41 protein-coding genes, 1 tRNA gene and 1 other RNA gene are annotated in these 46188 nt (G+C 75.4%); 19 read left to right on the forward strand and 24 right to left on the reverse strand.

Annotated elements, in window-relative coordinates:
* Positions 1 to 215: 215 nt before the first annotated feature.
* The 7 genes from ACI79R_RS22750 to ACI79R_RS22780 form a co-directional block, all read right to left on the reverse strand.
* Positions 216 to 887, reverse strand: coding sequence for a prepilin peptidase (locus tag ACI79R_RS22750; protein WP_456575963.1), 672 nt, complete (start codon positions 885 to 887; stop codon positions 216 to 218).
* An 82-nt stretch (positions 888 to 969) separates the two neighbouring features.
* On the reverse strand, positions 970 to 2355 hold the full coding sequence (chrA, locus tag ACI79R_RS22755) for a chromate efflux transporter (protein ID WP_456575964.1): 1386 nt from the start codon (positions 2353 to 2355) through the stop codon (positions 970 to 972).
* A 13-nt stretch (positions 2356 to 2368) separates the two neighbouring features.
* Positions 2369 to 2800 carry a chromate resistance protein ChrB domain-containing protein gene (locus ACI79R_RS22760; RefSeq protein WP_456575965.1) on the reverse strand — a complete coding sequence of 144 codons (432 nt, stop codon included), beginning with the start codon at positions 2798 to 2800 and terminating at the stop codon, positions 2369 to 2371.
* Positions 2797 to 3267 (reverse strand): Chromate resistance protein ChrB, encoded by a 471-nt coding sequence (locus ACI79R_RS22765; RefSeq protein ID WP_456575966.1) that lies wholly within the window; start codon positions 3265 to 3267, stop codon positions 2797 to 2799. The genes ACI79R_RS22760 and ACI79R_RS22765 overlap by 4 nt, the downstream gene beginning before the upstream one ends.
* Before the next feature lie 39 nt (positions 3268 to 3306).
* Positions 3307 to 4011 carry a hypothetical protein gene (locus tag ACI79R_RS22770; RefSeq protein ID WP_456575967.1) on the reverse strand — a complete coding sequence of 235 codons (705 nt, stop codon included), beginning with the start codon at positions 4009 to 4011 and terminating at the stop codon, positions 3307 to 3309.
* The gene (locus tag ACI79R_RS22775) at positions 4008 to 7547 is read right to left on the reverse strand and encodes a PKD domain-containing protein (protein WP_456575968.1); all 3540 of its coding nucleotides are present in this window, start codon (positions 7545 to 7547) and stop codon (positions 4008 to 4010) included. The genes ACI79R_RS22770 and ACI79R_RS22775 overlap by 4 nt, the downstream gene beginning before the upstream one ends.
* A 210-nt stretch (positions 7548 to 7757) precedes the next feature.
* On the reverse strand, positions 7758 to 8939 hold the full coding sequence (locus ACI79R_RS22780) for a glycerate kinase (RefSeq protein WP_456575969.1): 1182 nt from the start codon (positions 8937 to 8939) through the stop codon (positions 7758 to 7760).
* A 110-nt stretch (positions 8940 to 9049) separates the two neighbouring features.
* Between ACI79R_RS22780 and ACI79R_RS22785 the strand changes: the two genes are divergently transcribed.
* On the forward strand, positions 9050 to 10504 hold the full coding sequence (locus ACI79R_RS22785; RefSeq protein ID WP_456575970.1) for an MFS transporter: 1455 nt from the start codon (positions 9050 to 9052) through the stop codon (positions 10502 to 10504).
* Here the strand turns inward: ACI79R_RS22785 and ACI79R_RS22790 are convergent.
* The gene (locus tag ACI79R_RS22790; RefSeq protein ID WP_456575971.1) at positions 10488 to 12728 is read right to left on the reverse strand and encodes a hypothetical protein; all 2241 of its coding nucleotides are present in this window, start codon (positions 12726 to 12728) and stop codon (positions 10488 to 10490) included. The genes ACI79R_RS22785 and ACI79R_RS22790 overlap by 17 nt on opposite strands.
* 237 nt (positions 12729 to 12965) lie before the next feature.
* Between ACI79R_RS22790 and ACI79R_RS22795 the strand changes: the two genes are divergently transcribed.
* The 3 genes from ACI79R_RS22795 (at position 12966) to ACI79R_RS22805 (ending at position 14578) form a co-directional block, all read left to right on the forward strand.
* On the forward strand, positions 12966 to 13520 hold the full coding sequence (locus ACI79R_RS22795; RefSeq protein ID WP_456575972.1) for a DUF1643 domain-containing protein: 555 nt from the start codon (positions 12966 to 12968) through the stop codon (positions 13518 to 13520).
* 61 nt (positions 13521 to 13581) lie between these two features.
* Complete coding sequence (locus ACI79R_RS22800) at positions 13582 to 14229, forward strand: dihydrofolate reductase family protein (protein WP_456575973.1); 648 nt, start codon at positions 13582 to 13584, stop codon at positions 14227 to 14229.
* A gap of 13 nt (positions 14230 to 14242) precedes the next feature.
* On the forward strand, positions 14243 to 14578 hold the full coding sequence (locus ACI79R_RS22805; protein WP_456575974.1) for a YnfA family protein: 336 nt from the start codon (positions 14243 to 14245) through the stop codon (positions 14576 to 14578).
* Here ACI79R_RS22805 and ACI79R_RS22810 read toward each other — a convergent pair.
* A complete protein-coding gene (locus ACI79R_RS22810) occupies positions 14553 to 15476 on the reverse strand; it encodes a LysR family transcriptional regulator (RefSeq protein WP_456575975.1) in 924 nt (307 codons plus the stop codon). The genes ACI79R_RS22805 and ACI79R_RS22810 overlap by 26 nt on opposite strands.
* Before the next feature lie 104 nt (positions 15477 to 15580).
* Between ACI79R_RS22810 and ACI79R_RS22815 the strand changes: the two genes are divergently transcribed.
* Positions 15581 to 16783 carry an MFS transporter gene (locus tag ACI79R_RS22815; RefSeq protein ID WP_456575976.1) on the forward strand — a complete coding sequence of 401 codons (1203 nt, stop codon included), beginning with the start codon at positions 15581 to 15583 and terminating at the stop codon, positions 16781 to 16783.
* On the opposite strand, the gene ACI79R_RS22820 is transcribed toward ACI79R_RS22815, so the two are convergent.
* Complete coding sequence (locus ACI79R_RS22820) at positions 16762 to 17328, reverse strand: dihydrofolate reductase family protein (RefSeq protein WP_456575977.1); 567 nt, start codon at positions 17326 to 17328, stop codon at positions 16762 to 16764. The two genes, ACI79R_RS22815 and ACI79R_RS22820, sit on opposite strands and share 22 nt — an antisense overlap.
* Before the next feature lie 149 nt (positions 17329 to 17477).
* On the opposite strand from ACI79R_RS22820, the gene ACI79R_RS22825 reads away from it, so the two are divergent.
* Complete coding sequence (locus ACI79R_RS22825) at positions 17478 to 18083, forward strand: dihydrofolate reductase family protein (RefSeq protein ID WP_456575978.1); 606 nt, start codon at positions 17478 to 17480, stop codon at positions 18081 to 18083.
* A gap of 50 nt (positions 18084 to 18133) precedes the next feature.
* On the opposite strand, the gene rnpB is transcribed toward ACI79R_RS22825, so the two are convergent.
* An RNA gene (gene rnpB / locus ACI79R_RS22830) (RNase P RNA component class A) lies at positions 18134 to 18549 on the reverse strand.
* A gap of 141 nt (positions 18550 to 18690) precedes the next feature.
* Here rnpB and ACI79R_RS22835 point away from each other — a divergent pair.
* Positions 18691 to 19881, forward strand: a complete 1191-nt coding sequence (locus ACI79R_RS22835; RefSeq protein ID WP_456575979.1) for a DUF222 domain-containing protein — start codon at positions 18691 to 18693, stop codon at positions 19879 to 19881.
* Between the two features lie 134 nt (positions 19882 to 20015).
* Here the strand turns inward: ACI79R_RS22835 and ACI79R_RS22840 are convergent, their stop codons facing one another.
* Both ACI79R_RS22840 and ACI79R_RS22845 read right to left on the reverse strand, forming a co-directional pair.
* On the reverse strand, positions 20016 to 20756 hold the full coding sequence (locus ACI79R_RS22840) for a PIG-L deacetylase family protein (RefSeq protein ID WP_456575980.1): 741 nt from the start codon (positions 20754 to 20756) through the stop codon (positions 20016 to 20018).
* Positions 20746 to 21105: a DoxX family protein gene (locus ACI79R_RS22845; protein WP_456575981.1), complete on the reverse strand. Its 360-nt coding sequence runs from the start codon at positions 21103 to 21105 to the stop codon at positions 20746 to 20748. Before ACI79R_RS22845 ends, ACI79R_RS22840 begins: the two co-directional genes overlap by 11 nt.
* A 23-nt stretch (positions 21106 to 21128) precedes the next feature.
* Here ACI79R_RS22845 and ACI79R_RS22850 point away from each other — a divergent pair, with 23 nt between their 5' ends.
* Positions 21129 to 21884: a sulfite exporter TauE/SafE family protein gene (locus tag ACI79R_RS22850; RefSeq protein WP_456575982.1), complete on the forward strand. Its 756-nt coding sequence runs from the start codon at positions 21129 to 21131 to the stop codon at positions 21882 to 21884.
* A 76-nt stretch (positions 21885 to 21960) separates the two neighbouring features.
* Complete coding sequence (locus ACI79R_RS22855; RefSeq protein ID WP_456575983.1) at positions 21961 to 24234, forward strand: putative bifunctional diguanylate cyclase/phosphodiesterase; 2274 nt, start codon at positions 21961 to 21963, stop codon at positions 24232 to 24234.
* A gap of 9 nt (positions 24235 to 24243) precedes the next feature.
* Here ACI79R_RS22855 and nadA read toward each other — a convergent pair whose 3' ends face one another.
* A complete protein-coding gene (gene nadA, locus ACI79R_RS22860; protein WP_456575984.1) occupies positions 24244 to 25275 on the reverse strand; it encodes a quinolinate synthase NadA in 1032 nt (343 codons plus the stop codon).
* 162 nt (positions 25276 to 25437) lie between these two features.
* Between nadA and ACI79R_RS22865 the strand changes: the two genes are divergently transcribed.
* From ACI79R_RS22865 to ACI79R_RS22875, 3 genes are read left to right on the forward strand one after another with little or no spacing between them, the layout of a single operon-like run.
* On the forward strand, positions 25438 to 26310 hold the full coding sequence (locus ACI79R_RS22865; RefSeq protein ID WP_456575985.1) for an ABC transporter substrate-binding protein: 873 nt from the start codon (positions 25438 to 25440) through the stop codon (positions 26308 to 26310).
* Positions 26271 to 27218: an amino acid ABC transporter permease gene (locus ACI79R_RS22870; RefSeq protein ID WP_456575986.1), complete on the forward strand. Its 948-nt coding sequence runs from the start codon at positions 26271 to 26273 to the stop codon at positions 27216 to 27218. The genes ACI79R_RS22865 and ACI79R_RS22870 overlap by 40 nt, the downstream gene beginning before the upstream one ends.
* Positions 27215 to 27958, forward strand: coding sequence for an amino acid ABC transporter ATP-binding protein (locus tag ACI79R_RS22875; RefSeq protein WP_456575987.1), 744 nt, complete (start codon positions 27215 to 27217; stop codon positions 27956 to 27958). Before ACI79R_RS22870 ends, ACI79R_RS22875 begins: the two co-directional genes overlap by 4 nt.
* Positions 27959 to 28023: 65 nt before the next feature.
* On the opposite strand, the gene ACI79R_RS22880 is transcribed toward ACI79R_RS22875, so the two are convergent.
* The 6 genes from ACI79R_RS22880 to ACI79R_RS22905 form a co-directional block, all read right to left on the reverse strand.
* Complete coding sequence (locus ACI79R_RS22880; RefSeq protein ID WP_456575988.1) at positions 28024 to 29175, reverse strand: bifunctional RNase H/acid phosphatase; 1152 nt, start codon at positions 29173 to 29175, stop codon at positions 28024 to 28026.
* On the reverse strand, positions 29172 to 29912 hold the full coding sequence (locus tag ACI79R_RS22885) for a zinc ribbon domain-containing protein (protein ID WP_456575989.1): 741 nt from the start codon (positions 29910 to 29912) through the stop codon (positions 29172 to 29174). The genes ACI79R_RS22880 and ACI79R_RS22885 overlap by 4 nt, the downstream gene beginning before the upstream one ends.
* Before the next feature lie 191 nt (positions 29913 to 30103).
* Positions 30104 to 31741, reverse strand: coding sequence for a monocarboxylate uptake permease MctP (gene mctP, locus ACI79R_RS22890; RefSeq protein WP_456575990.1), 1638 nt, complete (start codon positions 31739 to 31741; stop codon positions 30104 to 30106).
* Positions 31742 to 31744: 3 nt separating this feature from the next.
* Entirely contained in the window at positions 31745 to 32092 is a 348-nt protein-coding gene (locus ACI79R_RS22895) for a DUF3311 domain-containing protein (RefSeq protein ID WP_456575991.1), read from the reverse strand.
* A 33-nt stretch (positions 32093 to 32125) separates the two neighbouring features.
* Positions 32126 to 32947, reverse strand: coding sequence for a Nif3-like dinuclear metal center hexameric protein (locus ACI79R_RS22900; RefSeq protein WP_456575992.1), 822 nt, complete (start codon positions 32945 to 32947; stop codon positions 32126 to 32128).
* A gap of 10 nt (positions 32948 to 32957) precedes the next feature.
* A complete protein-coding gene (locus ACI79R_RS22905; RefSeq protein WP_456575993.1) occupies positions 32958 to 33470 on the reverse strand; it encodes a GNAT family N-acetyltransferase in 513 nt (170 codons plus the stop codon).
* A 35-nt stretch (positions 33471 to 33505) separates the two neighbouring features.
* On the opposite strand from ACI79R_RS22905, the gene ACI79R_RS22910 reads away from it, so the two are divergent.
* The 4 genes from ACI79R_RS22910 (at position 33506) to ACI79R_RS22925 (ending at position 39179) form a co-directional block, all read left to right on the forward strand.
* Positions 33506 to 35455, forward strand: coding sequence for an FUSC family protein (locus tag ACI79R_RS22910; protein WP_456575994.1), 1950 nt, complete (start codon positions 33506 to 33508; stop codon positions 35453 to 35455).
* 44 nt (positions 35456 to 35499) lie between these two features.
* Positions 35500 to 36477 (forward strand): alpha/beta fold hydrolase, encoded by a 978-nt coding sequence (locus tag ACI79R_RS22915; protein WP_456575995.1) that lies wholly within the window; start codon positions 35500 to 35502, stop codon positions 36475 to 36477.
* Between the two features lie 129 nt (positions 36478 to 36606).
* The gene (locus ACI79R_RS22920) at positions 36607 to 38136 is read left to right on the forward strand and encodes a WS/DGAT/MGAT family O-acyltransferase (RefSeq protein ID WP_456575996.1); all 1530 of its coding nucleotides are present in this window, start codon (positions 36607 to 36609) and stop codon (positions 38134 to 38136) included.
* Between the two features lie 41 nt (positions 38137 to 38177).
* Positions 38178 to 39179: an NAD-dependent epimerase/dehydratase family protein gene (locus tag ACI79R_RS22925; RefSeq protein ID WP_456575997.1), complete on the forward strand. Its 1002-nt coding sequence runs from the start codon at positions 38178 to 38180 to the stop codon at positions 39177 to 39179.
* A 6-nt stretch (positions 39180 to 39185) separates the two neighbouring features.
* Here the strand turns inward: ACI79R_RS22925 and ACI79R_RS22930 are convergent, their stop codons facing one another.
* Positions 39186 to 40097 carry an alpha/beta fold hydrolase gene (locus ACI79R_RS22930; protein WP_456575998.1) on the reverse strand — a complete coding sequence of 304 codons (912 nt, stop codon included), beginning with the start codon at positions 40095 to 40097 and terminating at the stop codon, positions 39186 to 39188.
* Positions 40098 to 40302: 205 nt separating this feature from the next.
* Here ACI79R_RS22930 and ACI79R_RS22935 point away from each other — a divergent pair, with 205 nt between their 5' ends.
* A complete protein-coding gene (locus ACI79R_RS22935; protein ID WP_456575999.1) occupies positions 40303 to 41109 on the forward strand; it encodes an esterase/lipase family protein in 807 nt (268 codons plus the stop codon).
* A gap of 46 nt (positions 41110 to 41155) precedes the next feature.
* Entirely contained in the window at positions 41156 to 41779 is a 624-nt protein-coding gene (locus ACI79R_RS22940; protein WP_456576000.1) for a hypothetical protein, read from the forward strand.
* A 14-nt stretch (positions 41780 to 41793) separates the two neighbouring features.
* On the opposite strand, the gene ACI79R_RS22945 is transcribed toward ACI79R_RS22940, so the two are convergent.
* The 3 genes from ACI79R_RS22945 to ACI79R_RS22955 all read right to left on the reverse strand — a co-directional run bounded on the left by ACI79R_RS22945 (position 41794) and on the right by ACI79R_RS22955 (position 42996).
* A tRNA-Val gene (locus tag ACI79R_RS22945) sits at positions 41794 to 41865 on the reverse strand.
* Positions 41866 to 42060: 195 nt separating this feature from the next.
* Positions 42061 to 42522, reverse strand: a complete 462-nt coding sequence (locus tag ACI79R_RS22950) for a peroxiredoxin (protein ID WP_456576001.1) — start codon at positions 42520 to 42522, stop codon at positions 42061 to 42063.
* Between the two features lie 48 nt (positions 42523 to 42570).
* Positions 42571 to 42996 (reverse strand): DUF3052 domain-containing protein, encoded by a 426-nt coding sequence (locus tag ACI79R_RS22955; protein ID WP_223220358.1) that lies wholly within the window; start codon positions 42994 to 42996, stop codon positions 42571 to 42573.
* 334 nt (positions 42997 to 43330) lie between these two features.
* On the opposite strand from ACI79R_RS22955, the gene aceE reads away from it, so the two are divergent.
* Entirely contained in the window at positions 43331 to 46132 is a 2802-nt protein-coding gene (gene aceE, locus ACI79R_RS22960; protein WP_456576002.1) for a pyruvate dehydrogenase (acetyl-transferring), homodimeric type, read from the forward strand.
* Positions 46133 to 46188: the final 56 nt, after the last annotated feature.

Consider the following 46188-nt stretch of genomic DNA (forward strand, 5'->3'; position numbering starts at 1 on the left):
GGGGCCGGCTCGGCGGGATCGGCGGACCGGGCGGTGGGGGTTGGGGAGTCGGGTGGGGACCGGGTTCGGCCGGCTGCCGCCCCGCCCACCCCCCCGGCCCCCCCCCCCCCCCCGGAGGGACGGCGGAACCGCGGCCCGCTCGCCGCGCGTGACCGGCCGCTGTCCCCCGGCCGGGGGCTGGACGTGCGGTCGCCCGGAGGGGCGGGAACCGACGCTCAGGAGCCGAGCGTGCCCAGCCCGATCGCCAGGGCGGCACCCGCGAGCAGCGCCGGGCCGAAGGGCAGGTGCCCGCGCAGGGTGATCCGGCGGGCGGCCAGCAGCACCAGCGCGACGACGGCCTGGACGACGAAGCCGGCGGCCACCCCGAGCAGCAGCACCGGCCACCCCGGCCAGGCCAGCACCAGGCCGAGCAGCGCGCCCAGCTTCACGTCGCCCATGCCCAGCTGCCCGGGCGCGGCCAGGGCCAGCACGAGCAGGACGACGAAGAGGGCCAGCCCGCCCAGCAGCGCGCGGACCAGCGCCGGCCAGGCGCCCTCCACCGCGGCGGCCGGCACCAGCAGTGCCGCGGTCAGCGCGGTCGCGGGCAGCACGACGCGGTCGGGCAGCAGCCGGTGCCGGGCGTCGACCAGGGCGAGGAGGACGCCGGCGACGGCGGCCACGAGGTAGGCCGGCAGCGCCCAGGACGGCCCGATGCCCACAGCGGTGAGCAGGCACAGCAGCGCCGTCCCGGCCTCGACCCAGGGCGGGCGGGCGGCGGTCCGGCCGCCGGCCAGGACGTCGGCCGGCCGTGCCGGCGACGGCCAGGGGAAACGGCCGGCCGCCCGGTTGACCAGCACGCCGGCTCCCAGCCCCGCCACGCCGGCGAGGGCCGCGACGAGCGCGGTCACCGGGGAGGGGCGGCGGGAGCGGGCACGGCGGACACCCTCGCACAGCCGGCGCGCCCCGCCGGGCAACCCGGCCAGCGCCCGATCAGGTCACCGGCAGGCCGGAGAGACCGGCGACGACGCCGAGGACGGCGCAGACCCCGAGGGTGCGCAGCACCGACCAGCGCAGCCGGAACAGCAGGACGGCGGCGACGACGGCGATGCCGAGCGCGACCGGCCGCAGCGAGGAGAGGTCCGGCAGCTCGAGCGAGACCGGGCCCCAGCCGTACCGGTCGCTCTCGCCGAACAGGGTGTGCACGGCGAAGTAGACGCCGAGGTTCGCGATGACCCCCACGACGGCGGCGGTGATGCCGGTCAGCGCCGCCGACAGCGACCGGTTGCCGCGCAGCCGCTCCATGTAGGGGGCACCCAGCAGCACGAACAGGAAGCTCGGCACGAACGTCACCCAGGTGACCAGCAGCGAGGCCAGCACCGCGGCCACCCACGGATCGAGGCCGCCGGGATCGCGGTACGCCCCGAGGAACGCCACGAACTGCACCACCATGATCAGCGGGCCGGGCGTCGTCTCGGCCAGCGCCAGCCCGCGCACCATCTCCCCCGGCGCCAGCCAGCCGTACACCGACACCGCCTGCTGGGCGACGAAGGCGAGCACGGCGTAGGCGCCGCCGAAGGTGACCACCGCGGTGCCGGAGAAGAACAGCCCCTGCTCGGTGAAGACGCTGCCGGCCCCCGTGAGGAGCGCGACGGCCACCACGGGCGCGCTCCACAGCAGCAGGCCGACGAGCAGCACCCGCAGCGTGCGCCGCGTCGACGGGGCCTCGGTGTGCAGCACGTCGTCGGGCACGACCGGTGGCGGGCCGTCGTCGGCCGGGCCGCCGCCCTTCTCGGCCGGCAGGGCCGACGGGCGCCAGCGCCCGAGTGCCCACCCGACTCCTCCGGCCGCGGCCACCACGACCGGGAAGGGGACCCCGAAGACCGCCAGCGCGACGAACGCCGCGGCCGCGAGCGCCAGCAGCGCCGGCCGGGCCAGTGCCCGCTTGCCCACGCGCACGACGGCCTGGACGACGATCGCGACCACCGCCGGCGCCAGCCCGGCGAACAGCGACGCGACCGCGACCGTGGAGCCGAAGGCCACGTACACCGCCGACAGCACCAGCAGCGCGAGCACGCCGGGCAGAACGAACAGCCCGCCGGCCACCAGCCCGCCGCGGGTGCCGTGCAGCAGCCAGCCGACGTAGGTCGCGAGCTGCTGGGCCTCGGGGCCGGGCAGCAGCATGCAGTAGTTCATCGCGTGCAGGAACCGGCGCTGGCCGATCCACCGCTTCTCGTCGACGAGCGTGCGCTGCATGACCGCGATCTGGCCGGCCGGTCCGCCGAAGGTCTGCAGCGAGATCAGGAACCAGGCCCGCACCGCGGTGCGGAAGGGGATGGCCGGCGCGGGCGCGGCCTGCAGGTCGGTCGGGTCGGGCACGGGACCTCCGGGATCAGGCCGGTTCACGGCCGAGCAGCAGACGGCGGCGGTGGAACTCGTAGAGCCCGTCGAACAGCGGGCCGGAGACGGCGAGGGTGTGCTCGTCGGTGCCGGTCATCGACAGCCCGCGCAGCAGGACGTCGAGCCCGGGGGCCTCGGGGGCGTCGAACCGGCCGTCGTCGAGGTCGGCCTCGTGCACGATCTCGGCGATCTGCCAGAGCACCGGGTCGGTGACCTCGTACACCCGCAGGATGGTCTCGAAGGAGCAGTCGCCGCCGACGTGGCCCAGCGCGACGCCCCGCATGTCGAAGGGGGTGGCGTCGGCGGGCACGTCGGCAGGGTCGTCGACGAAGACGAACTCCGCGGAACCGTCGAGGAACCGGCGGATGAGCCAGGCGCAGGCGGCCCGGTCGATGTGCACGCCGGCGCGGGTGGCCCACCTCATCGGACCCGCTCCCCCGCCGCGACGGCCAGCTCGCGCAGCGCGGCGGCCGCCGCCTCCCGCTCCGGCGGCGGGAAGAAGTCGCGCCGCTGGACCGCCCGCCACTCGGTGCGCAGCCGGCGGTGGGCGCGGGCGCGCTCGGCGTCCGGCTCGGTCAGCGCGGCCGCCGCGGCCGCGGCCAGCGCCCGGTACTCGGCCGCGCGGGCGGCGGCCATGCCGGCGGCCAGCTCCCGCTCCTGGGCGGCCGTGGTGGGGCGGGCCAGCCACACGCCCGCGGTGCCGTCGGCGGCGACGACGTCCTCGGCCAGCCACTCCAGCTGCTCGCGCGTGCGGGCGTCGGCCGGCAGCGCCACCAGGCCGTCGGCCAGCTGGGCCACGCCCAGCCGGCGCAGCCGCCGCCACAGCGTGGTGCGCGGCCCCGAGGGCTCCCGGGGCAGCCGGTAGCTCAGCATCACCCACTCCCCGGCCACGCGTTGATGCAACCATGGTTGCACCACGCCTGTCCAGGATCAGACGGGGACGGCTCCGGTGAAGACCGCCGGGAAGTGCCGCCCGTCGACGTCGACGGACAGCGTCACGTCGCCCAGCTGGTCGCTGGGGATCGCGAACGAGTACACCGCCGCGGCCGTCTGGCCGGCCGCGAGCGTGCCGCCGAAGTCGGCGGTCTCGCGGTCGTAGAGCGGGCCGGCCGCGACGTCGTCGGCCCCGTAGGTGGCGGTGACCACCACGCTGTCGAGGACCAGCGGGCCGGCGGAGCCGTTGACGAGCTCGAGCCGGAAGACCGTCTGCGGCTGGCCGGCGAGCTCGCCCGGGCCGGAGCCCGCGGTGACCTGCTGGCGCGCCTCGACCAGCCGCACGGTCGCCCCGTCCGACCAGCTGGCCGGCGCGGTGAACGGCGCCGGGGCGGCGGTGACGGTGCGCTCGGCCGGGTCGACGCCCTCGCGCGGCACCACCGACGGCGCCGGCTCCTGGGTCACCGGGGCGGAGGTCTCCGGCGGCGGGGCGGTCGTGCCGCCCGGCTCGTCGGTCACCGGCGCCGACGAGGTCGCCGCCGGACCGGAGGACGCCGCGACCGGACCCGGGTCGTCGTCCTCGCCGCCGCCGCGGGTCAGGAGGACGACCGCGACGACGGCCAGCACGGCCACCAGGGCCGGGAGCACCCGGCGCAGCAGCAGGTCCCTGCGGCCGCGCCGGGGCGTCTCGGGTGCACTCACGCGACCGGCCGGGCCGAGACGTCGTCGACGGTCCAGGTCACCGCGGAGGTCGCGCTGCTGGACAGGTAGGCCGAGATCCCGATGCCGCCGGCCGCCTGGAGCGCGGCGGTGGCGTCGGTGCGGCTGACCGTCCAGGTGGTGGGCTCGGTGGCACCGGTCCACACGCGGCCGTCGAGCTTCGTCGTCCCGGTGCCCGAGACCTGGAACCGCAGGTTCAGCGCGGTGCCCGGCGTGTAGGTGCCGGGCAGTGCCACCTCGGCGCCGAGCAGCGTCTCGGTCGAGGAGTTCGGCCAGGCCACCACGCCGACCCGGACGGCACCGCCGGCCAGGAAGCGGACCCGCAGCGTGTACTGCGCGGACCCGACCCGGCGGCCGGCGAGGTAGAACGTCGCCCCGCTGCCGGTCGGCGCCTGGTTGAGCGTCAGCCGCGCGGTCAGGTCGGTGGAGGTCTGCGAGACGCTGCCGAGGTAGGAGCCGCTGTTGTTGCCGGCGCCGGTGGTCAGGGTCGCCACCCCGTTGCCGACCGCCTGCCGGGTCGCGCCGGCCGAGACGGTCCAGGCGCCGCCGAGGTCGGCGGTGCCCAGCCCCCCGGTGACCGTACGGCCGAAGGCGTCGGCCGCGAAGGCCGCACCGGTGGTCGGCGGAGCGGTCACCGTCACCTGGCGGGTGGTGCTGCCGGTGGCCCCGGCGCCGTCGGTGACGGTCAGCGTGACGGTGTAGGTGCCGGCCGTCGCGTAGGTGTGCGAGGCCGTCGGCGTCGTACCGGTGGTGACCGGCGTGCCGTCGCCCCAGTTCCAGGCATACCCGGCGATCGGGCCCTCGGCGTCGGCGGAGCCGGTGCCGTCGACCGCGGCGGTCAGGCCGGTGGCCGTCGAGGTGAACGCGGCCGTGGGGGCGGCGTTCGTCGCGGCGGCGACGGTCACGCTGCGGGCGAGGGTGCCCGTCGCGCCGTCGTCGTCGGTGACGGTCAGCGTGACGGTGTACGTGCCCGCGGTGGCGTAGGTGTGCGACGCGGTGGCGGTGGTGTCCGGCGCCGAGCCGTCGCCCCAGTTCCAGCTGTGGCCGGTGACCGTGCCGTCGCCGTCGGTGGAGCCGGTGCCGTCCACGGCCACCTGCAGGCCGGTCACCGCGGAGGTGAACGACGCCGTGGGCGGCGTGTTGGCCGGCGGCTGGCCGGTGGCCGCCGCACGGTGCGCGGCCACCTGGGCGGCGGTCAGCGTGCCGTTGTAGACGGCGACCTCGTCCAGCGAGCCGGTCAGCGACGCGCCGGCCGGCGCGTTCGGCCAGCCGGCGAGGGTGCCGGTGCCGAACATCCAGTACGCCGTGCCCAGGCGGCCGTTGGCCGAGGTCATGGCCGGGTTGGCGGCGACCTGGGCGCCGTCGACGTAGAGCGTCGTCCCGCCGGTGCCGACGGTGACGGCGACGTGGTGCCACTGGCCGTCGGTGATCGCCGCCGGGCTGCGGACGGAGGTGTAGGTCGTGCCGGCCTGGGTCTGCCGGGTCAGCGCGAAGGTCAGCTGGCCGGCGCTGTCGACGTAGAGCCCGCGGTCGGCGCTGGTGTTGGCCGCGGTGGCGGAGTTGCCGAACTGGGCGATGACGCCGGTGGCGCCGGCGTCGGCGCGCACCCAGGTCTCCACCGAGAACGTGCGCGTCGGCGTCGTGACCGTCGAGGTGGTCACCGCCCGGCCGTTGGCCGTGCCGTTGGTGCCGATGGCGGCGTTGCCGGGGACGGCGCCGGTGACGCCACGGGTGACCCCGGTGCCCTCGGTCAGGTTGACCGTGCCCACCTGGTCGTAGCTGGTGGTGCCCGTCGTCTCGCCGAGCCGCCAGTACTGCGCGGGCCCGTCGGCGAGGACGGCGGCGGCGTACGCGCTGGTCTCACCGGCGACGGTCACGGTGTTGCCCTGGGTGCTGGTCACCGTGTTGCCCATCGGGTCGCTGACGGTGACGCGGTAGGAGGGCGTGGACCCGGCCGGGAGGCTCTCGGTGTACTCGAGGTAGGTGCGGTTCCACCACTGCGACTTGACGGTCACCGTGTGCACCGGCGTCGTCGCGCTGCCGCGGTAGACGCGGTAGGTCAGGTTCTCGTTGTCCATGTCCCAGGACGACGGCCACCGCACGGTGACCTGCCCGGCCGTGTTGGACAGGGCGTTGGGCCGCATCTGGGCCGCGGTGAGCTCCGGGCCGCGGCGGTCGGGGGCGATCGCGCTGCTGGCCATGCGGACCAGGCCCTGCTGGGCGGTGCCGTTGACGTTGGTGAACTCGCCGCCCATGACGAGGTAGTCGGCGTTGCCGGTCAGCGCCCAGGGCCCCTGGCCCTGGCCGGTGTAGGTGCCGGCGTTCAGCGTCGGGAAGAAGCTGAGCAGCGCCGGGTGGGGGCGCCCGGTCCAGCTGGTGTAGCGCGGCGTCTTGGTGGTGGGCGCCAGCGTGCCGGTGGGGGCGACGGTGTTGGCGATGACCCGCTTCCAGACCGTCGGCGACTGGTCGGGGAAGTAGCCCGAGGTCTCGCAGTCGTGCGGGTGACCGGCGGTGTAGACGACACCGCCGGTGGCGAAGGTGTCGTACGGGTCGCCGTGGCAGTCGTTCATCCACACCAGGCCCAGGGTGTACGGGTCCAGCGCGACGGTGCCCTCGTGGTTGCCGATCTGGAAGCCGTAGATGGTCGTGTAGACGACGCCGCCCCAGATGCGCAGGCTGTAGGCGCCGCCGGCGTCGCCGGCGTTGGTGATGCCGAGGTTCCAGGTGCGGGTGTCGCCCCCGGCGGTGTTCACCGAGGCGACCGCGACCGCGGAGGTGCCGTTGACGGTGTCGAACTGGCCGCCGAGGACGACCCGGCTGCCGTCGGGGGTCAGCGCCAGGCCGCGGACGGTGTTGTTCGCCGTCGGCGCCCAGGAGGTCACCGCGCCGTTGCCGGCGTTGAACGCGGCCAGCCGCGTGCGGCTCTGGCCGCCGGCGGTGGTGAAGTTGCCGCCGGCGTAGACGGTGGTGTTGGTGGCAGCCAGGGCGTAGACGGCGTTGTTCGACGTCGGCGCGAAGGTCGTGATGAGCGCACCGGTCGCGGTGCTGAAGGCGGCGATGTGCCCGCGGGCGACGCCGTCGACGGTGGTGAAGTCACCGCCGACGTAGATCCGGGAGCCGTCCGGGGACGCCGTGATCGTGCGGCCCTGCCCGTTGAGGGTGTGGTTGAAGCTCGTGACCAGCGCGCCGGTCGTGAGGTTGAAGGCCAGCAGGTTCGCCCGCGGCGTCTGCTGGGTGCCGGGCGCGGCACCGGCCGGCCGGGCCTGGCTGAAGCTGCCGGTCGCGTAGACGGTGTTGCCGACCGTCACCATCGACCACACGACGCCGTTGACCTGCACGGTGCCCAGCGCGTCGGCGGTAACGGTGGCCGGCACCCCCGCGTCGGGCGCGCTGTCGGCCTGCGCGACCGAGGGGACGGCGAGCCCGAGCACCGCCATCCCGGCGGACAGGGCGAGGGCCAGGACGGCGGAGCTGGCCCGCCGGGCTCGGCGGGGAGCCTGGGCGACGGCAGATGGCATCGGGACGACCTTCGGGCGAGGCGGCAGGAGCCGGGGGACGGGCGGGGTGCGGCCTCGGCCGGGCAACCGGGACCGCTCCGCTCGTCCTCACCGTGAGTGAGCGGCGCCTCCTCCGGGCAGCCGTTCGGGGAGGCCGCGCCGGATGGTGGCGTTGGCACCGTTCACGCTCCGTCAGCGGATGTCAACGAAATCCGCACGGATCGGCAGGTTTCACCTGGTCGGGCGGGGGTATCCGATCCGGTCGCGTTCCGTCTGCAGGGCCAGGTGCTCCTCCGCCACCCGCTCGCCCACCGTCTCGAGCAGCTCCGCCGCCTGCGCCATGCTCCGCGCCGGATCGGGCTCCAGGTCGGCCAGCGCGTGGACCGCCCGGATGCCGGACGCGCGCAGCTCCGCCGCCGGCGCCGTGCACCGGCCGGCGACGGCGACCACCGGCACCCCGGCGGCCGCGGCACGGACCGCGACGCCGACCGGCCCCTTGCCCCGCAGGCTCTGCGCGTCCAGCGAGCCCTCCCCCACGACCACGAGGTCGGCACCGGCGAGGGCGTCGGCGAACCCCGTGACGTCGAGCAGGTACTCGACGCCGGACACGATGCGGGCACCGAGCAGGGCCGCGGCGGCGAAGCCGAGTCCGCCGGCGGCACCGGCGCCCGGCCGGTCGCGCAGGTCCTCCCCCGTCGCCGCGGCGACGAGGTCGGCCCAGCGGGTGAGCCCGCGGTCCAGCAGGGCGACCGTGGCCGGCCCGGCGCCCTTCTGCGGCCCGAAGACCGCGGCGGCCCCCTCCGGCCCGAGCAGCGGGTTGTCGACGTCGCAGGCGACCAGCACCTCGACCGCGGCGAGGCGGGGGTCCAGACCGGCGAGGTCCAGCCGGGCCGCGGACAGCAGGCCGGCGCCGCCCGGCGGGACCGGCCGGCCGTCGGCGTCGGCGATGCGCGCGCCGAGCGCGGTGACCAGGCCCGCCCCGCCGTCGGTGGTGGCGCTGCCGCCCACCGCCACGACGATCCGCCGGGTGCCGCGGCCCAGGGCGTCGGCGACCAGCTCGCCGACGCCGGCGGTGGAGGCCGTCCGCGCGGTGGTGTCGTCCGGCCCCTCCGGCAGGAGCCCGAGGCCCGCCGCAGCCGCCATCTCGACGACGGCGGTGTCGCCGCGCAGCGCGTAGGTGGCCGGCAGCGGGGCGCCCGTGGGGCCGTGCACCGGCACCGTCACCGGGGTGGCGCCGTGCCGCAGCAGCAGGTCGACGGTGCCCTCGCCGCCGTCGGCCACCGGCCGCTCGACCAGCCGGACGCCGGGCAGCCGGCGGCGCAGGCCCCGGCCGAGGGCGGCGGCCACCTCCGGCGCGGCCAGGGAGCCCTTGAACGTGTCGGGTGCCAGGACGACGAGCGGGCCCTCGGGCACGGCGCTCCCTCCTCCGGGCGCCCCGGGCGGGGGCGGCTCCCCCGAGTATCGGGGCAACCGGCACTGGGAGACTGCAGGCGCAGTCGACCAGGATCGGAGACCGTCCGCGGATGAGCGCACCGGGCCACGGGGTGGGCGGACCACCGGGCGCCGCCACGGACCGCGGGGAGCCGCCGTCCTGGGACCGCCGGCTGGCACTGCTGGTCGCCGGCGGCATGTTCATGGAGTTCCTCGACAGCACGGTGATCGCCCCGGCCGCGCCGCACATCGCCGCCGACCTCGGCGTCGCGCCGCTGGACGTCAACCTCGCGGTCACCGCCTACGTGCTCACCCTCGCCGTCGTCATCCCGGTCAGCGGCTGGCTGGCCGACCGGTTCGGTGCCCGCCGGGTGTTCCTGCTGGCGATCGCGCTGTTCACCCTCGCCTCGGCCGGCTGCGCCCTGGCGCCGAACCTGCCGGTGCTCGTGGCCACCCGGGTGCTGCAGGGGCTGGGCGGGGCGCTCATGGTGCCCGTCGGCCGGCTCGTGGTGCTGCGGACGACGCCGAAGTCCGGGCTGATCACGGCGATCGCCTACCTGACCTGGCCGGCACTGGTGGCCCCGGTGCTCGCACCGGCCGTCGGCGGGCTGCTCGCCACCTACGCGGGATGGCGGTGGATCTTCGTGGTCAACCTGCCGCTCGGCGTCCTCGGGTGGGTGCTGGCCCGCCGGCTGGTGCCCGACGTCCGCGGGGCCGAGCGCACGCCGCTCGACGCGCGCGGCGTGGCGCTCACCGCCGTCGGCGTCGCCGCGCTGGTGGTCGGTCTGGAGGCACTCGGCGGCGGGTCCCCGTCCGCGCTGGTGCTGTCCGTCGCGCTGGGCATCGCGGTGGTCGCCCTGGCCGCCGCCGTCCGGCACCTGCTCCGGGCCCGCCGGCCGCTGCTGGACCTGCGCATCCTGCGGGTGCGCACGTTCCGGCTGTCGGCCTCGGGCGGCTCGCTGTTCCGGGCGGTGATCGTGGCGATCCCGTTCCTGCTGCCGCTGTTCTTCCAGCTCGGCTTCGGCTGGACCGCCGCGGAGGCCGGCGCCGTCGTCATCGCGCTGTTCGTCGGCAACATCGCGATCAAGCCGGCGACCACGCCCCTCATGCGGCGGTTCGGCATCCGCCCGGTCCTGGTCGGCGCGCTCGCCGGGTCGGCGGTCTGCCTGGCCGGCATCGCCGCCCTCGGCGCCACCACGCCGCTGCCGCTCACCGTGGCGCTGCTGGTGCTCAGCGGCGCCACCCGGTCCATCGGCTTCTCGGCCTACAACAGCGTGGCCTTCGCCGACGTCGAGCCGGCGCGCATGACCTCGGCCAACGCGCTCTACTCGACGCTGCAGGAGCTGGGCGCCGGGCTCGGCGTGGCGGTCGGCGCGCTGCTCGTGCGGCTGGGCGACCCGCTGGCGGCCGCCACCGGTCTCGCGGCGGAGCCGCCGGCGCCGTACCGGGTGGCGTTCGTGCTGCTCGCCGTCCCGCTCCTGGTGCCGGTGGTGGAGGCGCTGCGCCTGCCGCGGAACGCCGGCAGCAGCGTCACCGGCCGCGGCTGACCCGCCGGCGCCGGCCGGCGAGCACCAGCAGCACCCCGCCCAGCACCAGGGCCGCGCCGGCCCCGGCGACGGGCAGCGCGTCCACGCCGGTCAGGGCGAGCCCGGCGGCCGTGGGGCCGCCCGTCGCGCGGGACGCCGCGCCGCCGGGCCCCGCGGTGGCGGTGCCGCCCGGCCCCGCGCCGGACGGCGGGCCGCCCGCGACCGTGCCGGTCACCGTCGCGGGCGTCGTCGGCACGCTGCCCGCCGCGTTGGTGAAGACGGCGCGGTAGAGGGTCGTCCCGCCGTCGGCGGAGGTGGTGAGCGTCGTCGCGGTGGCGCCGGCGACGTCGGTCCACGTCGCGCCGCCGTCCCGGGAGACCTGCCAGCGCACCGCCGGCGCCGGCGACCCGACGGCCGCCGCGGTGAGCGTCACCGGCGCGCCGGCCGGCACGGTGGCCCCGGCGGGTTCCCCGGTCACGACGGGGAGGACGGGCACGCCGGGGGCGGTGACCACCACGAGCGCGGACAGGACGGCGGTGCCGCCGTCGGGCTGCAGGCCCAGCGCGACCAGCTGCCAGACGCCGGCGGCCGGCAGCACCGGGGCAGCGGTGAAGCCGCCGGTCGCGTCGGCCGGCACCGCGCCGAGGTCCACCGGCGCCGGCGGCGGGGTGGCCGCGGCGGTGCCGGCGGCGACGGCCGGGGCGGTGCCGGAGAGCGGATAGCCGACCAGGGTGATGCGCGCGCCGGGCGCGAAGCCGGAGCCGGAGAGGGTCGTCGGCGCACCGGTGTCCGTCGGGCCGGCGGGTGCGGTGAGGCCGCCGGTGGCCGCGGGCGGGGTGGCCGGCACCGGGAGGCGGAAGCAGCTGCCGGCGCCGTCGACGTCGTTGCGGCCGCCGTCGGTGACGACCTCGCCGCGGGGCGTCGCGCCGAGGACGCGGCAGGTGCCCCCGGCGTTGCCGATCATCTGGACGTTGGTGAGCGTGAGGGGGCCGTGGGTGGCCACGCCGCCCCCGAAGGTCTCGTCGCCGGGGTAGGCCGCGCCGGCGGTGTTGTCGTCGACGTCGGAGTTCTGCACGGTCACCGACCCGGCGCGGGTCCACAGCCCGCCGCCGAACAGCGCGGTGTTGCTGCCGACCAGCGTCTCGTCGACGGTCGCCCGGGTGCCCAGCAGCGCGAGCCCGCCGCCGAAGCCGCTGACCGGCAGCCCGCCGAACTGCTCCTGGAGGACGTTGCCGACGATCTCGCTGTCGACCACCGTCGTCTCGGTGTCGCGGATGGAGGCGGCCAGCACGCCGGCGCCGTAGCCGACGTAGGTCTCCCCCACGTAGTTCCCCTCGACCCGCGAGCCCGACAGCGTGAGCGGGTGGTCGAGGGCGGCGATCGCCCCGCCCCCGTACACGCGGTCCAGGCGGGGCAGCCCGAGCACGTAGACGGCGTTGGCGGTGAACGTGCTGCCGGTGATCACCAGCGGCCCGCCGAGCAGGTGCGGCTGCAAGGGCACCGGCGGCGGCTCCAGGGCCAGGCCGGACCCCAGGTTGGAGACGTAGGCCAGCACCGCTCCACCGGCGGCCATGCCGAGCGCGGCGTTGCCGGTGAAGGTGCTTCCGGTGATCGTCGTCTGCTGCTTCTGGCGGACCGCGATCGCGCCGCCGCCCGAGGACTCCGTCGGGCAGGTGACCGTGTTGCCGGTGAAGGTGCTGTCGACGACCGTGAGGGAGCCGTGCCCGTCGGCCAGGATGGCGCCGCCGCGGTTGTAGGCGTGGTTGTCGTCGAAGGTCACGCGCTCGGCGACCAGGTTGGCCAGGCTCCACACGGCGCCGCCGCCGGGGTGCCCCTGGTCGGTCGAGAAGCCCCGGGTGAGCGTGAGGTCCCGGAGGGTCAGGGTCGGGAGGTCCTCGACCGTCTGGACGTCCGGCCCGCTCTGGACGACGAACAGCGACGTCCGCTCGCCGCCGTCGATGGTGACGTCGGCTCCGGTGCCGCTGATCGTCAGCGTCTTCTCCACGATCACCGTGCTGCCACCCTCCGGCGTCAGCAGGATCGTGCCGTCGCAGGTGATGGCGACCTCGCCGCCGTCGGGAGCGTCGCGGACGGCCTGGCGGAACGCGCCCTCCGTGCACTCGGTGAGGGTGACGGTGCCGGCCGGCGCGGCGGCGGCGACGCCGGCCGCGGGGCCGAGCCCCACGGCGAGCACCGCGGCCGCGAGCAGCGCGATCCGGCGGGTGAGGGCGGGGCGGTCCGGCACGGGGCTCCTCGGCACGGGCGACGTCGCCCGGGCGGGCGCCGCGCGCATCGTGGCAGGTCAGCGCGTCGTCCCCGGCCGGACACGGACCGCGCCGCGACCGGTGGGGCAGCCGGGGCGGACGGCACCGGTGGGACCTGCCGCGTGGCCATCTCCCTCGCCCGACTCCGCGCCGGGGGCGGCTCCGGCCGGTCGCCGCCGTGGCGTTCCGGGGGCCCGCGGACCGGGCATCGGGACCGGGTGGACGACGTCTTCGCCCGGCTGGCCGCCGCGCACGGGCTGGAGGACCGGACGGGCACCTCGCCCGACGGGCTGCCCGAGCGGTACCTCTACTCGGCCGACATGGGCCACCGGTACGCCTTCGGCAGGTGGTGGGGTGCCCCCGACCTCGCGACCAGCGACGTCTGGGTGCTGCTGAACCCGGCCACCGGCGACACCGAGCAGCGCCGCCGCCCGACGCTGGAGAAGTGCATCGCCCGCAGCCGGGCCGGTGGGCGCACGGGGCTGGTGATCGTCAACCTGTTCGCCTTCCGGCACACCGATCCGCGGACGCTGGCGACCGCCGCCGACCCGGTCGGGCCGGCGAACGACGAGGCGTTGCGGCTGTTCACCGCCGCCGCCCCGCGGACCGTCGCCGCATGGGGCGCGCACGGCGGGCTGCACGGGCGCTCCCGCACCGTCGCCCCGCTGCTGTCCGCGCCGCTGTGCCTGGGCACCACGCGCACCGGCGAGCCCCGGCACCCGCTCTACGTGCGGGGCGACGCGGACCTGGTGCCCTGGACCCCGCACCGCTGAGTTCTCGGCTGCCCGCCGGTCCACTCCTCGACCGACACGCACGAGTCCTCAGGAGCCGGACATGGGCCTCATCACCATCGAGCTGTTCGCCACCCTCGACCTCGTCGGGCAGGCCCCCGGCGGCCCCGAGGAGGACCCCGAGGGCGGCTTCCCGTTCGGCGGCTGGCAGGCGCCGCTGTTCGACGAGGTCGCGGGAGGGCAGGTGATGTCGGCGTACGAGGGCACCGACGCCCTGCTGCTGGGCCGGCGGACCTACGACATCTTCGCCGCCCACTGGCCGCACCAGGAGGGCGGCGAGGACGGCGACATCGCCGAGCTGTTCAACCGCATCCCCAAGTACGTGGCCTCCCGGGGCACCCCCGACCTGGCCTGGGCCGGGTCCACCCAGCTGGGCCCGGACCTGCCCGCCGCGGTGCGCGAGATCCGCGACCGGCACGAGGACGTCAAGGTCGTCGGCAGCCTGGACCTGGTGCAGACGCTGCTACGGGAGCAGCTGTTCGACCGCATCGACCTCTGGGTGCACCCGGTCGTGCTCGGCGTCGGGAAGAAGGTGTTCGACAGCGGCGCCGTGCCCACCAACCTCACCCTCCTCCAGCCGGCGGAGACCAGCCCGAGGGGCACCGTCTTCCTCCGCTACGGGCTCGCCGAGGGCACCCCCGGCACCGGCGACATGGCCGCCCCCGAGCGAGGGGTCGACGGCGACCGCTGACACCCTCTCCGCCATGACGGTCGCCCGCTCGATCCTGCTGTTCGTCCTGGCCGCGGTCGCCGAGATCGGCGGGGCCTGGCTGGTCTGGCAGGGCGTGCGGGAGCACCGCGGCTGGCTGTGGATCGGGCTGGGGGTGCTCGCGCTCGGGGCCTACGGCTTCGTCGCGACCCTCCAGCCCGATGCCCACTTCGGCCGGATCCTCGCCGCCTACGGCGGCGTCTTCGTCGCGGGCAGCCTCGTCTGGGGCATGGTCGCCGACGGGTTCCGGCCCGACCGCTACGACGTCGTCGGCGCGCTCATCTGCCTCGTCGGCGTCGCGGTGATCATGTACGCCCCGCGGTCGGCGTGACCGCGGCCCGGTGCGCCGCCCCGATGGCCAGCAGCGTGTCCAGGGCGACCTGGACCGCCGGGGACCGGGGCCCGGGCACGACAGCGACCTGGACGCGCCGGACGCCGGGCTCGTCGACCAGGGGCCGCAGCACGAGGTCGTGACGGCCGACCACGACGGTGAGGTCGTACGTGAGAGCGACGCCGCGGCCGGCGGCGACGAGCGCCTGGGTCTCGACCGGTTCGTCGCCGTGACCGGCGAGCAGCAGCTCCGGCTCGATGCCGGCACGCGCGAGGACGGCGTCCAGGCGACGGGCGGCCGATCCGCTGTGGGCGCGGATCCAGGTCTCCTCCGCCAGGTCACCCACTGCGAGCGCGGGCCGGTCGGCGAGGGGGTGGTGCGCGGGCAGCACGATCCGGAGCGGGTCGTCGAACAGCGGGTGCACCTCGATCCCGGCCGGCGGGACCACGTGCCCGGCGTCGTGCTCGAAGACCAGCGCGAGGTCGAGATCGCCCCGCCGGAGCCCGGCCAGGGCGTCCTCCCGGTCGACCAGCTCGTCGACGACGACCAGCCCCGGGTGGTGTTCCCCGAGCGCGGCGGCGAGCTCGGCGGACAGGTGCACCAGCGCGGAGAAGAACGAGCCGAGCCGGACGGTGCCGCGGCCGAGCCCAGCCAGGTCGCGGACGTCGTCCTCCGCGCGCTGCAGCGCCCTCAGCAGCATCTCCGTGTGGGCCAGCAGCACCCGGCCGGCCTCGGTCGGTCGCACGCCGCGCCGGGTGCGGTGCACCAGCACCGTGCCGAGCTGGCGCTCCAGCAGGCCGACCTGCCGGGACACCGCCGGCTGGGACAGGTGCAGGGCGGTCGCGGCGGCGGAGAAGGACCCGTGGACCAGCACCGCGCGCAGCGTCGCCAGCCTCATGACGTCGAGCACCCCACACCCCTCCCAGCCGGTATGCGCGGAAGTGAGGACGGTCCTGCCGAGATGGGATGAATGCCCGGCCACGGCCTGGCGACCCCTCCCGTGTGGACGTCGAGGGAAGGCAGCCGGCCCGCTGGCGGTGGGCCCGTGCGGGCACGTGGGTCGCGTTCTGCGGCACCGGGGTGGTCGCCGCCAGCTGGGCCGGCCGGGTGCCGGCGGTGCAGGAGCGCCTGCACCTCTCCCCCGGCGGCCTGGCGCTCGCCGTGCTCGCCATCGAGGGCGGAGCGCTGGCGGGCCTGCCGCTGGGCAGCGCGCTGGTGTCCCGCTGGGGCAGCCGGCGCGGCCTGCGCATCGGCTTCGCCGTCTACGCGCCGGCGCTGGTACTGGCCGCCGTGCTGCCGTCCCTGGCGTGGCTCACCGCAGGCCTGGCCCTCTGGGCGGTGGCCAACAGCGTGGTCGACATGGCGCTCAACGCCCAGGGCGTGGCGCTGGAGCGTCGCTGGGGGCGGCCGCTGCTGTCGGGGCTGCACGCGGCGCAGGGCATCGGTCTCCTGGTCGGGGCCCTGGGCGCCACCGCGGCGGCCGCGGCCGGGATCGGCCTGGTGGCCCACTTCGGTGCGGTCGGCGTCGTCGTGCTGTGCTTCGGTCTGGCGGCGACGGTGCCGCTGGTGCAGGAGCCCCGCGCCGAGGGCCCCGCCGCGCGCGCGGGGGCAGCCGGACGCCGGCGGCTGCTGCCGCTGGGCGCGGTGGCGTTCTGCGCGTTCCTCGTCGACGGTTCCGCCACCGCCTGGATCGCCGTCCACCTGCGGACCGACCACGGCACCGGCGCGGCGCTCGCGGCGGCCGGGTACCTGGGGTTCACCGGCGCCGTCGTCCTCGCCCGGCTGGTCGGGGACCGGATCAGCGGACGCGTGGGCCGCCGGCGGATCGTCCGCATCTGCGGGCTCCTCGCCGCTGCCGCGACCGCGGTCGCGGTGACGGCGCCGACCGCGGCCGTGGCGCTGGCCGGCTGGACCGGCGTCGGGCTCGCCGTGGCCCTGCTGGCGCCGACCGTGCTCGGCGCCGCCCCGGACGTGGCGCCCGCCCGGGACGGCACCGGCGTGCCGGCACCGGCGGCCATCGCGACGGTGAGCAGCATCGGCTACCTCGGGTCCTTCAGCGGTCCGCCGCTGATCGGTGCCCTCGCCGGGGTCGTCGGCCTGTCCCCGGCGCTGGCGCTGATCGGCGTCGCCGGGCTGGCGGCGGCGCTGCTCGCGCATGGGATCCCACCGGTCGGTGCCCGGTCTCAGGACCGCCGGACGGCGTAGCGCAGCATGACGACGCCGTTGCCGAACCGGCGCTCCTCGACCAGTTCGAGGTCCATCCGGTCGTCGGCGGCCTCGAACAGCCGGCGACCCCGGCCGACGACGACCGGGTTGACGTAGAGCCGGTACTCGTCGACCAGGTCCAGCCGCCGGAAGGTCTCGACCAGGTCGACCCCGCCGATCGTCATGTCCCCGCCCGGCTGCTGCTTCAGCGCGCGGATCTCGTCGGGGTCCACCTCCGACCGCAGCGAGGCGTTGGGGCCGACCTCCTGCAGCGTGCGGGAGAACACGAGCTTCGGCACCGCCCGCCAGATGCCGGCGAACTCGTGCATGACCGGCGGGAGGTCCGGGTTCTGGTCGGCGGTCGGCCAGACCGCCTCCATGAGCTCGTAGCTGACCCGGCCCTCGATGAAGGCGCTCTTCGTCCTGAGTTCCTCGTTGAAGTGCGCGTGCAGTTCGTCGTCGACCTGGTGCCAGCTGAGGTCGTGGTCCGGTCCTTCGAAGAAGCCGTCCAGCGACAGCATCATGTGCACGACGATCTTCCGCATGCGTCCTCCTGGTCCGTGACGGGTCGGGAGGTGGACGGGGTGGCGCCGAGGAACTCATCGGTCGCCGGAGCGAGCGCTCTCCGCCGCGGCCGCTGATTTCTCGGCTCCCGGCCGGTCCACGCTCCCGACACCCAGGAGAGGACGCCGCCATGTCGGAGCTGCTCGTCGACTTCATCACCTCCCTCGACGGCTACGCATCGGGAGCGGGCTGGCCCGGCTTCTGGGGCGTCGAGGGCCCGGAGTACCTCGCGTGGCTCGGCGAGCAGCCCCAGGTCACGTACCTGATGGGAGCGAACACCTACCGCCTGATGTCGGGCTTCGCCGCGGGCGAGGTCCCGGACGGCCTGGACGGGTTGAGGGCCGAGGAGGAGGCGTCCGTCGACGAGCTCACGCGAGCGCCCAAGGTGGTGTTCTCCTCGTCGCTCGAGGAGCCACTGGCGTGGGCCAACTGCACGCTCGTCCGCGAGGACGCCGTCGAAGCGGTCCGCGCCATGAAGGGGGACGGCTCGGGGCTCCTCAGCACGATCGGCAGCGTCAGCCTGTGCCGGTCCCTGCTGACGGCCGGACTCGTCGACCGCTTCCGGGTCGTGATGTTCCCGGTGATCACCGGGGCCACCGGTGAGGAGCGCATCTACGACGGCTACCCGGACGTCGCCCTCGAGATGATCGAGCACCGGACCTTCGACGGCCGCATCCAGCTGGTGGAGTACAGGCCTCGGGTGCTCGAGCGCCCGCCGCTCGGCGCTCCTGCGTGACGTCGTCCCGTCGGATCGCCCCGGACTGCCCACGGGTCGGGGGCGGACGACGGACGAGTCGGCCTGTACGCCGGGTTCTGTCCTCGGGTGCCTCACGGCCTCCCGATGGGCGGTCATCCATCTAGGCCTGCCGTTGCCGGCAGGCTCGAGCGGTCCACCCGCAGGCATCGGGCGGGCAGCCCTCGAACGCCTGCGCAGGACGGCGGCGGACCGCCGTCCCTTCTCGACCTTGCTCCGGGTGGGGTTTACCGAGCCACACCGGTCACCCGGTGTGCGGTGGTCTCTTACACCGCCGTTTCACCCTTACCAGCCGCTCTGCCGAAGCAGCACCGCTGGCGGTCTGTTCTCTGTGGCACTGTCCCGCGGGTCGCCCCGGGTCGCCGTTAGCGACCACCCTGCCCTGTGGAGCCCGGACGTTCCTCGGCGACGGGGTCTCCCCCGCCGACGCGACCGCCCAGCCGACTCGTCCGTCGTGCCGGCCAGTCTAGTGACTCCGTCGGACGGCGACCTCCAGCCGCTGACCCACACCCCTGGAACAGCCGGCCAATGCCGTTCTGACCTGCATTTTCGTCTTGCTCAGCGGATCTCCGATCGGTAGACTCCGTACATGTGTTCGACGGTTGATCCGGGGGGCGATGTCCTCGACGTGATCGCTGCCGGGGTCGCCGAGCGCAACCGGCGGGACGCCGCGCTGACCCGTCAGGTGCGGGCAGCAGAGCTGGCTCAGGCGGCCGAGCGCGACGGGCTGAAGGCGATGACGTCGTGGCTGAAGGGCCACTGCCGAATGGCGGGGCCCGAGGCGCTGCGGCTGGTGCGCAACGGCCGGGCGCTGGAGCACCTGCCGGCGCTGGCCGAGGCGTTCGCGGCCGGGTTGGTGAGCGCGCAGCAGGTGCACGTCGCCGCCGATGCGGTGACCCCGGCCCGGCTCGCGGCCGCGGCAGCCCAGGGTGTGGATCTGGCGGTTATCGACGCGGTGCTCACGCAGGTGGCGATCGACCAGCCGGTGGAGGACCTGGTGAAGGTGGTGAAGAAGTACGTCGACAACCTCGACCCCGACGGGCCGGAACCGGACCCCACGGAGCTGCGCGAGCTGCACCTGACCAGGAACGGTGACGGCACCCTGTCGATCCGCGGCCTGCTCGACCCCGTGGCCGGAGAGAAGCTGCAGACCGCGATCGAGGCCCACACCCAGGCCGACCGGCCCGCCGGCGACGAGCGCACCCGCGCTCAGCGGCAGGCCGATGCGCTGGTGCAGGTCGTGGACAACGCCCTGGCGTCCGGATCGCTGCCGGTGCTGCGGACCCGCAAGCCGCAGGTGCTGGCGACCATCCCGCTGTCCGACCTCGCCTCCGCCGATGTATCCCGCGGTGCGGGGCGGATGGGGTTCGGTGCCGGCATCTCCGCCGCCCGGGCCCGCTGGCTGGCCTGCGACGGGGAGATCACCCGCCTCGTCATGGGCCCCGACGGACAGCCGCTCGACGTAGGGCGCACCGCCCGCGTCGTCCCCCCGCACCTGCGGCGAGCGGTCGAAGCGCGGGACGGGGCCTGCGTGTTCGCCGGCTGCACCGCCCCGACCCACCGGTGCGACGTCCACCACCTGGTGCACTGGATCGACGGCGGCGCCACCAGCCTCGACAACTCCGCCCTGCTCTGCGAGCGGCACCACACCACGGTCCACTCCGGCTTCCGCGTCGAACGGCAACCCGACGCCGATGGCGCACCTGGCGCCCCGACGGCAGCGAGATCACCACCCCCGCACCGCTGCGCGCCACCGCCGCCTGACCCGAGCACCGTCTGACCCGGCCGCCGCGCCCCGCGCAGCCGGCGGCACCGGCATGCCCCACGCGCGCTCGTGCTCTGCCCACACCCGTGGGCAGAGCACGAGCATCCGGAGGGGGAACAGCTGCCGCGGGCTGATCCGGCCCGCCCGGCTCAGCCCGCGTACAGCGTGAACCCGGCCACCCGCCGGCCGCCGGTCCGGTCCGACGCCTCGGTCACCATGTCGACCTGTCGACGTGCCTGCTCCTCGACCGGGTCGTCCGACAGCGCCTGCAGGTAGCGCCGGTGCGCGGCCAGCGAGGCGACCGCGACGTCCACGACCCCGGTGACGTCGACGGCGTGCGTGGCGCCGACCGGCGTCGAGACCGCCACCCAGCGCACGCCCTGCCACGGCTCGGGATCGGCCAGCTCCGGGAAGATCCACTCGTTGGCCGCGTCGCCCACCGCGTCGAGCGTGCTGCGGCCGAGCGCCCGGTGGTCGGCGCTGTTCCAGTACGCCGGCGCCGCACCGGGCGGGGTCCACGTCTCACCCCAGTGCATGGTGACGACCAGCTCCGGCCGGTGCCGCCGGATCGCCGCGGCGATCGCGCGGCGCAGCTCCAGCCCCTCGACCAGCCGGCCGTCGGGGTGCCCGAGGAACTCGACGACCGAGACGCCCACGAGCGCCGCGGCCTGCCGCTGCTCCTCCTCGCGCACGGGGCCGGCCACCTCCGGCGGGCACCCGGCGATCCCGGCCTCCCCGCTCGTGGCCAGCACGTACCGGACGTCCCGGCCGGCGCGGGTCCATGCCGCCACAGCGGCGGCGCAGCCGTACTCGACGTCGTCCGGGTGGGCGACCACGACGAGCGCGCGCGACCAGTCGTCGGGCAGGTCGGGGAGGAGGTCAGCGGCCACGGGCCACCCGCAGGGCGATCCGGACGAGCGGCACCTGCAACGGCAACCGCACCGCCGCCACCGTCATGGGCAGCGGCGTGCGCGGCACCACCCGGAAGGTGTGCAGGTGCGCCGGCACGAAGGCGACGAGCAGCGCGGCAGCCGCCCAGCCGCCCAGCCGCCGGGTGGCCGGCACCGCCATCAGGCCGGCCGTCGCGATCTCGGCGACCCCCGACGTGGTCACCCAGGCCCGCGCGTCGCCGAGCTCCGGGGGCACCAGCCACTCGTAGGTGCGCGGCCGCACCAGGTGCAGCACTCCCGACCCGCCGAGGGCAGCCAGCAAGACCTTCGCGGTGCGAGGCAGCGACATGGGGTCACCGTAGGGTCCTTCGGGTGTCCCCCGCCGACCTGATCGTCGTCGCCGGCGTCGCGCTGGCCGCCGGGGCCCTCAACTCCATCGCCGGAGGCGGCTCGCTGATCCTCTTCCCCGTGCTGGTCGCGCTGGGCCTGGGGAGCGTGGCGGCCAACGTCACCAACTCGGTGGCCCAGTGGCCGGGCTACATCGGCGGGGTCCTGGGCTTCCGCGCGGAGTACGCCGGGCAGGCCCGCCGCCTGCTGCGGATCGGCGCCATCGCGGTCGCCGGGGGCGTCACCGGGTGCGTCCTGCTCCTCACGACGCCGAGCGACGCGTTCGACGTCGTCGTCCCGGTGCTCGTGCTGCTGGCCAGCGCGATGCTCGCCGTCCAGCCGCTGGTCACCCGCCGGGTCCGGGCCGCCGCGGCCGGGGGCGCGACCCGGGATCCCCGCTGGCTGATGCCCGCCCTGTTCCTGGCCACCGTCTACGGCGGCTACTTCGGCGGCGCGCTGGGCGTGATCCTGCTCGGCGTCCTCGGGCTGGCCCTGCACCGGCTGCAGCTGGCCAACGCGCTGAAGTCCGCGGTCTCGACGGTCACCGCCACGGTCACCCTCGTGGTGTTCGGTCTCTTCGGCCCGGTGCACTGGGTCGCGGTGGCCGTGGCGGCGCCCGCCAGCCTCGTCGGCGGCTTCCTCGGCGCGCGCCTGGCCGGCCGCATCCCGACGACGCCGCTGCGGGTGCTCATCGTCGCCTTCGGGGTCGGCGTCTCGATCTACCTCTTCCTCCGCGTCTGACCCCGTCGCTCCCCCCATGGGGTGGACGGCGCCGCAGCACCTACACCGGGTCCGCCGGCGGACCGATCTGGGCAGCATGGCCACCACTCCGCGCTCCCGGCTGCTGCCGGGCACCCCGCGCTGGGTGCTGGCTGCCGTCCTCGGCCTCGCCGCTTTCCAGGTGGCCGCCGTCGTGCTGCCCGCCGGCGCGCTGCCCGCCCCGGACAGCCCGGTCGGGCTCCTGCTCCGGGCGCCCATGCACGTCGGCATCTGCGCCCTGCTGCTGTGGCGGGCGCGCACGGTCGCCACCGAGCGGACGGTCTTCTGGCGGCTGGCGCTCGGCGCCGTCGTGCTCGGCACGCTGGTGCTCACCTGCGCGGTGCTCGTCCAGGTGCCGGCCGCCGCAGCGGCGGGCGCCGCGCTCCTGGCGTGGACGCCGGTCGTGGCCTTCCCGTTCTTCTACAGCGGCCTGATCCGCTGGAACCGCTACAGCACCAGCCTGGCCGACCCCAACGACGTGCTCAACGGCGTCTCCGCCGTGCTGGCCGTGGTGGCCGTGCTGAACGTGGCCGCGCCGTACCTGCCCGGCGACCTGGCCGCCCGGCCGTTCGGCGAGCTCCAGCCGCTGTTCGCCTACGCCGCGACCGGCGCCGTGCTCGCCGGCACCGCGCTGTCCGTGGTGTTCCTGGGCGCCATGCGCCGGGACCCGCGGATCTGGCTGGTCGCCGGGCTGTTCAGCACCTCGCTGGTGGGCAACGCGGCCACCCTGCTGACCGGCGGTGCGTTCCAGCCCTGGACCGCCGCCGTCGAGCCGCTGGGCATCGCCGCCCTCGCCGTCACCGCCTGCCTGCGCCCGTCCCGGACGGCGCCGCAGCCCACCGATCCGACCGCCTCCACGATCGGCGCCTTCGTGGTGATCATGGCCTCCACCGCGGTCCTGCTGGCGCAGTCGCTGAGCGCGCAGGTCTCCGCGGCGACCTGGTGCGCGGCGCTGGCCGCCTTCGGCGCCGGCCTCCGGATGCTGGTCAACGTCCGGGAGCTGGCCCAGCTGGCCGTCTCCCGCCGCGAGGCGCTCACCGACGAGCTCACCGGGCTGGCCAACCGCCGGGCGGTGCTGCGCCGGGTCGAGGAGCTGGGCCGCGGCGGCCTGCCGCAGGCCTTCGCCCTCCTCGACCTGGACAAGTTCAAGGAGGTCAACGACGGCCTCGGGCACGGCGCCGGCGACGAGCTGCTGCGCCTGGTCGCCGCCCGCCTCGAGCCCGCCCTGCGCGCGGGGGACCTGCTGGGCCGGCTCGGCGGGGACGAGTTCGCCGTCGTCGCGGCCCTCGAGCCCGACGCCGTCCCGGAGGCGGCCGCCACCGCCCTCTGCCGGCGGCTGCACGAGCGGCTCGCCGAGCCGTTCCTCGTCGAGGGCATGTCCGTGCACGTCACGGCCAGCATCGGCAGCACGACGGCGGCCGGTGGCGTCCCCGGCGGCTCCTGCACCCCGACCACGCTCCTGCGGCAGGCCGACGCCGCCATGTACGACGCCAAGCGCTCGGGCACCGGCAGCGCGGTCTACGACGTCGCCCGGCACTCGGTGAGCAGCGGCCACCTCGCGCTGGTCGAGGAGCTGCGCGCCGGCCTGGGCCGCGGCGAGCTCGTGCTGCACCACCAGCCCCAGGTCGACGTCGGGACCGGCCGGGTGGTGGGCGTCGAGGCGCTGGTCCGCTGGGCGCACCCGGTGCGCGGCCTGCTGCCGCCGGGTGAGTTCCTCCCGCTGGCGGAGGTCCACGGTCTGATGGGCACCCTCACCGACACGGTGGTCGCCGGCGCCGTGGCCCAGCTCGCCCAGTGGCAGCGCGCCGGCCTGGACCTGCGCATGTCGGTCAACCTGTCGGCCAGCAACCTGCTCGACACCCGCCTGCCGGAGCGGGTGGCCGGCCTGCTGCGGCTGCACGGCGTGCGGCCGCAGAGCCTGACGCTGGAGGTCACCGAGAGCGTGCTGCTCAGCGACCCCGAGCGCAGCCTCCAGGTGATCCAGGCGCTGGCCGACCTGGGGACGACGGTCAGCATCGACGACTTCGGCACCGGCTACTCGTCGCTGGCCTACCTGCGGGCCCTCCCGGTCGGCGAGCTCAAGCTCGACCGGTCCTTCACCGCCGAGCTGCTCACCGACGCGCGCACCGAGGCGATCGTGGCCAGCACCGTCGAGCTGGCCCACCGCCTGGGGCTGCGGGTGGTCGCCGAGGGCGTGGAGGACGAGGCGACCCTCGCCCGGCTGGCAGCACTGGGCTGCGACGAGTCGCAGGGCTACCTGCACTCCCGCGGGCTGCCCGCCGACGAGCTGGTGAGCTGGCTGTGCGCCGGCGAGCTGCTGCCGGTGGGCTGACCGGCCCGATCACTCCCCGCCGCGGCCGGGCTCCCCGATCGCGATCATCGCCTCGACGGCCCGGCGCGCCCGCGCCGCGGTGTCGGGGTCGACGTCGATGGCCCCCTCCCCGGTGCGCAGCGTGTGCAGCAGCTTCCCGGGCGTGATCATCTTCATGTACCGGCAGGCGGCGCGCTCGTTCATCGGGATGAACTGGGTGCCGCTGTTGAGCGCCCGCAGCTGGTGCAGAATGCCGACCTCGGTGGCCACCAGCACCTGACCGGCCGTCGTCCGCGCCGCGGCCTCGGCCATGCCGCCGGTGGAGAGCACGCGGGTGCGCTCGGCGGGCAGGTCGCCGTGGCTGACCAGGTCCAGCACCGAGGTGGTGCAGCCGCACTCGGGGTGCACGAGGATCTCGGCGTCCGGGTGGGCGGCGACCTGCGCGCGGACGTCGGAGGGGCTGATGCCCGCGTGCACGTGGCACTCCCCCGCCCACACGTGGATGTCCTCGCGGCCGGTGACCCGCTTGACGTGCGCACCGAGGAACTGGTCGGGGCAGAAGAGGATCTCCCGGTCGGCCGGGATGGAGCGGATGACGTCGGCGGCGTTGGACGACGTGCAGCAGATGTCGGTCTCGGCCTTCACCGCCGCGGTGGTGTTCACGTAGCTGACCACGACGGCGCCGGGGTGCTCGGCCTTCCACTCGCGCAGCTGCTCGGCGGTGATGCTGTCGGCCAGCGAGCAGCCGGCCGCGTGGTCGGGCAGCAGCACGGTCTTGTCCGGCGACAGGATCTTCGCCGTCTCGGCCATGAAGTGGACGCCGCAGAAGACGATCTCCCGGGCGTCGGTCTGCGCGGCGACCCGAGACAGGTACAGGGAGTCGCCGGTGAAGTGGGCGACGTCCTGGATCTCGGGCACCTGGTAGTTGTGCGCCAGGATCACGGCGCCGCGCTCGTCGGCCAGCCGCCGCACCTCGGCGGCCCAGCTCTCGTACTCGGCGGGCGACAGGGTGCGCTCGTCGCCGGTCACGGCGGGGGTGGCGGGCGCGATGGTCGCGGTCACGGGTGCTCCAGGTGTCAGCAGCGGGCGGCAGCGGCGTCCCGGTCAGCGCCGGCGGCGGCCGGCTGATTCCGCGGGGATCCCCCGCTCGGCGTGAGCCAGGGCACAGGACCGCTGCGATCTAGGATGCCTGCCGCCGTCTCTCCCGTCCGCAAGGGGCTCCCGATGCGCCGCCGTCCGCTCGTCCTCACCCTCCTGGCCGCCACCGCGCTGGCCGCCACCGCCTGCGCTCCGCAGGAGGAGTCCTCCGACGCCGGCGGCTCCGGCTCGACCGGCGGGTCGGGGTCCTGCACCCCCGCCGACCTCGACACCCTCGAGCCCGAGACCCTCACCATCGCCACCGACGAGCCGGCCTACGAGCCGTGGGTGGTCGGCGACGCGCCGGAGAGCGGCGAGGGCTTCGAGGCCGCGGTGGCCTACGCGGTCGCCGAGGAGCTCGGCTACTCCGAGGACCAGGTCACCTGGACGCGCGTGCCGTTCAACGCCGCCATCCAGCCCGGCCCCCGGCCGTTCGACTTCGACATCAACCAGTTCTCGATCACCGAGGAGCGCCGGCAGGCGGTCGACTTCTCCTCGCCGTACTACACGGTGACCCAGGCGGTCATCACCACCGCCGGCTCCGCCGCCGACGGCGCGACCAGCGTCGAGGAGCTCCGCGGCCTGCGGATCGGCGCCCAGGTGGCCACGACGAGCCTCGACGTCCTCACCGAGGTCATCGACCCCGAGAGCGACCCGGTGGTGTTCAACTCCAACGACGACGCCAAGCTCGCGCTGCAGAACGGCCAGGTCGACGCGATCGTGGTCGACCTGCCGACCGCCTTCTACATCACCTCCGCCGAGCTGGACAACGGCGTGATCGTCGGCCAGCTCGAGGACTCCGGGGAGGGCGGCGACCAGTTCGGCCTGCTCCTGGCCAAGGACAGCCCGCTGACCGACTGCGTGAGCCAGGCGGTCGACGCCCTCCGCGAGGACGGCACCCTGGCCGAGCTCGAGCAGGAGTGGCTCGCCGACGTCGCCGACGCCCCCGTCCTCAACTGAGCTCGACCCTGCCGGGCACCGGTCCGGCCGATCCCCCGAGCGGCGTCGCCGATCCCGCCGTCCTGCCCCCGCCGAGCGCGCTGGAGCTGGACCGGCGGGCCTGGCGGCGCCGCCGGGCGCGTCGCTCGACCCTGGTCGCGCTGGCCTCGACGCTGCTCTTCGCCGTCGTCGCCTACCTGGTGGTCACCCGGTCGCCGGGCTGGCCGCGGGTGCAGGCGACCTTCTTCTCCCCCGAGAAGGCGTGGGAGGCGCTGCCGGAGATCGCCGAGGGCCTGCTGGTCAACCTGCAGGTGCTCGTGGTCGGCGGGATCGCGGTGCTGCTGCTCGGCCTGCTGGTCGCGGTGGTGCGCACCCTCCGCGGGCCGGCGTTCGCGCCGCTGCGGATCCTCGCGACCGCCTACGTCGACCTGTTCCGCGGCGTGCCGCTGATCATCACGCTCTACCTGGTGGGCTTCGGCTTCCCGGCGCTGGGCCTGCAGGGCATCCCGACGTCGCCGTTCGTGCTGGGCACGATCGCGATCGTGCTGACCTACGGCGCCTACGTCGCCGAGGTGTTCCGGGCCGGCATCGAGTCGGTGCACCCCAGCCAGCGGCTGGCCGCCCGCTCCCTCGGGCTCACCCACCGGCAGACGATGCGGATCGTCGTCCTGCCGCAGGCGCTGCGCACGGTCACGCCGGCGCTACTCAACGACTTCGTCGCGCTGCAGAAGGACGTCGGGCTGATCTCGGTGCTCGGCGCGGTGGACGCCGTCCGGTCGGCGCAGATCATGGTCGGCCAGGACTTCAACTTCACGCCGTACGTGGTGGCCGGGCTGCTGTTCGTGCTGCTCGCCGTCCCGTCGGCGCGGCTGGCCGACGCGGTGACGGCGCGGGCACGGCGGCGGCAGCAGAGCGGGTCGCTGCTGTGAGCGTCCTCGAGCTGCGCAACATCGTGAAGGCGTTCGGCACCAACGTGGTGCTGCGCGGGGTCGACCTCTCCGTCGACGAGCACCAGGTGGTCGCGCTGATCGGCGGCTCGGGCTCGGGGAAGTCCACGCTGCTGCGCTGCGCCAGCCTGCTGGAGACGGTGAACGACGGGCAGGTGCTGCTCGACGGCGAGGACGTCACCGACCCGCGGGTGGACGCCGACGCCGTCCGCCGCCGCATGGGCGTGGTGTTCCAGGCCTACAACCTCTTCCCGCACCTGTCCGTGCTCGACAACGTCACGCTCGCACCGACCGCCGTCCACGGCCGGCCCCGGGCGGAGGCGGTCGAGGAGGCACACGCGCTGCTGGCCCGCATCGGGCTGGCGGACAAGGCCGGCGAGTACCCCGACCGGCTGTCAGGTGGGCAGCAGCAGCGGGTGGCGATCGTCCGCGCGCTCGCCGTCCGCCCGCGGGTGCTGCTGCTCGACGAGATCACCAGCGCGCTGGACCCCGAACTGGTCGGTGAGGTGCTCGGCGTGGTCCGCGAGGTCGCCGGCCAGGGCATGACCATCGTGATGGCCACCCACGAGATGGGCTTCGCCCGTCAGGTGGCCGACACGGTGGCGTTCCTCGACGGCGGGGTGCTGCTGGAGTCCGGCCCGCCGGAGCAGGTGCTCGGCGAGCCGGTGCACCCGCGCACCCGGCAGTTCCTGGCCCGGGTGATCGACGCCGGCCGGCTGTAGTTCCACAGCCTGCGGGGTCCGGACGCGGGGGCCGGAGGCCTCCCGGCCGGATCCCGCGGGTGGGCTCAGCGCAGGTCGGGGACGGCACCTGGCCGCGGTGCCGCCTGGAGGGCGCCGATGTGCATGGTGTCGTTGACCAGCCGCACCGAGTGCCGGCCGTCGGTCGACCAGGCGACGGTCGACAGCGACGCCGCGCCGAGGAACAGCCGGTGCACCACGGCGTCGTCGACGTCGAGGGCCGCGGCCAGCATCAGCTTGATCGGCGTCACGTGGCTGACCACCAGCACGGTGCGGCCGCGGTGCTCCCGCAGGATGCGCGCGCGGGCCCGGCCGACCCGGGTGCTGACGTCGGCGATCGACTCCCCGCCCGGGGCCGGCACCGCGACGTCGTCGAACATCCGCCGGGTGGCCAGTGGGTGCCGCTGCAGCGCCTCGGCCAGGGTGAGCCCCTCGAGGTCGCCGAAGTCGAGCTCGACCAGGTCGTCGTCGAAGCCCACCGGCAGGCCCAGCGCGCCGGCGACGATCTCCGCGGTCTCCCGGGTGCGGCGCAGCGGCGACGCGATCACGACCTCGATGCCCAGCCCGGCCGCGCGGACGGCGGCAGCCTCGGCCTCGGCCCGCCCGAGCGCCGACAGCGGCAGGTCGTTGCGGCCGCTGAACCGCCGCTCGGGCGTGTGCTCGGTCTGCCCGTGCCGCAGCAGGTGGGTCACCGTGGTGACCACCGGCGCGCGCTCGGCCACCGGCTGGACGTCGTCCTCGGTGGTGGCCGGCTCGGCGGCGAGGTCACGGTGCACCGGCTTGCCGTCCATGGCGCTGTTGGCCAGCGCGTCGGCGGCGCCGTTCTGCGCCCGCGGCACCCAGGTGTAGCGGACGGCGCCCAGCTCGCGGGCGATCGCGCAGGCCTGCAGCGCGAGCTTCTGCATGTCGGGGTGCTTGACCTTCCAGCGACCCGACATCTGCTCGACGACGAGCTTGGAATCCATCCGCACCTCGACCTCGGCGTCGGAGGCCGAGCCCCCGCAGAGGTCGAGGACGGCCTGCAGGCCGGCGACCAGCCCCCCGTACTCGGCGACGTTGTTCGTCGCCCGGCCCACCGAGGCGGCGCGTTCGGCGAGGACCTTTCCGGTCGCGGGGTCGCGCACCAGCGCGCCGTAGCCGGCCGGGCCGGGATTGCCCCGGGAGCCGCCGTCCGCCTCGACGACGAACCGGCGGCTCACAGTCCGGACTCGGCGGTGCGGACCAGGATCCGCCCGCAGTTCTCGCACCGCACGACCTCGTGCGGATCGGCGTTGCGCACCGCCGCGAGCTCGCGCCCGTTCAGCTCGATCCGGCAGCCCTGGCACTGCCGCGCCTTGAGCATCGCCGCGCCGGTCGTGCCGGTCTGGGCGCGGACCCGGTCGTAGAGCGCCAGCAGCGCCGCCGGGATGGTGGCGGCCGCGTCGGACCGTGCCTGCTCGTGCCGGGCGGTGCCGTCGGCGATGTCGGCGAGCGCGTCGTCGCGCAGCTGCTCGGCGCGCTCCCGCTCGGCGCGCGCACCCTCCAGGCCCTGCCGGGCCTCGGCCAGCGCGGCCTCGGCCGTCTCCAGCTGCTCCATGAGCTCGAGCTCCTGGTCCTCCAGGTCGCCCTGGCGGCGGGCCAGCGACTGCAGCTCGTGCTGGAGGTCGGTCATCTGCTTGGCCGACACGCTGCCGGAGTCCAGCAGCCGCTGGTCCTTCGCCGCACGCTGGCGCACGGTCTCGACGTCGGCCTCGAGCCGCTTCACGTCGCGCTCGAGGTCGCGGACGGCGGTCTCGGCGCGCACCACGGCGTCGGAGAACCCGCGCTCGGCCTCGGCGGCGGCCTCGACCGCGGCGTTCTCCGGGAGGTTCCTGCGCCGGTGGGCGAGCTGGCCGAGCGCGACGTCCTCGGCCGCGAGGGCCAGGAGCTTCTGCTGGTCGAAGTGGTCGGCCTTCACCACATCAACCTACCGGGGCGCAGCCCCGGCCTCTGGCCTCAGGCCCCGTGCAGGGTCCCGCCGCGAGCCTGCGAGCGGTGGGGGGCACGGGGTCCTTCGACTACCGGGGCGCAGCCCCGGCCTCTGGCCTCAGGCCCCGTGCAGGGTCCGGCCGCGAGCCTGCGAGCGGTGGGGGGCACGGGGTCCTCCGACTACCGGGGCGCAGCCCGGCTCCCTGCCCCGGCGGCTCCCGGCGGCGCCGACTCCAGTGGGTCGGGCAGGTCGCGGACGGTGGGGTCCTCGCGCTCGGCGGTGTAGTCGCTGGGCGCCGTCCCGTCGACGCCGTCGTCCACCCGCATCGCCCGGAGGACGACGGTCACGACCACCGCCACCAGCAGGTTGGCCAGCAGCGCGAGGAATCCGGCGTAGACCGACGCCTGGCTGTCGAAGCCGAAGTTCGCGAGCGGATAGGACGACCCGCCGAAGTGCTCCCGGACGACGGAGCCGTCTGGCCCCAGCCGCGGGATGTCGTAGACCATCAGCAGCCCGGTGGCCATGCCCGCGACCCACCCGGCGATCAGCGCGCCCCGGTGCAGCCACCGGGTGAACAGCCCCAGCGCCACCGACGGCAGCGTCTGCAGGATGATCACGCCGCCGATCAGCTGCAGGTCGATGGAGAACTGCGGATCGAGGAAGAGGATCGCCGCGACCGCGCCGAACTTGACCACCAGCGAGACGATCTTGGCCACCCGCGCCTCCTGGTGCGGGGTGGCGTCCTTCTTCAGGTACTCCTTGTAGATGTTGCGGGTGAACAGGTTCGCCGCGGCGATCGACATGATCGCCGCCGGCACCAGCGCCCCGATGCCGACCGCGGCGAACGCGATGCCGGCGAACCAGCTGGGGAACATCTCCTGGAACAGCACCGGGACGACGGTGTTGCCGTCCCCGCCGATCGGCTCCACCCCGGCGGCGATCGCCATGAACCCCAGGAGCGCGATCAGCCCGAGGGCGAGGCTGTAGAGCGGCAGCGCGCTCATGTTCCGCTTGAGCACGTCGCGGTTGCTGGCGGCCAGCACGCCGGTGATCGAGTGCGGGTAGAGGAAGAGTGCGAGCGCCGAGCCCAGGGCCAGGGTCGCGTACCCGAGCTGCCCCGACGCCGGGAGGATCGTGCCGCTGGGGAACTTCTCCTCGGCCGCACCGAAGATCGCGTCCCACCCGCCGAGCTTCGACGGGATCACGATGACCGCCACGATGATCGTCAGGTAGATCAGCGTGTCCTTGACGAAGGCGATCAGCGCCGGCGCCCGCAGCCCGGAGTTGTAGGTGTACAGCGCGAGGATCACGAACGCGACGATCAGCGGCAGCTCGCCCTCGACCCCCATCGCCTTGAGCACCGCCTCGATGCCGACCAGCTGCAGGGCGATGTAGGGCATCGTCGCGACGATCCCGGTGATCGCCACCAGCAGCGCCATCGTCGGGGAGTCGAACCGCGACCGGACGAAGTCGGCCGGGGTGACGAACCCGCGGACGTGGCTGACCGACCACAGCCGGATCACCACGAGGAAGACCAGCGGATAGATGATGATCGTGTACGGGACGGCGAAGAACCCGGCCGCGCCGGCACCGAACATCAGCGCCGGCACGGCGACGAAGGTGTACGCCGTGTAGAGGTCGCCGCCGAGCAGGAACCAGGTGATCCACGAGCCGAAGCTGCGCCCGCCCAGGCCCCACTCGTCCAGGTGCATGAGGCTCTGCGCCCGCCGCCACCGCGCGGCGGCGAAGCCCATCACGGTGACCACCAGGAACAGCGCGACGACGATCGTCAGCTCGACGGTGTTGACGCCGTCCACCGCTCAGCCCTCCCCGTCGCGGGGGCCGGTGTCCCGGGCGCCGGAGTCCCGGGCGATGGCGTCACGGGCGATGGCGTCACGGGCGGCCCGCTGCTGCTCGGGGCTGCGCCGGGTCATGCGGTAGACCAGCGCGGTCGTCGCCACCCCGAGCGCCACGAAGGCCAGCTGCAGCCAGTAGAACAGCGGCCAGCCGAAGAGCGTCGGCTCGACGGAGTTGTAGAGCGGCACGACCAGCACCGCGACGATCGGCACGAGCAGCAGCCAGTTCCAGGGGCTGCGGTCGCTGCGCGCCGGCGCGAGCCCCTCGGGTGACCGGCGCTCGCGGCCCGGCGGCGGAGCAGCGGTGGACAACGTCGTCCTCCTCCCCCGGGCCGGGCCCGGCGTTCAGCCCTCGGCCCCCGTGTGCCAGGTCCACGGATCGGTGCGGATCGTCGAGACGACCACCTCGACCCGCCCGGACAGGTCGTCGCGCAACGTCCGCGCGGCCACCGGCAGCCAGGGCCACTCGCTGGCGAAGTGTGCTACGTCACAGAGGGCCGGGCCACCCGACTCCTGGGTCTCCGACGCGGGGTGGTGCCGCAGGTCGCTGGTGAGGAGGACGTCGGCGCCGGCGGCCGCGGCGGCGCCGGTCAGCGAGCCGCCGCTGCCTCCGCACACGGCGACGGTGGCGACCTGCCGGTCGGGGTCACCGGCGATCCGCACGCCCCAGGCGGTGCGCGGCAGCCGGGCCGCGGCGTGCGCGGCGAAGTCCCGGAGCGTGGTGGGCCGCGGCAGCCGGCCGATCCGCCCCAGGCCGGCTCCGGGCCGGCCGGGCACCGGCTCCAGGGGGACGGCGTCGACCAGCCCGAGGGCCGCGGCGAGCGCGGCGTTCACCCCGACGTCGGGCGCCCGGTCGGCGTTCGTGTGCGCGGCGAACAGCCCCGCGCCGGCCCGGACCAGCCGGTGCACCAGGCGGCCCTTGGGGTCGTCGGCCGGGATGCCGTGCACGCCGCGGAGGAACAGCGGGTGGTGGGTGACCAGCAGGCCGGCGCCGGCGGCGACCACCTCGTCGACGACGGCCGCCACCGGGTCGACGGCGAACACCACCCGCTCGACCGGCTCGTCCCGGTCGCCGCACACCAGGCCGACGGCGTCCCAGTCCTCGGCCAGCGCCGGGTCGTAGCGGGCCTCGAGGGCGGCGACGACCTCGCCGAGGGTTGCGGGCACGCGCCGGAGACTAGGCGAGGCCGGGCGGGCCGACGTCGCGGACCATGACCACCCGCCGTCCGTACCGGTCCAGGCCGAGGGCGGCCTCGTGCGCGCGGACCGCGGCCAGCCGGGGCCCCGGATCCGGGTCCTCGCGCCAGCCGCGCCGGGCGTACCAGGGGGCGTTCCACGGCACGTCGGCGTAGGTCGTGAGCGTGATCCGCCGGGCCCCGGCCGCGCTCGCCTCCGCCACGGCGGCCGCCAGCAGCGCGCTGCCCAGCCCGCGCCGGGCGGCGGCCGGGTGCACCGACAGCTGCTCCAGGTGGACGTCGTCGTCCACCCGTTCCAGCACCGCGAACCCGGCCGGCGGCCGGCCGGCGACCAGCACCCGCCAGGCCGCGGCCCGCTCCGCCGCGGACGCCGGCGGCGGCAGGTCGGTCATGCCGAGCGGCCCGAACACCTCGTCGGCGGCCGCCTCCAGGGCGGGGAGGAGGCGGAGGTCGGCCGGGTCGGCGGGGCGCACCGCGTCGTCGTCCGTGGCCACGCGGGCAGCGTGCCAGGGATGGCAGGCTCGACGCCGTGGCGGAGAGGGGGTTGCGGGCGCCGGCGTGGCTGGAGGAGCTGGTCCGCACCACGCCTCCCGCCGTGCCGTGGCGCGACGTCGTCCGCTTCGCCGTCACCGTGCCCACGCCGCTGGCCGTCGCCGTGCTGGTGGCCGGGGGGATCGAGCAGGGCCCGGAGCTCGGCGCGGGCGTCTTCGCCACGACCGGCGCGCTCGCCGGGGCGCTGGCCCCGATGGGCGGCCCGCTGCGGGAGCGGCTGCGGCGCACCGCCGCGGCGGCCGGCCTGGGCGGCATCGGGCTGGTCGTCGGGCAGTACGCCGCGGGCGGCGGCTGGCTGCCGGTGCTGGTCGTCGCGCTGCTCTCGGCGGTGGCCGCGCTGATCAGCGCGGTCAACTCGGCGCTGAGCCTGGGCGCTCTGCAACTGCTGGTCTACACCGCCCTGTCCTCGGGCCTGGTGACACCGCTGCCGATCACCGCCGAGGTCGCCTTCTTCCTCGCCGGCGCGGCCTGGGCCACGCTCACCACGCTGGTGCAGGCCGCGACCGTCGCCCGCGACCCCGACCGCACCGCCGTCGCCGCCGTCTTCACCCGCATCGGCGAGCTGCTCGCCGCCGTGGGCACCGACGACGTCGACGAGGCGCGCCGCCGGCTGACCACCGCGCTCAACGACGCCTACGACCGGGTCATCCGCTCCCGCAGCCACTCCGCCGGGCGGAACCGGGAGCTCTCCGAGCTCGCCGGCGTCCTCAACGCCGCCGCTCCCCTGGTGGAGGGCGCGGTGGCCAGCGTGCGCGCGGGGGTGCCGGTCGACCCCCGCGACGTGACGGCGGTGCACGCGCTGGCCGCCGCGGTCACCGGCGAGCGCGAGCTGCCGCCGGACCGGCCGGCCCCGCTGGAGGAGGGGGCGCCCACCCGGCGGGCGGTGCGGCACGGGCTGCGGCTGGTGTGGAACGTCGTCGGCGACCCCGAGGAGCGCGCCGGCGCCGCGGTGCCGCAGCAGCGGCCGGATCTGCGGACCCGGCTGCGCGACCTCGCCGACCGCACGGTGGCCAGCCCCGACAGCCGCGGCTTCGCCGTCCGCCTGACGCTGTGCATGACGATCGCGGAGATCGCCCGCCAGACCCTGCCGCTGGAGCGGCCGTACTGGGTGCTGCTGACCGTCGCGATCGTGCTCAAGCCCGACTTCGGCTCGGTGTTCACCCGGGCCGTGCAGCGCGGGGCGGGCACCCTGCTGGGCGTGCTCGTCGGCTCGCTGCTCTTGAGCGTGCTGCCCCGCAACGGCTGGGTGCTGGTGGCCATGGCCGTGGCGGCCGGGCTGCTGCCCTGGGCCCGGGCGGCGAACTTCGGGCTGTTCTCCGTCTTCCAGACGCCGGTGATCATCCTGCTGCTGGACCTCGCCCTGCCCGGCGGCCCGGAGCTGGTCGGCGCCCGGCTGGTCGACACCCTGGTCGGCTGCGCGATCGTGCTGGTCATCGGGTACGCGCTGTGGCCGCAGACCTGGCGGGCACCGCTGGACGAGGCGCTGCGCGACGCCGCCTCCGCCCTCGACCGGTTCGTCGAGGCGGCGTTCACCGGCAGCCCGGCCGAGCGCCGCCGGGCGCGGCGGCGCAGCTACCGGGCGCTCACCGAGCTGCAGACCCAGCTGCAGCGCCGGCTGGCCGAGCCGCCCCCGATCAGCACGCGGGCGGCGGCCTGGTGGCCGGTCATCGTGCAGCTGGAGCGGACCTCGGACGCGGTCACCGAGGCGGTCATCGCCGTCCGCACCGGGGAACCGGCCCCCGACCTCGCGCAGGTGGCGGTGCTGCGCAAGGCCATCCGGGAGCTGGAGGACGACGTCCGCGAGCACCGGTCGCCCGACGACGCCGAGATCCACGCCGAGGGCGTGCTCGCCCCCGTCGCGCGGGAGGTCGACGCGGCGCGGCGGCTGGTGCGCGACGCCGCGCCGGGGCGACCCGCGGGCAGCTGAGCCGCGCGGTTGCGCCGCCCCTCCCCCGCCCCTGGGATGGGCGGGTGCCCCTGCCGCCCGGCGTCATGTCCCCGGTCCCCCTCCCGCCCGGCCCGCCGCCACCGGGCTCGCGCACCGTGCGCACCGACGACGGCGTCGACCTGCACGTCGAGGTGGACGGCCCCGAGGACGCCGCGCTCACCGTGGTGTTCAGCCACGGCTTCACCGCCCGCTCGGCCGAGTGGGACCTGCAGCGGGCCGCGCTGCGCGGCCGCGCCCGCCTGGTGTTCTGGGACCACCGCGGCCACGGGCGCTCGGGCTGGACCCGGCTGACCGCGGCCACCATCGACCGCACCGGCCGCGACCTGGGCCAGGTGCTGGACGCCGTCGTCCCCGAGGGGCCGGTCGTGCTGGCCGGGCACTCGATGGGCGGGATGAGCGTGATGGCGCTGGCCCGCCAGCGCCCGGAGCTCGTCGGCGGCCGGGTCGTGGGCGCGTTCCTCCTGGCCACCTCGGCCGGCGGCCTGGTGAGCAGCGGCGTCGTCGGCTGGGCGCTGAAGGTGGTGCGCGCCGTCGGCCTGCTGCCGCTGTACCTGCGCGTCCTGCAGGCGCTCGCGCCGCTGCTGGAGCGGTTCCGCCGCCGCGGCACCCGGATCGGCCGCTGGTTCACCCGGCGCTACCTGTTCGGCCGGGACGACGCCGACCTCGCCGACGTCCGCCTCGTGCAGACGCTGCTGGAGGAGACCCCGTACCCGGTGACGATGGCGTTCTGGGCGACCTTCCTCGACCACGACGAGACCGCCGCCCTGCCGGTGCTGGGCCGGGTGCCGGTCACCGTCGTCGCCGCGACGCACGACCGGCTCACCCCGGTCGGCCACGGCCGCCGCCTGGCCGAGCTGCTCGGCCCCGGCACCGAGCTGGTGGTCGTGCCGGGAGCCGGGCACAGCGTCAACCTGACCCGCACCGAGGTGGTCGACCGCGCGCTGCTCGAGCTGCTCGACCGGGTCGAGCAGCGCCTCCGGGACGACCGCGCGGCCGGTTGAGCAGCGACTGTGCCTCGCGCCACAGCCCGGCTTGCGCCGGCCCCGGGCCGCTCATAGCTTCGCGGAGCACCACGACGGGGACGACGACCTGCTGCCGGCCGCCCGGCAGCGGAACGCGAGGAGCAGACCGTGGACCGCTTGAGCCCGACCGACGCCGGCTTCTACTACGCCGAGAGCGAGAACACCCCGCTGCACGTGGGCTCGGTCGCCGTCTTCGAGGGCCCGGCCCCCACCTACGGCGAGATCATCCGGCTGCTGCTCAGCAAGCTGCCGCTGGTGCCGCGCTACCGGCAGCGGGTGCGGCCGGTGCCGATGCAGCTCGGCCGCCCGCTGTGGGTCGACGACCCGCACTTCCAGATCCTGTACCACGTGCGGCACACCGCGGTGCCCAGCCCGGGCAGCGAGGAGCAGCTGCGCAACCTGGCCGGCCGGGTGCTCGGTCAGCGCCTGGACCTCGCCAAGCCGCTGTGGGAGCTGTGGCTGGTCGAGGGCCTGGAGAACGGCCGCTGGGCGATCATCTCCAAGGTCCACCACTGCATGGTCGACGGCGTCGCCGGCACCGACCTCATGCAGCTGATGTTCGACCTCACTCCCGACGCCAAGCACTCCGAGCCGCAGGACTGGACGCCGCAGCGCTCCCCCTCGAGCGTCGAGATCGTCGCCGGCGCGGTGCAGGAGGCGATCACCGAGCCGCTGCGCCAGCTGACCCACACCGCCGACGTCACCGGCAGCGTCGGCCGGCTGGCCAAGGGCGCGGTGAGCACTACCCGCTCGCTGCTCGGCGGCATCCCGACGCTGGCCAGGCAGCTGACCACCCCGGTGGCCCGGTCGCTGTCGGGCCCGATCGGCCCGCACCGGCGCTGGGCGTGGACCGAGGCGGAGTTCGACGAGCTCAAGGGCGTGCGCACCGCGCTGGGCGGCACCGTCAACGACGTCGTCCTCGCCGCCATCACCCGCGGCTTCCGCGACCTGCTGGAGCGGCGCGGCTCGCTGCGCGACGGCCTGGTCGTGCGGTCGATGGTGCCGATCTCGATGCGGCAGGAGACCGAGCGCAACAAGCTCGACAACCGGATCACCGCCGTCTTCGTCGACCTGCCGGTCGCCGAACCCGACCCGGCCGCCCGGCTGGCCTCGGTGCGCCGGCAGATGGACGAGTACAAGTCGATGATGCAGCTGGTCGACGCCCGCTCGATCATCGCGATGGGCGACTTCGTGGCCCCGACGCTGCTCTCGCTGGGCGTGCGCGCGGCCCTGGGCGCCAGCCAGTTCTACTCGCAGGCGGTCACCACGAACGTGCCCGGCCCGCGGGTGCCGCTGTACGTGCTCGGCCGGCGGATGTGCTCGGCGCACGCCTACGTGCCGATCGCCGGCGGCACGCGGGTGTCGATCGGGATCTTCTCCTACCTGAACACGATGACCTTCGGCATCAACGCCGACTTCGACGGCTTCCCCGACATCGACGTCCTCGCCGGCGGCATCCGGCGCGGGCTCGACGAACTCAAGGAGCTCGCGGCGACCGCCGGCGCCGAGCGGGCGGCCGCCGCCGGCAGCGGGGAGAAGGCGGCCGCCTCCGGCGGGGAGAAGGCGGCGCCCTCCGGCGGCGGGCAGAAGGCCGCCTCCGGCGGCGGCGGCAAGGGCAAGAAGGCCGCGGCCCGCTGAGCCGGCGGTGTGAGGCAGGCGCGGGCGGGTAGCGGGGCCAGGTGGCTGCCGAGACCGACCTGACCGTTGCCGTCACCGGCCCGACCGGCACCTTCGGCGCCGGCCTGGTGCCCCTGCTGCAGGCCGACGACCGGGTGTCGCGGATCGTGGGCATCGCCCGCCGTCCGTTCGACCCGGCCGAGCGCGGCTGGACGAAGATGGAGTACCGGCGCGGAGACGTCCGCGACCCCGAGGCGCTGCGCGAGGCGTTCGCCGGCGCCGACGTGGTGGTGCACCTGGCGTTCCTCATCACCGGCAACGCCTCCCGGGAGACCACCCGGGCGATCAACGTCGACGGCACGCTCAACGTCTTCCGCGCCGCCGCCGACGCCGGCGCCCGGCGGTTCGTCTACGCCTCCTCGGTGGCCGCCTATGGCTTCCACCCCGACACCCCGGAGCTGATCGAGGAGGCCTGGCCGGTGCGCCCGGCGACCCGGCTGTTCTACGCGCAGGAGAAGGCCGAGCTCGAGCGGCTGCTGCGGCTGGAGGCGGCCGACACGCCGTCGCTGGCGCTCTACCTGCTGCGCCCGCCGGTGGTGCTCGGCCCCAACGTGATCGGCGGGAAGGACGTCCTGCCCGGCCCGCTGGCGCCGCTCGGCCGCCGGCTGTTCAGCCGGCCGCGCCGGCTGCCGGTGCCGCTCCCGGTGGTCGTGCCGGAGCTGCCGCTGCAGTTCGTCCACGAGGACGACGTCGGCCAGGCGCTGCAGCTGTGCGTGGTGGCCGCAGGACCGCCCGGGGCCTACAACATCGCCGGGGACGGCGTCCTCACCGCCGCCGACGTCGCGCGGGAGTTCGGCGCGCTGCCCATCCCCGTGCCCCCGGGACCGGCGCAGGCGGCGGCCCGCGCCGTCGCGGCCCTGCCGTTCCTCCCGCCCGCCGCCGAGTGGGTGGAGGCCATGAGCCACCCGGTGATCATGGACACCACCCGGGCCAGGGAGCAGCTGGGCTGGCGTCCGCACTACAGCGGCCTGGAGGCGCTGCGGGACACGTTCCGGGCGGGCTGACCCGGCTCACGCCGGGGAGCGCACCTCCGCGGTCTCGTCCAGCCACGCCAGCACGTGCTCGGCGACGACGCCGGGCACCTGCAGCTGGGGCACGTGGCCCACGTCGGGCAGCTCGACGTAGCGCCACGCCGGGTGCGTGCGCGCCGCGTCGCGGGCGGCGGCGACCGGCACCAGCCGGTCGCGGTCGCCGTGCACCAGCAGCACCGGCTGGGTCACCGCCTGCATCGCCTCCCGGTAGCGGCGCGGGTCGGCGAGCACCCACAGCAGCGAGCGGGCGGCGGCGAGGAACGCCTTGTCCATGCCTTCGACGTCCTGCCGCTCCTCCAGCAGCGTCACCGACCGGTCGATGATCGACGCCGGCAGGCTGTCGGGCTGCACGCCCACCAGGCGCAGCATCTCGCGGACCCGGGTCAGCGGCGTCTGGCGGGTGCGGCGCAGCCACAGGAACCGCTCGCCGACGAAGGGGACGGCGTAGACCGCGAACTGCAGGGCGACGAAGGGGTCCAGCGCACGGCGCGGTCCGGGGATCGCCGGGTCGAGCAGCACCAGGCCGGTGACCGTCTGCGCCGACCGCGCCCCCGCGAACAGCGAGATCATCCCGCCCATCGAGTTGCCGACCAGCACCACCGGGCCGCCGACGACCTCGCGCACGAAGCGGTCGAGCACCAGCACGTTGGCCGGCACGCTGGCGCGCCGGCTGCCCGGCTCGCTGCGGCCGAAGCCGGGCAGGTCGAGGGCGTACACGCGGGCGTGCGGGGTGAGCAGCGGGGCGAGCAGGTCCCAGTTCAGGTGCGAGCCGCCCAGCCCGTGCACCAGCACCAGCGTCGGGCCGTCCGCCCGGCCGCCGAAGTCGATGTAGTGCACCGGCCCGTCGAGGTCCACCGTGCGGCTCTGCCCCGGAGCGCTCGCCTCGTCCACCCGTTCTCCTCCCGCTGGTCGTGCCCCCACCGTGGCACGCGCGCCGCGCCGCCGCAGGGCGCTACCGGGCGGACGTGAGCGACCGCTATGACGCAGGACACATTTGGGCAACATCTGCGTAGCGCGGCGGATGCACCGGGTGTGAGCCAGGCCGCACATTGGTACAGGCCCGTACCGACGGACCGGGAACCGGCAGGAGGACGACGTGGCACGACTGCAGGACGACGGTCCGGCGCTCCCGCTGTACCTCACCGAGCCCACCCGGGCGGTCGCGGACTTCGGGCTGTACCTCGCCGCGCGGCCGCTGCTCCCCCGGCTCCCGCAGGGCGACGCCCACCCCGTCCTCGTGCTGCCCGGCCTGCTGGCCGACGACGCCTCCACCCGGGCGCTGCGCTCGGTGCTGCGGCGGCTGGGCTACCGGGTGCACGGCTGGCGGCTGGGCCGCAACATCGGCCCCACCCCGGCGTGCGTCAACGGCATGCGCCGGCGGCTGGACGACCTCTCCGACCGCTACGGCCGGCCGCTGAGCCTCGTCGGCTGGAGCCTCGGCGGCATCTTCGCCCGCGAGCTGGCGCGCCAGACCCCCGACTCGGTGCGCCAGGTGGTCACCCTGGGCAGCCCGTTCCGGCTCACCCGGCACAGCCAGACCCGCGCCACCCCGGTGTTCGAGCGCTTCTCCCACCTGCACGTGGACACCCTGTCGCTGCCGCTGCAGAGCGAGACGGCGCCGATGCCGGTACCGGCGACGTCGATCTACTCCCGCCAGGACGGCATCGTCCACTGGCAGACGTGCCTGGAGACCCCCGGCCCGCGCACGGAGAACATCGCCGTCTACGCCAGCCACCTGGGCCTGGGCCACCACCCGGCGGTGCTGTACGCGCTGGCCGACCGGCTGGCCCAGCCCGAGGGCACCTGGTCGCCGTTCCGGGCGCCGCTGGTGCTGCGGCCGGCGTTCCCGCGGCCCGACGTCCCGGTGGCGGGCAGCCCGGTCGCGGCGGCGCGGGCGGCCTGAGCGCGGCAGGCCCCCGGCCCGGCTGCGCCGGTGCCAGACTCCCGCCGTGCCCACGCCCGATGACGTCGTCACCGCCGCCGAGGTGCTCCAGGTCCTGGCCGGCTGCCCCGACGACGACCCCCGCTGGCAGGACGTCGCGGCGCCGACCCGCTGGACCGCGGCCCGCACCGTCGAGCACGTCGCCGACGCGCTGGTCTTCTACGCCGGCCAGGTCGCCCGGCGGGCCGACCGCAGGCTGCCCGTGCTCCGCGACGGGCGCTCCGCCCCGCCGTCCGAGCAGCTGGACAACGTGCTGACCGGCGCCCACGTGCTCGCCGGCCAGCTCCGCGACCTCGGCGACGGCCGCGCGTTCCACCCCAGCGGACGGGCCGACGCTGCCGGCTGGGCGGGGATGGCGGTCACCGAGCTGCTCGTCCACGGCACGGACGCCGCCGGGGCCCTCGGCATCCCGCTGGAGCTCCCGGAGGACGTCTGCGCCCGGACGGTGGCGCGGGTCTTCCCGTGGCTGGACGCCGCCGCCGCGACCGGCGGCGAGCTGCTCCTGGCGGTGACCGGCCGGGCCACCGTGGCCGGCGTGCCCGACGACCCGCAGTGGTGGTGGCAGTCCGCGCCGCTCGCGGAGTGGGACGGCGCGCCCCGGCAGCGGACCGTGCGGCCGGGGTGGCACTGACGCGGGACCAGAGGTGGGCGCGGCAGGGATCGAACCTGCGACCGCTCGCTTGTAAGGCGAGAGCTCTCCCGCTGAGCTACGCGCCCCGCACGCCCCAGCATAAGGACCCGCCTGCCCCCCGCCGCTCGACGCTCGCGACGGGAGCCTGCAGGCGGGCCCCGGGTGGTGGGGGGGGGGGGGGGGGGGGGGGGGGGGGGGGGGGGGGGGGGCGGGGGGGGGGGGGGGGGGGGGGGGGGGGGGGGGGCCGCCCCCCCCCCCCCCCCCCCCCACCCCGTGGTGGATCAGGCGGCCAGCTGCGCGACCGCGTCCTTCCAGCCGCTCTGCTGACGGGCGTCACCGGGCTGGTTGACCTCGGCGAAGGCGATCTTCCCCTCGGCGTCGACCAGGAAGGTGCCACGCACGGCCATGCCGGCCTTCTCGTTGAAGACGCCGTAGGCCTGCGCGGTCACGCCGTGCGGCCAGAAGTCCGACAGCAGCGGGAAGTCGAAGCCCTCCTTCTCGCGGAAGGCCTTGAGGCTGAAGACGGGGTCGGTGCTGATGGCGAGCACCCGCACCCCGGCGTCGGTGTAGGTGGTCAGCTCGTCCCGCAGCTGGCACAGCTCGCCGGTGCAGATGCCGGAGAAGGCGAACGGGTAGAAGACCAGCAGGACCGGCGTCCCGCGGAGCTCCGCGAGGGACACGACCTGCTTGTCCTGGTCGGGGAGGCTGAACTCGGGCGCGACGTCACCGACGGAGAGGCTCATGGCCTGAGATCGTGCCGCACGCGGCGTCCCGCCCCGACGCTGGGGCGGTCATCGCCGGGAGCGCGCCGCCTTCGGCGTGACCAGGCGGATGCCCGACCACTCCTTGGCCGCCGAGATGCTGCTGGTCTGCTGCAGCCCCGCCGTGGGCGCGACCTCGGTGACGTCACCGGGCTCGACGTGGCCGGGGCGGCCGGACTTGGGCACCAGCAGCCAGACGACGCCCTCGTCGGCCAGCGACGTCAGGGCGTCGGTGAGGGCGTCGAACAGGTCGCCGTCGTCCTCGCGCCACCACAGGACGACGACGTCGGCGACCTCGTCGGTGTCCTCGTCGACCATCTCGCTGCCGGAGACCTCGACGATGGAGTCGCGCAGGTCCTCGTCGGCGTCCTCGTCCCAGCCGAGCTCCTGCACGACCATGCCCGGCTTGATGCCCAGCCGGGCCGCCATGCTGGCGCTGCCCGAGTCGACGCTCATCCCTGCTGTTCCTCCATGGGGTAGGTGGCGGTCGCACGGCCGCCGTCGAGGTGCTGCCCGGCCGCGGGCCGGGGAGGTGCGGGAAGGGGGGTACCCGACGGCGTGGGGACGGACAGGACCGGCGGGAGACTCACCCGCAGCCTGGTCATGTCACCCCTTCCGCCCTCGGTACTGCGCGCGCCGGCTGTTCGGTACGCGTGGGCGGAAGCGTAGGGCATGCCTGGTCAGGCGCAAGCGCTCCGCGAGGGCTCGTCGGCCCGCGCGCGCCGTGCGACGCGAGTTCCGACAGGGACGCGCGCGTGACTCGGGGCGCACGGCGGGAGACGATGGGCGCATGAGCGCACCGCAGCAGTCGGACGGCGATCCCGCCCGCGACGGAGGCCAGCCCCGGTCGGTCATCACCGACGGGCTGCCCAGCCAACTGGTCGACACCGACCCCGACGAGACCCAGGAGTGGGTCGATTCCCTCGACGCCGTCGTCGACCACGCCGGCCGCGGCCGCGCCCGCTACCTGATGCTGCGGCTGCTGGAGCGCAGCCGGGAGCAGCAGGTGGGCGTCCCGGCCCTGCGCAGCACCGACTACATCAACACCATCCCGCCGGAGCGCGAGCCCTGGTTCCCCGGCGACGAGCACGTCGAGCGCCGCATCCGCGCCTACATCCGGTGGAACGCCGCGATCATGGTGCACCGCGCGCAGCGGCCCGGGATCGGCGTCGGCGGGCACATCTCGTCCTACGCGTCGTCGGCGTCGCTGTACGAGGTCGGCTTCAACCACTTCTTCCGCGGCAAGGACCACCCCGGCGGCGGCGACCAGATCTGGTTCCAGGGGCACGCCTCCCCCGGCATCTACGCCCGCGCCTTCCTCGAGGGTCGGCTGTCCGAGCAGCAGCTCGACGGCTTCCGCCAGGAGGTCAGCCACCCCGGCGGCGGGCTGTCGTCCTACCCGCACCCGCGGCTGATGCCGGACTTCTGGGAGTTCCCCAGCGTCTCGATGGGCCTGGGCCCGATGAACGCGATCTACCAGGCGCGGTTCAACCGCTACCTGCACGCGCGCGGCATCAAGGACACCTCCGACCAGCACGTCTGGGCCTTCCTCGGCGACGGCGAGATGGACGAGCCGGAGTCGCTGGGCCTGATCGGCCTGGCCGCCCGCGAGGAGCTGGACAACCTCACCTTCGTCGTCAACTGCAACCTGCAGCGCCTCGACGGCCCGGTGCGCGGCAACGGCAAGGTCATCCAGGAGCTGGAGTCCTTCTTCCGCGGCGCCGGCTGGAACGTCATCAAGGTGATCTGGGGCCGGGAGTGGGACGCGCTGCTGGCCGCCGACCGCGACGGCGCGCTGGTCAACCTCATGAACCAGACGCCGGACGGCGACTACCAGACCTACAAGGCCGAGGACGGCGCCTTCGTCCGCGAGCACTTCTTCGGCCGCGACCCCCGCACCCGCAAGCTCGTGGAGAACATGAGCGACAAGGAGGTCTGGAACCTCTCCCGCGGCGGGCACGACTACCGCAAGGTCTACGCGGCGTTCAAGGCGGCGCAGGAGCACAAGGGCCAGCCCACGGTCATCCTCGCCAAGACCATCAAGGGCTGGACGCTCGGCAGCCATTTCGAGGGCCGCAACTCCACGCACCAGATGAAGAAGCTGACCGCCGAGGACCTCGCCCTCTTCCGCGACCGGCTCTACCTGGACATCCCCGACTCGGCGCTGGACAAGACCCTGCCGCCGTACTACAAGCCCGACCCCGACTCCGACGAGATGCAGTACATGCTCGAGCGGCGGCGGGCCCTCGGTGGGGCGGTACCGCGGCGCCGCTCGGAGTTCAAGGCGTTGAAGGCGCCCGAGGACAAGGCGCTCGACGTCCTGCGCCGCGGCTCCGGCAAGCAGGAGGTGGCGACGACGATGGCGTTCGTCCGCCTGCTCAAGGAGCTGCTGAAGGACCCGGAGCTCGGCCCGCGGTTCGTGCCGATCATCCCGGACGAGGCCCGCACGTTCGGCCTGGACTCGCTCTTCTCGTCGCACAAGATCTACAACCCGGCCGGGCAGCGCTACACCTCGGTCGACCGCGAGCTGATGCTCGCCTACAAGGAGTCCGAGCAGGGCGTGATCCTGCACGAGGGCATCAACGAGGCGGGGTCCACCGCGTCGTTCACCGCCGTCGGCACGTCGTACTCGACGCACGGCGAGCCGATGATCCCGATCTACATCTTCTACTCGATGTTCGGGTTCCAGCGGACCGGCGACGGCTTCTGGGCCGCCGCCGACCAGATGACCCGCGGCTTCGTGCTCGGCGCCACCGCGGGGCGGACGACGCTCAACGGCGAGGGCCTGCAGCACGAGGACGGCCACTCGATCCTGCTGGCGCACACCAACCCGGCCGTGGTGACCTACGACCCCGCCTTCTCCTACGAGGTCGCGCACATCACCCGGGACGCCCTGGTGCGGATGTACGGCAACGACCCCGGCGCGCCGCTGGGCGGGCACCGGTCGCCGGACGTCATGTACTACCTGACGGTCTACAACGAGCCGTTCCACCAGCCGGCCGAGCCCGAGGACCTCGACGTCCAGGGCCTGCTGGCCGGCATGTACCGCTACGCCCCCGGCCAGGGCGACGGGCCGAGGGCCCAGGTGCTGGCCTCCGGTGTCGCCGTGCCGTGGGCGCTGCGCGCCCAGGAGCTGCTGCGCGAGGACTGGGGCGTGGCGGCCGACGTCTGGTCGGTCACCTCCTGGACCGAGCTGCGCCGGCAGGCCGACGAGTGCGAGGAGTGGAACCTCCTGCACCCCGGCGAAGAGGAGCGCGTGCCCTACGTGACCTCGCGCCTGCAGGACGCCCCCGGGCCGGTCGTGGCCGTGTCGGACTGGATGAAGTCCGTCCCCGACCTGATCGCGCCGTTCGTCCCCGGCGGGATGGCCACGCTCGGCACCGACGGGTTCGGGCTCTCCGACACCCGCCCGGCGCTGCGCCGGCACTTCCACGTGGACGCCGAGTCGATCGTCGTCCGCACGCTGGCGTCGCTGGCCAAGCGCGGTGAGGTCGACCGCGACGTCGTCCGGCAGGCCGTCGAGAAGTACCAGGTGAACGACGTGCAGGCGGCTCCCGCCGAGGAGCGGACCGACCCCAGCCCCGCCACCTGAGCCGGCGGTGGGGGGGGGGGGGGGGGGGGGGGTGGGGGCCGCCCCCCCCCCCCCCC

This window comes from Blastococcus sp. SYSU D00820 (assembly GCF_054050695.1).

Coding starts and splice junctions, on each gene's coding strand:
- ACI79R_RS22760 (WP_456575965.1), bottom strand. CDS start 2,800: ATGAGGTGGGCCACCCGCGCCGGCGTGCACATCGACCGGGCCGCCTGC.
- ACI79R_RS22775 (WP_456575968.1), bottom strand. CDS start 7,547: ATGCCATCTGCCGTCGCCCAGGCTCCCCGCCGAGCCCGGCGGGCCAGC.
- ACI79R_RS22785 (WP_456575970.1), top strand. CDS start 9,050: ATGAGCGCACCGGGCCACGGGGTGGGCGGACCACCGGGCGCCGCCACG.
- ACI79R_RS22800 (WP_456575973.1), top strand. CDS start 13,582: ATGGGCCTCATCACCATCGAGCTGTTCGCCACCCTCGACCTCGTCGGG.
- ACI79R_RS22805 (WP_456575974.1), top strand. CDS start 14,243: ATGACGGTCGCCCGCTCGATCCTGCTGTTCGTCCTGGCCGCGGTCGCC.
- ACI79R_RS22810 (WP_456575975.1), bottom strand. CDS start 15,476: ATGAGGCTGGCGACGCTGCGCGCGGTGCTGGTCCACGGGTCCTTCTCC.
- ACI79R_RS22820 (WP_456575977.1), bottom strand. CDS start 17,328: ATGCGGAAGATCGTCGTGCACATGATGCTGTCGCTGGACGGCTTCTTC.
- ACI79R_RS22825 (WP_456575978.1), top strand. CDS start 17,478: ATGTCGGAGCTGCTCGTCGACTTCATCACCTCCCTCGACGGCTACGCA.
- ACI79R_RS22835 (WP_456575979.1), top strand. CDS start 18,691: ATGTGTTCGACGGTTGATCCGGGGGGCGATGTCCTCGACGTGATCGCT.
- ACI79R_RS22845 (WP_456575981.1), bottom strand. CDS start 21,105: ATGTCGCTGCCTCGCACCGCGAAGGTCTTGCTGGCTGCCCTCGGCGGG.
- ACI79R_RS22855 (WP_456575983.1), top strand. CDS start 21,961: ATGGCCACCACTCCGCGCTCCCGGCTGCTGCCGGGCACCCCGCGCTGG.
- ACI79R_RS22865 (WP_456575985.1), top strand. CDS start 25,438: ATGCGCCGCCGTCCGCTCGTCCTCACCCTCCTGGCCGCCACCGCGCTG.
- ACI79R_RS22950 (WP_456576001.1), bottom strand. CDS start 42,522: ATGAGCCTCTCCGTCGGTGACGTCGCGCCCGAGTTCAGCCTCCCCGAC.
- ACI79R_RS22955 (WP_223220358.1), bottom strand. CDS start 42,996: ATGAGCGTCGACTCGGGCAGCGCCAGCATGGCGGCCCGGCTGGGCATC.
- aceE (WP_456576002.1), top strand. CDS start 43,331: ATGAGCGCACCGCAGCAGTCGGACGGCGATCCCGCCCGCGACGGAGGC.